61 protein-coding genes, 2 pseudogenes and 1 riboswitch are annotated in these 57,671 nt (G+C 35.4%); of the genes and pseudogenes, 46 read left to right on the forward strand and 17 right to left on the reverse strand.

Annotated features, from left to right (window positions below; genetic code table 11):
- Positions 1 to 99, forward strand: a 99-nt coding sequence (locus tag KHA87_RS22565) for an IS3 family transposase (RefSeq protein WP_213094253.1), incomplete at its 5' end; no start/stop codon positions are given.
- Positions 100 to 164: 65 nt separating this feature from the next.
- Here KHA87_RS22565 and KHA87_RS05390 read toward each other — a convergent pair.
- Positions 165 to 3,191, reverse strand: coding sequence for an efflux RND transporter permease subunit (locus tag KHA87_RS05390; protein ID WP_213093068.1), 3,027 nt, complete (start codon positions 3,189 to 3,191; stop codon positions 165 to 167).
- Positions 3,192 to 3,692: 501 nt separating this feature from the next.
- Here KHA87_RS05390 and KHA87_RS05395 point away from each other — a divergent pair.
- Positions 3,693 to 5,282, forward strand: coding sequence for a WG repeat-containing protein (locus tag KHA87_RS05395; protein ID WP_213093069.1), 1,590 nt, complete (start codon positions 3,693 to 3,695; stop codon positions 5,280 to 5,282).
- A gap of 94 nt (positions 5,283 to 5,376) precedes the next feature.
- Here the strand turns inward: KHA87_RS05395 and KHA87_RS05400 are convergent, their stop codons facing one another.
- Positions 5,377 to 5,655, reverse strand: coding sequence for a hypothetical protein (locus tag KHA87_RS05400; RefSeq protein WP_213093070.1), 279 nt, complete (start codon positions 5,653 to 5,655; stop codon positions 5,377 to 5,379).
- Between the two features lie 168 nt (positions 5,656 to 5,823).
- On the opposite strand from KHA87_RS05400, the gene KHA87_RS05405 reads away from it, so the two are divergent.
- The 3 genes from KHA87_RS05405 (at position 5,824) to KHA87_RS05415 (ending at position 9,263) form a co-directional block, all read left to right on the forward strand.
- The gene (locus KHA87_RS05405; RefSeq protein ID WP_213093071.1) at positions 5,824 to 6,585 is read left to right on the forward strand and encodes a GNAT family N-acetyltransferase; all 762 of its coding nucleotides are present in this window, start codon (positions 5,824 to 5,826) and stop codon (positions 6,583 to 6,585) included.
- Positions 6,586 to 6,619: 34 nt separating this feature from the next.
- Entirely contained in the window at positions 6,620 to 6,793 is a 174-nt protein-coding gene (locus KHA87_RS05410; RefSeq protein ID WP_213093072.1) for a hypothetical protein, read from the forward strand.
- A 301-nt stretch (positions 6,794 to 7,094) separates the two neighbouring features.
- Complete coding sequence (locus tag KHA87_RS05415; RefSeq protein WP_213093073.1) at positions 7,095 to 9,263, forward strand: transglycosylase domain-containing protein; 2,169 nt, start codon at positions 7,095 to 7,097, stop codon at positions 9,261 to 9,263.
- A gap of 349 nt (positions 9,264 to 9,612) precedes the next feature.
- Here KHA87_RS05415 and KHA87_RS05420 read toward each other — a convergent pair whose 3' ends face one another.
- Positions 9,613 to 10,746, reverse strand: coding sequence for a 5-methyltetrahydropteroyltriglutamate--homocysteine S-methyltransferase (locus KHA87_RS05420; RefSeq protein WP_213093074.1), 1,134 nt, complete (start codon positions 10,744 to 10,746; stop codon positions 9,613 to 9,615).
- An 83-nt stretch (positions 10,747 to 10,829) separates the two neighbouring features.
- A riboswitch (SAM riboswitch) is annotated at positions 10,830 to 10,930 on the reverse strand.
- 132 nt (positions 10,931 to 11,062) lie between these two features.
- Here KHA87_RS05420 and KHA87_RS05425 point away from each other — a divergent pair.
- Positions 11,063 to 11,575, forward strand: coding sequence for a P-loop nucleotide/nucleoside kinase family protein (locus KHA87_RS05425; protein WP_213093075.1), 513 nt, complete (start codon positions 11,063 to 11,065; stop codon positions 11,573 to 11,575).
- A gap of 81 nt (positions 11,576 to 11,656) precedes the next feature.
- Here KHA87_RS05425 and KHA87_RS05430 read toward each other — a convergent pair whose 3' ends face one another.
- The 4 genes from KHA87_RS05430 to KHA87_RS05445 all read right to left on the reverse strand — a co-directional run bounded on the left by KHA87_RS05430 (position 11,657) and on the right by KHA87_RS05445 (position 14,573).
- A complete protein-coding gene (locus tag KHA87_RS05430; protein WP_213093076.1) occupies positions 11,657 to 13,165 on the reverse strand; it encodes an MDR family MFS transporter in 1,509 nt (502 codons plus the stop codon).
- A 15-nt stretch (positions 13,166 to 13,180) separates the two neighbouring features.
- Positions 13,181 to 13,336 (reverse strand): hypothetical protein, encoded by a 156-nt coding sequence (locus tag KHA87_RS05435; RefSeq protein ID WP_213093077.1) that lies wholly within the window; start codon positions 13,334 to 13,336, stop codon positions 13,181 to 13,183.
- A complete protein-coding gene (locus tag KHA87_RS05440) occupies positions 13,336 to 13,956 on the reverse strand; it encodes a TetR/AcrR family transcriptional regulator (RefSeq protein ID WP_213093078.1) in 621 nt (206 codons plus the stop codon). The genes KHA87_RS05435 and KHA87_RS05440 overlap by 1 nt, the downstream gene beginning before the upstream one ends.
- A 464-nt stretch (positions 13,957 to 14,420) precedes the next feature.
- Positions 14,421 to 14,573: a hypothetical protein gene (locus KHA87_RS05445; protein ID WP_213093079.1), complete on the reverse strand. Its 153-nt coding sequence runs from the start codon at positions 14,571 to 14,573 to the stop codon at positions 14,421 to 14,423.
- A gap of 146 nt (positions 14,574 to 14,719) precedes the next feature.
- Between KHA87_RS05445 and KHA87_RS05450 the strand changes: the two genes are divergently transcribed.
- The 9 genes from KHA87_RS05450 (at position 14,720) to KHA87_RS05490 (ending at position 19,847) form a co-directional block, all read left to right on the forward strand.
- A complete protein-coding gene (locus KHA87_RS05450; RefSeq protein WP_213093080.1) occupies positions 14,720 to 15,241 on the forward strand; it encodes a hypothetical protein in 522 nt (173 codons plus the stop codon).
- Between the two features lie 104 nt (positions 15,242 to 15,345).
- A complete protein-coding gene (locus KHA87_RS05455; RefSeq protein WP_213093081.1) occupies positions 15,346 to 15,591 on the forward strand; it encodes a hypothetical protein in 246 nt (81 codons plus the stop codon).
- Positions 15,592 to 15,634: 43 nt separating this feature from the next.
- Positions 15,635 to 16,057: a FosM family fosfomycin resistance protein gene (gene fosM / locus KHA87_RS05460; protein WP_213093082.1), complete on the forward strand. Its 423-nt coding sequence runs from the start codon at positions 15,635 to 15,637 to the stop codon at positions 16,055 to 16,057.
- 37 nt (positions 16,058 to 16,094) lie between these two features.
- On the forward strand, positions 16,095 to 16,334 hold the full coding sequence (locus KHA87_RS05465; RefSeq protein ID WP_213093083.1) for a DUF3977 family protein: 240 nt from the start codon (positions 16,095 to 16,097) through the stop codon (positions 16,332 to 16,334).
- 24 nt (positions 16,335 to 16,358) lie between these two features.
- Complete coding sequence (locus tag KHA87_RS05470; RefSeq protein ID WP_213093084.1) at positions 16,359 to 16,922, forward strand: GNAT family N-acetyltransferase; 564 nt, start codon at positions 16,359 to 16,361, stop codon at positions 16,920 to 16,922.
- Between the two features lie 10 nt (positions 16,923 to 16,932).
- Entirely contained in the window at positions 16,933 to 17,811 is an 879-nt protein-coding gene (locus tag KHA87_RS05475; protein WP_213093085.1) for a serine/threonine-protein kinase, read from the forward strand.
- Positions 17,812 to 17,885: 74 nt separating this feature from the next.
- Positions 17,886 to 18,392: a DNA topology modulation protein gene (locus KHA87_RS05480; protein ID WP_213093086.1), complete on the forward strand. Its 507-nt coding sequence runs from the start codon at positions 17,886 to 17,888 to the stop codon at positions 18,390 to 18,392.
- Positions 18,393 to 18,620: 228 nt separating this feature from the next.
- Positions 18,621 to 18,965: a cupin domain-containing protein gene (locus tag KHA87_RS05485; RefSeq protein ID WP_213093087.1), complete on the forward strand. Its 345-nt coding sequence runs from the start codon at positions 18,621 to 18,623 to the stop codon at positions 18,963 to 18,965.
- A gap of 336 nt (positions 18,966 to 19,301) precedes the next feature.
- On the forward strand, positions 19,302 to 19,847 hold the full coding sequence (locus tag KHA87_RS05490; RefSeq protein WP_213093088.1) for a protein kinase family protein: 546 nt from the start codon (positions 19,302 to 19,304) through the stop codon (positions 19,845 to 19,847).
- A gap of 107 nt (positions 19,848 to 19,954) precedes the next feature.
- Here the strand turns inward: KHA87_RS05490 and KHA87_RS05495 are convergent, their stop codons facing one another.
- Positions 19,955 to 20,590, reverse strand: a complete 636-nt coding sequence (locus KHA87_RS05495; protein WP_213093089.1) for an alpha/beta hydrolase — start codon at positions 20,588 to 20,590, stop codon at positions 19,955 to 19,957.
- 198 nt (positions 20,591 to 20,788) lie between these two features.
- On the opposite strand from KHA87_RS05495, the gene dnaN reads away from it, so the two are divergent.
- Positions 20,789 to 21,919 (forward strand): DNA polymerase III subunit beta, encoded by a 1,131-nt coding sequence (gene dnaN, locus KHA87_RS05500; protein ID WP_213093090.1) that lies wholly within the window; start codon positions 20,789 to 20,791, stop codon positions 21,917 to 21,919.
- 119 nt (positions 21,920 to 22,038) lie between these two features.
- Positions 22,039 to 22,674, forward strand: coding sequence for a VanZ family protein (locus KHA87_RS05505; RefSeq protein WP_213093091.1), 636 nt, complete (start codon positions 22,039 to 22,041; stop codon positions 22,672 to 22,674).
- Between the two features lie 158 nt (positions 22,675 to 22,832).
- On the opposite strand, the gene KHA87_RS05510 is transcribed toward KHA87_RS05505, so the two are convergent.
- Together KHA87_RS05510 and KHA87_RS05515 are read right to left on the reverse strand one after the other, a co-directional pair.
- Positions 22,833 to 23,213, reverse strand: a complete 381-nt coding sequence (locus tag KHA87_RS05510) for an iron chaperone (RefSeq protein ID WP_213093092.1) — start codon at positions 23,211 to 23,213, stop codon at positions 22,833 to 22,835.
- An 830-nt stretch (positions 23,214 to 24,043) separates the two neighbouring features.
- On the reverse strand, positions 24,044 to 24,475 hold the full coding sequence (locus KHA87_RS05515) for a YndM family protein (RefSeq protein WP_213093093.1): 432 nt from the start codon (positions 24,473 to 24,475) through the stop codon (positions 24,044 to 24,046).
- 144 nt (positions 24,476 to 24,619) lie between these two features.
- Between KHA87_RS05515 and KHA87_RS05520 the strand changes: the two genes are divergently transcribed.
- A complete protein-coding gene (locus KHA87_RS05520; protein ID WP_213093094.1) occupies positions 24,620 to 25,195 on the forward strand; it encodes a GNAT family N-acetyltransferase in 576 nt (191 codons plus the stop codon).
- Positions 25,196 to 25,217: 22 nt separating this feature from the next.
- Positions 25,218 to 25,739 (forward strand): annotated as a pseudogene (locus KHA87_RS05525) (nucleoside deaminase).
- Between the two features lie 374 nt (positions 25,740 to 26,113).
- On the opposite strand, the gene KHA87_RS22370 reads toward KHA87_RS05525, so the two are convergent.
- Positions 26,114 to 26,239, reverse strand: coding sequence for a hypothetical protein (locus tag KHA87_RS22370; RefSeq protein ID WP_283249414.1), 126 nt, complete (start codon positions 26,237 to 26,239; stop codon positions 26,114 to 26,116).
- 192 nt (positions 26,240 to 26,431) lie between these two features.
- On the opposite strand from KHA87_RS22370, the gene KHA87_RS05530 reads away from it, so the two are divergent.
- Positions 26,432 to 26,599 (forward strand): hypothetical protein, encoded by a 168-nt coding sequence (locus KHA87_RS05530; RefSeq protein WP_213093095.1) that lies wholly within the window; start codon positions 26,432 to 26,434, stop codon positions 26,597 to 26,599.
- A gap of 66 nt (positions 26,600 to 26,665) precedes the next feature.
- Here the strand turns inward: KHA87_RS05530 and KHA87_RS05535 are convergent, their stop codons facing one another.
- Positions 26,666 to 27,109, reverse strand: a complete 444-nt coding sequence (locus KHA87_RS05535; protein WP_213093096.1) for a DinB family protein — start codon at positions 27,107 to 27,109, stop codon at positions 26,666 to 26,668.
- A gap of 77 nt (positions 27,110 to 27,186) precedes the next feature.
- Entirely contained in the window at positions 27,187 to 27,735 is a 549-nt protein-coding gene (locus KHA87_RS05540) for a GNAT family N-acetyltransferase (protein ID WP_213093097.1), read from the reverse strand.
- A 237-nt stretch (positions 27,736 to 27,972) separates the two neighbouring features.
- Here KHA87_RS05540 and KHA87_RS05545 point away from each other — a divergent pair, with 237 nt between their 5' ends.
- From KHA87_RS05545 to KHA87_RS05615, 15 genes are all read left to right on the forward strand, one after another.
- Complete coding sequence (locus tag KHA87_RS05545) at positions 27,973 to 28,215, forward strand: hypothetical protein (protein WP_213093098.1); 243 nt, start codon at positions 27,973 to 27,975, stop codon at positions 28,213 to 28,215.
- A gap of 22 nt (positions 28,216 to 28,237) precedes the next feature.
- Positions 28,238 to 29,233 (forward strand): hypothetical protein, encoded by a 996-nt coding sequence (locus tag KHA87_RS05550; protein ID WP_213093099.1) that lies wholly within the window; start codon positions 28,238 to 28,240, stop codon positions 29,231 to 29,233.
- Between the two features lie 318 nt (positions 29,234 to 29,551).
- Positions 29,552 to 30,061, forward strand: a complete 510-nt coding sequence (locus tag KHA87_RS05555) for an RNA polymerase sigma factor (RefSeq protein ID WP_213093100.1) — start codon at positions 29,552 to 29,554, stop codon at positions 30,059 to 30,061.
- On the forward strand, positions 30,054 to 30,974 hold the full coding sequence (locus KHA87_RS05560; protein WP_213093101.1) for a hypothetical protein: 921 nt from the start codon (positions 30,054 to 30,056) through the stop codon (positions 30,972 to 30,974). The genes KHA87_RS05555 and KHA87_RS05560 overlap by 8 nt, the downstream gene beginning before the upstream one ends.
- Before the next feature lie 350 nt (positions 30,975 to 31,324).
- Positions 31,325 to 31,915, forward strand: a complete 591-nt coding sequence (locus KHA87_RS05565) for an anthranilate synthase component II (protein WP_213093102.1) — start codon at positions 31,325 to 31,327, stop codon at positions 31,913 to 31,915.
- Positions 31,912 to 33,654, forward strand: a complete 1,743-nt coding sequence (gene pabB / locus KHA87_RS05570; RefSeq protein WP_213093103.1) for an aminodeoxychorismate synthase component I — start codon at positions 31,912 to 31,914, stop codon at positions 33,652 to 33,654. Before KHA87_RS05565 ends, pabB begins: the two co-directional genes overlap by 4 nt.
- A gap of 10 nt (positions 33,655 to 33,664) precedes the next feature.
- Positions 33,665 to 33,895, forward strand: a complete 231-nt coding sequence (locus tag KHA87_RS05575) for an excisionase family DNA-binding protein (RefSeq protein ID WP_213093104.1) — start codon at positions 33,665 to 33,667, stop codon at positions 33,893 to 33,895.
- Positions 33,896 to 34,596: 701 nt separating this feature from the next.
- Positions 34,597 to 34,944: a PadR family transcriptional regulator gene (locus tag KHA87_RS05580; RefSeq protein WP_213093105.1), complete on the forward strand. Its 348-nt coding sequence runs from the start codon at positions 34,597 to 34,599 to the stop codon at positions 34,942 to 34,944.
- The gene (locus KHA87_RS05585) at positions 34,931 to 35,929 is read left to right on the forward strand and encodes an HAAS signaling domain-containing protein (RefSeq protein ID WP_213093106.1); all 999 of its coding nucleotides are present in this window, start codon (positions 34,931 to 34,933) and stop codon (positions 35,927 to 35,929) included. The genes KHA87_RS05580 and KHA87_RS05585 overlap by 14 nt, the downstream gene beginning before the upstream one ends.
- A 100-nt stretch (positions 35,930 to 36,029) precedes the next feature.
- Entirely contained in the window at positions 36,030 to 36,590 is a 561-nt protein-coding gene (locus KHA87_RS05590) for an HAD-IA family hydrolase (RefSeq protein ID WP_213093107.1), read from the forward strand.
- Positions 36,591 to 36,621: 31 nt separating this feature from the next.
- On the forward strand, positions 36,622 to 37,293 hold the full coding sequence (locus tag KHA87_RS05595; protein ID WP_213093108.1) for an HAD family hydrolase: 672 nt from the start codon (positions 36,622 to 36,624) through the stop codon (positions 37,291 to 37,293).
- Between the two features lie 115 nt (positions 37,294 to 37,408).
- Complete coding sequence (locus KHA87_RS05600) at positions 37,409 to 38,641, forward strand: M20/M25/M40 family metallo-hydrolase (protein ID WP_213093109.1); 1,233 nt, start codon at positions 37,409 to 37,411, stop codon at positions 38,639 to 38,641.
- 22 nt (positions 38,642 to 38,663) lie between these two features.
- Positions 38,664 to 40,451, forward strand: a complete 1,788-nt coding sequence (locus tag KHA87_RS05605; RefSeq protein WP_213093110.1) for a S9 family peptidase — start codon at positions 38,664 to 38,666, stop codon at positions 40,449 to 40,451.
- A 103-nt stretch (positions 40,452 to 40,554) separates the two neighbouring features.
- Positions 40,555 to 40,857 (forward strand): DUF5634 family protein, encoded by a 303-nt coding sequence (locus KHA87_RS05610; protein ID WP_213093111.1) that lies wholly within the window; start codon positions 40,555 to 40,557, stop codon positions 40,855 to 40,857.
- A 96-nt stretch (positions 40,858 to 40,953) separates the two neighbouring features.
- Positions 40,954 to 41,139, forward strand: coding sequence for a hypothetical protein (locus KHA87_RS05615; RefSeq protein ID WP_213093112.1), 186 nt, complete (start codon positions 40,954 to 40,956; stop codon positions 41,137 to 41,139).
- On the opposite strand, the gene KHA87_RS05620 is transcribed toward KHA87_RS05615, so the two are convergent.
- The 3 genes from KHA87_RS05620 to KHA87_RS05630 form a co-directional block, all read right to left on the reverse strand.
- The gene (locus KHA87_RS05620) at positions 41,136 to 41,315 is read right to left on the reverse strand and encodes a hypothetical protein (RefSeq protein WP_213093113.1); all 180 of its coding nucleotides are present in this window, start codon (positions 41,313 to 41,315) and stop codon (positions 41,136 to 41,138) included. The genes KHA87_RS05615 and KHA87_RS05620 overlap by 4 nt on opposite strands.
- A 391-nt stretch (positions 41,316 to 41,706) precedes the next feature.
- Positions 41,707 to 42,591, reverse strand: coding sequence for a hypothetical protein (locus tag KHA87_RS05625; protein WP_213093114.1), 885 nt, complete (start codon positions 42,589 to 42,591; stop codon positions 41,707 to 41,709).
- Positions 42,592 to 42,718: 127 nt separating this feature from the next.
- Positions 42,719 to 43,111 carry a thiol-disulfide oxidoreductase DCC family protein gene (locus tag KHA87_RS05630; protein WP_213093115.1) on the reverse strand — a complete coding sequence of 131 codons (393 nt, stop codon included), beginning with the start codon at positions 43,109 to 43,111 and terminating at the stop codon, positions 42,719 to 42,721.
- Between the two features lie 149 nt (positions 43,112 to 43,260).
- Between KHA87_RS05630 and hmpA the strand changes: the two are divergent.
- From hmpA to KHA87_RS05685, 11 genes and pseudogenes are all read left to right on the forward strand, one after another.
- Positions 43,261 to 44,534: pseudogene (hmpA, locus tag KHA87_RS05635) on the forward strand (NO-inducible flavohemoprotein).
- A 275-nt stretch (positions 44,535 to 44,809) separates the two neighbouring features.
- Positions 44,810 to 45,223: a DUF4279 domain-containing protein gene (locus KHA87_RS05640; protein ID WP_213093116.1), complete on the forward strand. Its 414-nt coding sequence runs from the start codon at positions 44,810 to 44,812 to the stop codon at positions 45,221 to 45,223.
- Between the two features lie 386 nt (positions 45,224 to 45,609).
- Entirely contained in the window at positions 45,610 to 48,813 is a 3,204-nt protein-coding gene (locus tag KHA87_RS05645; RefSeq protein ID WP_213093117.1) for a DEAD/DEAH box helicase, read from the forward strand.
- A gap of 511 nt (positions 48,814 to 49,324) precedes the next feature.
- A complete protein-coding gene (locus KHA87_RS05650; RefSeq protein WP_213093118.1) occupies positions 49,325 to 50,212 on the forward strand; it encodes a TIGR01777 family oxidoreductase in 888 nt (295 codons plus the stop codon).
- A 135-nt stretch (positions 50,213 to 50,347) separates the two neighbouring features.
- Positions 50,348 to 50,785: a GNAT family N-acetyltransferase gene (locus KHA87_RS05655; protein ID WP_213093119.1), complete on the forward strand. Its 438-nt coding sequence runs from the start codon at positions 50,348 to 50,350 to the stop codon at positions 50,783 to 50,785.
- A 363-nt stretch (positions 50,786 to 51,148) separates the two neighbouring features.
- Positions 51,149 to 51,568 carry a VOC family protein gene (locus KHA87_RS05660; RefSeq protein WP_213093120.1) on the forward strand — a complete coding sequence of 140 codons (420 nt, stop codon included), beginning with the start codon at positions 51,149 to 51,151 and terminating at the stop codon, positions 51,566 to 51,568.
- 104 nt (positions 51,569 to 51,672) lie between these two features.
- On the forward strand, positions 51,673 to 52,164 hold the full coding sequence (locus KHA87_RS05665; protein ID WP_213093121.1) for an SRPBCC family protein: 492 nt from the start codon (positions 51,673 to 51,675) through the stop codon (positions 52,162 to 52,164).
- Between the two features lie 317 nt (positions 52,165 to 52,481).
- Entirely contained in the window at positions 52,482 to 52,619 is a 138-nt protein-coding gene (locus KHA87_RS05670) for a YjcZ family sporulation protein (RefSeq protein WP_213093122.1), read from the forward strand.
- A 411-nt stretch (positions 52,620 to 53,030) separates the two neighbouring features.
- Positions 53,031 to 54,215, forward strand: a complete 1,185-nt coding sequence (locus KHA87_RS05675; protein ID WP_213093123.1) for a hypothetical protein — start codon at positions 53,031 to 53,033, stop codon at positions 54,213 to 54,215.
- A 103-nt stretch (positions 54,216 to 54,318) separates the two neighbouring features.
- On the forward strand, positions 54,319 to 55,524 hold the full coding sequence (locus KHA87_RS05680; RefSeq protein ID WP_213093124.1) for a M20 metallopeptidase family protein: 1,206 nt from the start codon (positions 54,319 to 54,321) through the stop codon (positions 55,522 to 55,524).
- A 36-nt stretch (positions 55,525 to 55,560) separates the two neighbouring features.
- Positions 55,561 to 56,826, forward strand: a complete 1,266-nt coding sequence (locus tag KHA87_RS05685; RefSeq protein WP_213093125.1) for a metal-dependent hydrolase family protein — start codon at positions 55,561 to 55,563, stop codon at positions 56,824 to 56,826.
- A gap of 65 nt (positions 56,827 to 56,891) precedes the next feature.
- On the opposite strand, the gene KHA87_RS05690 is transcribed toward KHA87_RS05685, so the two are convergent.
- A complete protein-coding gene (locus tag KHA87_RS05690) occupies positions 56,892 to 57,545 on the reverse strand; it encodes a DUF975 family protein (RefSeq protein WP_213093126.1) in 654 nt (217 codons plus the stop codon).
- Positions 57,546 to 57,671 lie beyond the last annotated feature (126 nt).

Consider the following 57,671-nt stretch of genomic DNA (forward strand, 5'->3'; position numbering starts at 1 on the left):
AATTCTTATATGATTTATTATAACAACTTCAGATACCAATGGAATTTAAAGAAGATGACCCCTGTTCAATACAGGAATCATCTTCTTAAGATTGCTTAACTCTTTTTTAAAATGTCCTTTACAAAGGGTACACTTTATTGAAGAGAAGCTTCTTGTTTTTTTAGCTATACACTTTGTGTTAACTCTGTTTTGGATGTATTCCGTTGTTTTTTGGATTTCCTGAAATAAAGCAGTTCATAAAATACAGGAACAATAAATAGTGTCAAGACTGTTGCTACTGCAAGTCCGCCAATAACTACAACCGCTAGCCCTTTCGAAACGAGGCTACCAGCTTCTGCATGTGCAAATAACAGCGGCAGCATAGCACTAATGGTTGCGACAGCTGTCATAACAATTGGTCTCGTTCTAGTAGCTGCTGCTTCCACTATGGCTTCACGTATAGACATATGCTCTTCATTTTGTTTAATTTTATCAATTAATACGATGGCATTCGTAACAACAATTCCAATCAGCATTAATGCGCCTAATAGGGCAGTTGAATCAACCGAAACTCTTGAAACCACTAATCCAAGAATAGCTCCGATAGATGCAAGTGGTAATGTCATTAGAATAGCAACTGGTGTCCTTAGAGTCCTAAATGTCATAACCATAATCAAATAAACTAAACCGATTGAGATAATCATGACTAACCCTAAATCAGCAAATTCACTTGCTTGCTGAGTAACCGCACCGCCCTTAACAAGCTTAACATTCTTAGGCAGTTTCAGCTTATCCAGTTTCTTATCTATATCCGCGGAAATAACGGAAAGCTTATTAGGATTTACTTCTGCACTGATGCGAATATATTCTTTTCCATTCTTATGAAGCACAGTACTTCTTTGTGTTACTTTCTCAATTTTAGCAATGTCAGAAAGGGGAACCATACCTGCTTGGGTTGCTATTTGAATATTATCCAAATCGTTTTTAGAAGTTGGATTTAGATCGGTGTTCATCACAACAGATGTTTCTTTCCCATCTAATGTCAAGCTACCGATTGGTGTTTTGTTTAATAATCCATTTAATTGCATGGCAATTTGCCCTGTATTGGCTTTTGTCGGGTCTACAACAAATTGATAGACTGGTTTCTTTTCTTCAGCATTGGAAGCGACTTTTTTAACACCTTTTGTCCCATCAATTGTCTTAACTAAATCATTCGAAGCCTCTAACAGCTTATCTCGTTCTGGTCCTTCCAAATCGTAGGTGATTGCATTTTGGCTTGAGCTCATAAAAGATGCTGTAGATGCTTGAATATCGGCATTTGGATAGTCATTTTTCAATGCATTCACATCTTTAATAAAATCGTCCGCATTGGCATTATCCTTCATGATAATAGTGAAGGTCGTTTGGGTAGGATTGGATACCTCACCCCATTTTGCCTGTTCTTCGCTATTTCCTTGTTGAGTAATGATAGATTGATATCCTTTTAACTTTAATAGCTTATTTTCAAAATCTAGACCGTTGTCTTGAACTTTTGAAATTGGTGTATCACTTGGATAGGTCATTGTAACAGATACCATTGAATTATCATCTGCACTAACTGATCCTTTTGGAAGCACCGTATAAAGGGTAATTGAGCCTACAAACATAATAAAAGCGAAGAGGACTGGTACCCATTTATGATTAAGATTCCATTTTAAGATATTCATATAGCGCTTTGGTTCTTTATGCTCTGGCAATTTTGCCTTTTTTAACAGTCCGAACGACATTAATGGAACAACCGTTAAGGCAACTAATAGAGAAGCCAGAAGGGAATAAGTTACCGTTAAAGCAAATGGAAGTAAAAATGCTTTTAATGAACTTTGAATAAGTCCCATAGGCAAAAACACAGCTATAGTCGTAAGGGTAGAGGATGTAATTGCCTTTCCTACTTCGCCGGTTGCCTGCATAACAGTTTCTTTTGAAAAACCTTCCTTCTGAGTCTTCCTGAATATATTCTCGACAACAACTATACTATCATCTACTAATCGACCAACTGCTACTGCTACTCCTCCCAATGTAAGAATGTTCAGCGTAATGCCTGAGCGCCAAAGTAACAACAAAGTAAGTCCTAGAGATAGTGGAATAGATACAACTGTAATCAATGTGGAACGAATATTTCTTAAGAATAAAACAATCACGATAGTTGCAAATAGGGCACCTAATAATACTTCTCTTAGCATACTGTTAACAGAGTCAACCACCATATTTGAACTAGAGAACAGGATTTCTGTGTGTATACCTGTGTAGGATTTATTAATATCATCTGAAACCTTTTTAATATCTTTTCCAACGGTTACCGCACTAGCACTGCTCTCTTTTGTGATAGAGATAGCCATTGCATCTTTACCATTTACATGGGTAATTCCTTCTTGACCATTGCTTCTTTGAATATCAGCAACATCTTTTAAATGTACCACAGGTGCATTTGGTACAGTAGGAGGTAGAACAAGATCTCCCAGTTCTTTGATACTTGTAATATTTCCGATTACTTTTAGGTTACTCATCTGCCCATCTATGTTCTTATCTCCTAAAGATACAGAAAGATTCTGCCCCTGTAGTAAACTCATAACCGAATTGATAGATTGCTGCTTAGTAGCTAATTTGTTCATATTCAATTTTAATTCAATCACTGGATTTTCTTTTCCTAAGAGTGAGACATTGCCTACTCCTTTAATACTTTCGAACTTAGGCAATATCTCTTTCTCTAGTTTTTCCACATTGGCTTCCTTAGAGCCTTTATCGAAAGCGATGGAAAGCTGTGCTACTGGAATCATAGACGTATCATACTGTATGATATTTGGCTTGGATACAGTATCTGGTAGCTTCAAACTGTTTATGGCATCTTCAACTTGCTTTTTCGCTTCCTTCATATTGGTTTTGGAATCAAAGGAGATGTTCACCTGGGAATAACCATCGCCTGTCGTAGAAAAAACATCTGTTTTGCCTTTAACAGTGGCTACTGCATTTTCAATTGGTTCTGTAACCTCTTGTGTCATCGTTTGCGAATTATATCCTTGTCCTATAGTTGCAACCGTTACCTGAGGATTATCGGCTTCCGGCATCAATTCCATCGGCAAAATAAAATAACTGCCGATCCCGAGTCCCAAGGTTAAAACAGTCATTACAATTAAGGCTGCCTTATTTCGAAAGGCCCATTTCGTTAAATACTTCATAAAAATTATAAAACCCCTTCCAACTTTTCTCTTTGTTTGCTAATAGTCCGATAAAATAGCAGTAATTTCCTTCCTTGCCAAAAAGATTATAACACCTTTCGTATATGGATAAATCCTTTTATAGATTTATTTTTATCTAAGACCTAAGACGGATGACTTTATATATATGTGTGTTTAATAAGAGAAGAATGAAAGGGTTAAGGGGATGTTCGAAGTGGAAAATCATTGAAATAAATTCAAGTTTGTGACTAAAGATGGGTTGTTATTGGTCCCGTCTTATTGTTAACTTAAGAATTAAGAGGAATTTCATGAAGCCCATTTTCAAAAAAAAATATGTAAAAAATCACATACCTATTACCTACAACAAAAACATAAATAAACTTACTTCAAATAATTAATCACTCCACATTCATAAATCCGACATAATGAACATTCCAGATGAATTATAGATATAAACAAATTAGAAATACAATATTTTAGAAAAATTAGGAGGACAAATAGGTGAAAAAAAATATTAGAGCGTGGTTAACAGGGGTTATTCTGTTTTGTTTGATCCTTGGTCCAACCCAATCTATCTCACTTGCTGCGAGTGATAAAAAAGTCATAGGTTATGAATTTAACTATGGGTTAGTTGCCTTTAAGCAATATGGAAAGTATGGAATGCTAGATAAAAAGGGGAAGGTAGCGGTTAAACCGATATATGATGAAATTACCCTATATGGAAATACGAGTTTATTCCTCGTGAAAAAGAATAAGAAGTATGGGTTTATAAATAAAAAGGGAAAAGTCATAGTAACACCACAATACGATTCAATATCTTTTGAAAATCCTATAGTAGTAGAGAAGAGCGGGAAATACGGATTGATCCGAAATTCTGGAAAGAAGATTGTTCAACCTAAGTATGACAGCATTGAAAGATTCCAAAATGGCGTCGCACTTTTTAAATGTAAAGGCAAATTCGGGATCATGGACAAAGATGGAAAAGTAATACTTAAACCAACCTATGATAACATCACACAAAACAATAACGGAGTATTTACTTTCTCCAAAAATAAAAAGTATGGATTAATTAATAAGCGAGGCAAAGTTATCGTAACCCCTACTTATGAATCATTGGGCTATTTTGGTAATGGTCTATATAAGTCGAAACTGGATGGGAAATACGGGGTTTTGAACTCAGGTGGAAAGATCCTAGCCACTCCTTTATATGATCAAATATCATCTTATTTTAATGGTTTTGCACAAGTAAAGGGAAATGGTAAATACGGATTCATTAGCGCAACAGGAAAAGTAATTGCTAAGCCAATTTATGATTCCGTTAATGTATTTAGAAATGGAATTGCTCCAGTTGAAGTCGACGGAAAGCTTGGATATATCGACACAAATGGAAAAATGATTATTCAACCAATATTTGAGAAAGCGTATGATGATGATGGAAATTCAATCTATGAATTTTGGCAAAATGCTGCAGTAGTGATGAAAGATGGAAAGTATGGTGTTATTAATAAAAATGGCCAAGTCATTCTTGATTTTCAGTATGATTCGATCAGTTTGTTTAACAAAAAAGGGTTAGCGATCATTAATCATGATAACAGATTTGGAGTTGTTAATGATAAGGGAAAGGTGATCGTAAAGCCATCCTATGATTATATAAGATTTGCAACCTACGGTGATGGGGAGTTTACTGGTGATTTTGTAATCTTCAAAGAAAATAACAAGGAAGGTGCAATAAGCAAAGATGGAAAAGTAATCCTCAATCCAATATACGATCGAATTGATCCTTTTGAACATAAGGGTTTAATTAGAATAATGCAAGGTAATAAATATGGAATTTCTGATGCAGCCGGAAATATGTTAGTAAATCCTAAATATGAGGATATCGGCTATTTTTACAAAATAAACGAATATTTAGCTTATGTATACTATAAAGGTAAATACGGATTTTTGAATGATAAGGGGAAAACGGTCATTACCCCCAAATATGATCAAGTAGGCAGTTTTAAAGAAGGGCTAGTCTACGTGAAGAAAAATGGAAAAGCAGGATTTGTTGACAAGAAAGGCAAGGTAGTGATTAAGTTGATTTATAATTAAGGCTCTTTCCTTAAAGATTGCTTGTATTATAATTGAAAATGATATATGGAACAATAAAAAGCGATTATTCAATTGAATAGTCGTTTTTTTCGTTTTAACAGATATAAATGAGGTTGTTATATATAGAAATAATAATTTCCTTCAGCTTTTCCTCCTTGATCCCAACCTTAACAAAATCGGCGATGATTACATCACCGGTAGGGGTGAACAGATTGGTAAGATTGGATTTGTTTTTGTTTGGGGCTGTTTTCTCTATTGGATAAAAGATACTTACGGGAAAAGTACGATGCTTTGGACCTTCCTCAAAAATTTCGGTTCTATTTATATCATCTATAACCTTAACAGTCCTGCCGACCGCAAAATTCGTACCCATACTATTTCCTCCTATATTAAAACGATTATTTTTACGTAATTCGACATCAGCTCTATAATTCCTTTTTTATCCTTTTCATAGGAAGGGATTTGAAAAAATATAGCGAATTCTTTCTAATGTATTATTTTTACAGTAGCAAAAATATATTTATAAGAACGGGGGAGTCCCTTGTCAGATATTCAATTTGTGGAACTGAATACCGAACTATTAGAAGGTATGGGCAGCTTCTGTCTTCGAAGTAAAAAGAAGTCAGCAGGTTATCAAAACAAAACGAACTGGCTAAAAGAAAGATTCGATCACGGTCTAAAGTATATACAATTAACAGAAAATGATAAACAAGTGGGGTTTATTGAATATACAGATGGCGAAAACTCCTCAAGGGTGGTGAAGGCAGATCATTATCTTGTAATCCATTGTCTATGGGTAAGTGAGACTGGAAAAGGATACGGGAGCAAACTAATTCAGAAATGCCTCGAAGATGCCAAACAACAGTCGAAATTAGGGGTTGTGGTGGTAACAAATCCTGAAACCTCATGGGCACCGAGCAAGGAAATCTTTTTAAGAAATGATTTTCAATTGGTGGATAATGCACCTTATGATTTTGAGTTACTTGCTCATCCATTCGATATTTGTTCTCCATTACCTGTCTTTCCAACGAACTGGTGGGAAAGAGTGAAAAGATTCCAAGATCTTACGATTCTAAGAACCTTTCAATGTCCATATGTTGAAATTGCCACAGAGAATATCCTTACTGGTGCGAAAAAGCTGGGAATCAAAGCGAACATCATTGATTTAAAAAACAGGGAAGAATTAATGGAGCTATCACCAACTCCTTATGGAATTTTTTCTGTTATTTTTAAGGGTGAGCTTATTACCTTTCATAGATTAACCGTTCATTCAGTCATTAAGCGGTTAAAGGAGCTTATTTAACAAAGCTTATAATTTGTTAAAGGGGGAGAAATATGTGATAATCTTATCTATTTTAACCATTCTTGTGAAAACAGGTCTCATTATATTTGGGATATATGCAGTTGTTAAGGTATTAAGATACCTAGAAGACAAGGAAATTCGTGAGATTATAAGAAATGAGAAGCTGGATAAGTTGATTGAGTTGTTAGGGGATAAAAATAAGGAATAATGCGTATATAGAAAAGGACACTTTTGATGGAGTGTCTTTTTGATTTTAATCATCATAATATGTTCCTTCGTATCCCCATAAATTTTACAGTCCATACGAATATATAAATATGTAAATATATTTTTATCAAAAAAAACTTAGTAAATAGTGATGCCTTTATCCATCTTTATTTTTCACCAAGCAATTTCCTCCGAAAAATTCATAAAAAGGGTGAAATGTGCCAATTAGCGCAAAAACTCATTTCAAAAAATGCTTCCTTAACAAGACAACATGGTGAAACACATTTATAGGAGAGTTGAAAATGTCAGAAGAACAGTATCGTTATCGTCAGGAACGAATACAAGCCGAAAAGGCGAAACAAAAGCAACAAAAAAGAGGAAAATCATCCAAGAAATTTTCAATCATAAAAAAGGTGTTCCTTGCGTTTTTTATTTTAGGCATTTTGGCAATCGGAATAGGTACCATTGTCTTTATTTCTATGATAAAGGACGCGCCTAAATTAGATGCCTCTAAATTAGAAGTTCCGCTTTCAACTAAATTTTACGATAAAAACGGGAACTTTTTATACGAATATGGGAAGGAAAAGAGGACCAATATAACCTATTCACAACTTCCCGAAATGCTGGAGCATGCCTTCATTGCAACAGAGGATGCACGTTTTTACAAACATCATGGCATCGATATGAAAGGAACGGCAAGAGCGATAACAGAAAATCTTACTGGAAATTTCGGGTCTCAAGGTGGCAGTACGATTACACAACAGGTTATTAAGAATTCTTTCCTGTCCCCGGAAAAAACAATAAAGAGAAAAGTGCAGGAATGGAGTTTGGCATATCAGCTGGAAAACAAATATACAAAGCATCAAATATTAATGATGTATTTAAATAAAATATATCTCGGTAATAGATCGTATGGAGTTGCTGCAGCTGCTAAATCTTATTATGGAGTAGATTCCAATCATCTAAAACAATTAACACTTCCAGAGATGGCAATGCTAGCGGGTCTACCGCAAAGTCCGAGCCATTACGATCCAACCGTACCTGAAAATAGAGAAGCGGCCACGAATCGCAGAAATGTTGTTCTTCAGGCTATGTATAATCAGGGGTATATTACCAAAAAGCAAATGAAGGATGCAGAAAAAGTACCAGTAACAAAAGGCCTTGTTCCAAAAAACAAAAAACAAGGTATGCCAAATGAAGCGTTTTTAGATGCAGCTGTTAAAGAAGTGGAGAGTAAGCTTAAAAATGTGGATATTTCAACAGATGGGTTATCTATATATACAACCATTGATCCAAAAGCGCAGGACTATGCCGATAAAATATTGAATACGAATTCTATTGTTGCTTACCCAAATGCTAAATTTCAAGGTGCGTTCGTATTCTTAGATACCAAAACAGGAGAGGTCCGAGCGATCGGAAGCGGCAGAAAAGATTTTAAAGCATCCTTTCGCGGAAATAACTTTGCCATTGATATTAAACGCCAGCCAGGGTCATCCTTTAAACCCATCCTTGATTATGGTCCAGCGATTGAAAATTTGAAATGGTCCACTGCACATCAAATAAATGATCAGCCGACAACCTATTATAGCGGTCAGTCTATTTCAAATTGGGATAACCAATATCATGGAATGTTGTCCATACGGAAAGCACTTCAATGGTCCTATAATATTCCCGCACTGCTGACACTTAGAGAAGTTGGGCTCGATAAGGCAAGGGACTTTGCAAAAAATCTTGGTATTCATTTTGAAAACAATACAGTTTACGAATCATATGCAATCGGAAGTAACACAGTCAGTCCATTAGAAATGGCTGGTGCGTACAGTGCTTTTGGTAATAAAGGGGTTTACAATGCTCCACATTTTGTCCAAAAGGTTGTTTATCCTAATGGCAAGGTTGTGCATTTTACTCCGAAACCAAAACAAGTAATGCATGATTATACTGCATATTTAATTACAGATATGTTACGGACGGTTGTCCGGTCAGGTACTGGTACAACAGCAAATGTTCCAGGGCTAGATATTGCCGGAAAAACGGGTACGACTAATTTTGATGATAAAACGATAGCTCGGTACGGTTATCCATCGCAAGCAACAAATGATAGCTGGATGGTAGGGTATACACCACAATACACGATGGCGGTTTGGACTGGTTACGAAAAAAATGGTCCAGGTAATTTTATGCTGGGGGATACGACTAAGATTTCTCAGCTTCTATTTAAAAACATGATGAATGCTTTTGGAACAGATCACAGTCCATTCCAGCAGCCTAGTGATGTATATAGAATGTATAATGAATTATATATAAAAGGCGGTAATCCTCAGGATATCCCGAGGCCACCGAAAAAAGAAACACATAAGGATAAAAAACCTAAACCGCATGGACCAAAGCACGATCATCCAAAGCACAAGGACAAACCAAAGCATGGTCCAAAGAAAAAACCTGGAAAAGGAAAGCATAAACATGGAGGATAGGGTGCCAAGCATCCTATCCTCCAAACCTTTTAAAACCGACTTTAAAGTTCACCTCAAACACTCTTCGCAAGGTCGATTACTTGTATTATTTTATTCTATAGTTATTGGGTCTCAGGCACCAAATGCTTAGGAGAACTTTTTGTTTATGGACTCCTATTCCGTTATCTGTGTCAAATAGGGTGATTTGTGTTGGATAGCGGTCACAGGTTCCTTTATTCACTAAAGCAGCTTTTTCCTATTAAAATTATGCTAATAGCAGAATTGGTGTCCTCAAAACTTGCAAAATAGCAGTTTTTTTTAAGATAGCGGATTCTGTATCCGTATAGAATGAATAAATACCACAATTACTTTATCGTAAATTAGTGCCCCATACATTATTCGCGATATCAATGACATGCTTAATTTTATTCCATTGATCCTCTTCCGTTAATTTGTTTCCTTCTTCCGTACTGGCAAAACCGCATTGTGGGCTTAATGCTAAGTTTTCTAGAGGAATATATTGACTTGCTTCTTGAATTCTGTCCTTTACACGATCAGGATTTTCTAATTCCGGGAATTTAGAAGTAATAAGTCCCAAAACAACCGTCAGGTCGTCACGTTTAAAGCTTTTTAACGGTTCAAAATCTCCGGATCGATTATCATCATATTCTAAGAAAAGACCATCTACATGTAAGTCAGCAAATATAGCATCAGATATTACATCATATCCGCCGCTTGTTATGTAAGTAGAACGGAAGTTTCCTCTGCAAATATGCATTGTAATCAACATATCAGCTGGTCTTTTGGAGATAGCTTCGTTTAAACAATTAACTCTCGATTGAATAATGTCTTGAACCTTCATATTGTGCTTTTCAACGACTGCTTGGATTCGGTCTTCTGAAACAAAATCTATCCATGAAGTATCGTCTAATTGCAGGTAACGGCACCCTGCATCATAGAAGGCTTGAATTGCTTTTTGATAGGCTACAACGGTATCATGATAGAACTCTTCAGTGTTTCCATCGTAATATTCATCACCTTGAATTCTTGTGAATAGCATATTAGGGCTTGGAATAGAAAACTTAGCTACTTGGCTACCATCTCCATACTTTTCGATTGCTTGCTTTAAAAATTGGAAGTGTTCGAGCATATTATGCTGTTGGAAGTCTATTTTGCCAACGACCTTAATAGCATGATTTTTTGGTTTGTCTCCCTTGAAGTTATTAATATATTCCGCATCAAACAGCTCCACACCATCTAAACCAGCGAGAAAATCTAAGTGCCAATAGGAACGCCTAAATTCACCATCTGTAATAGATTTTAAGCCAACCTCTATTTCTTTTTGAACAAGCTTTTCAATTTCGCGGTCTTCTACAGCTTTAAGCGTATTTTGATCGATTTCCCCGTTAAAATATGCCTTTCTTGCTTCTTTAATTGGTTCAGTTCTTAGAAAACTGCCTACATGGTCGGCTCTAAATGGAGCTTTTATTAATGTTTGTGCCATAAATATATTCCTTCTTTCTAGGTAAAATAAAAACCCTCTTCTTAAAAACAAGAAGAGGGATAAACTCCATAATGATGGATCTCTTCTTATCTTCAAGCAATTGCTACTGGAATTGGCACAGTACTTTAAAAAGTCTGCTGCCGAGGCTTCATAGGGCCAGTCCCTCCGCCTCTCTAGATAAGAATATTCAAAAATATTTAACTACTAGATAAATTACACCTGTTTCTCTAATCTGTCAATACCAAAATCTGTTTAAAAAAGGAAGTATGAACACAATGTCGAAATAGAATATAAAAAAACTCAAGGAGGAACAAAAGTGGCAAAGGTGATTTTAGTAAGGGGTAAAGCAGGAACGGGAAAAACGACCTTGGCGAAATCTATAGGAAAAATACTCAACGTATTTGTTCTGCATAAGGATGATATTTATGATAGTGTGGCTGCATTTGTTCATCATCATAACGATAGAAATCAAATATGCTTTGTCGCACTATACAAAATGCTCGCTTCATCACTGGAAAGCGGAGTGGATATAGTTATTGATTTTGGATTTAACCATATTAGTGATGCAGAAAAATTAAAAACATGGGTAATGGAGCGAAAGGGAATATTGAAGTCTATTCAATGTTACTGCAATGAAGAAGCCTGGGAAGAACGATTAAATAAAAGAAAGAAAAATCCTTTGCCTAACCAAATACTAAAGAATGTAGAAGAACTAAAGAAACATTATGCAAAAATGCAGGCGGGTGTTTTGGATGAGGAGCTGGTAATTGATACAAATTTAAATGTGGAGGAATTAGTTAGCAGGGCAATCGAATATATTGAATATTAACCTTTGTAATATTGGATGTAATATCTTGAACAAATCAAAAAGTCGACTTCCAAACAATCTGGAAGTCGACTTTCATGTAAATTAAACTGTTTCAGGATTTAATTGTTTCTTTTCCTGCTGATCGAAATTCTGTGTAACTTTTTTGGTATCCACACGCTTAACGAATAGAGCTAAAATGAGGGCTACAATATTGATTCCCAATGCAACGTAGAAGGAATATTGAATACCTGCCAGTAAAGCCTTTTGCGTTAATAAATGCTCTGTAGCTTTATTCATAGTGGTTGGATCCACATGTGTCATTAAATTTTCGGCCTTTGTTTTAGTAACAGAGTTCATGATCGTTACAAGAACAGCGGTACCAATAGAGCCAGAAACTTGTTGAGCCGTATTATTAATAGCTGTACCATGTGGATTTAATTGTGTTGGCAACTGATTTAAACCGTTTGTCATGATCGGCATCATTACCATCGACATACCAAACATACGAAGCGTATATACTAGAATAATATACGAGTGACTGGAATCTATTTGTAAGTTTGCTAACATATAAGTTGAAATAGCTGTAACCACTAGTCCTACTATTGCGAGAACTCGAGGACCAAATTTATCGAATAGTTTACCAGTTATTGGTGACATAATCCCCATAATAATTGCACCAGGAAGCATCATTAGTCCTGAATCCAAAGGAGTAATACCACGAACTTTTTGCACATATGCTGGTGTTAAAATCATTCCGGAGAACATTGCAACTGCGTTAACAATGGCTATGATAGAAGATAGTGCAAACATTGGATATTTATATGCTCTTAAATCTAATAATGGTTCCTTCATTTTGAATTGGCGAATAACGAAGGTGATTAATGAAATACCCCCAACAATTAAAGAGGTTACCACGATAGAATCTGACCAGCCATCGGAGCTTGCAGAACTAAATCCGTATAATAATCCGCCGAAGCCAATGCAGGATAGCACTACGGAAAAATAATCCAATTTTGCATTTTTGTTTTGTACCATTACATTTTTAGACTTCCAAATAGCTAGAATTAAGCTGATAACAGCTAATGGCAAAATCATTTTGAAAAGAAGACGCCAGTCATAATACTCTACAATATAACCTGATAAAGTAGGTCCGATAGCAGGGGCAGTAATCATAACTAATCCGAATACACCCATTGCTGCACCACGTTTTTCACGAGAGAAGCTTACAAGCATAATGTTCATTAATAATGGACCCATTACGGAAGAACCTGCTGCTTGAATCATACGTCCGGCAAGTAAAACACCGAAATTAGGTGCGAAGGCAGCAGTTGCAGTTCCTAGCGTAAAAATTGCCATGGATGTTATAAATAAACTTCGATTCGTAAAGCGTGTTAATAAATACGCTGATGCTGGAACAAGCACACCGCTCACAAGCATATAGCCAGTTGCTAGCCACTGTACAGTTGAATAATCTTTAATTTTTAAGTCAACCATAATAGTTGGAAGGGCCACATTTAATAGCGAGTTATTGAGAAAGGATACAAATGCTCCAATAAATAAAATCGCAAGCATTAAATATGGTGGTTTTTTCTGTTGTATTGCTGAATCCATAAATTTATTATCTCCTTATTGTATAAAATTCATTAGGTGATTAAACGTTTTATTATGTTCTTTGATTTTAGGACGAATGCAAATTTGTGCATTTATACCTTGTTTTTGAAGCTTTTTTACAAGCTTATGCAATTGATTATTTTTGTTTTTATTCCCATCAAGAAGCTCCATTATTGTTCATCCTTATGAAAACCTCTTTTTAGTAGCTGAATTTGCTCAATGAATTCATTTAAAGCATCTTCTTCAGATAAATCTTTCACAAACATATGAACCAAATTATGATTAGTAATTGCCATCATCATTTTTAATATATATCGAAGTTCATGCTCGTTCTGGATATTTAAATTGTTAGTATTAATTAATTTTATCGTATTTAACAATTGATTTTTCTTATTTTCTTCATAAACATTATTCGTTAGTGTATTTTCTAGCTTATAATTCATATTTGAGAATGCATTTTGAAAAAAGCTCTTGTTATCAGGATCTCTAAAATCCTGAATCATACAATGAAAGCACTCAATAAGGGTTTCAAATAAATCTCCGTTTTTTTTCTCCAAAATCGATAGAAAACGCTCGTGATTTTTTTGTCCCAATTCGTTTAATAAATAATAGTACAAATCCTCCTTATCCTCGAAATATTGATAAAAACTGCCTCTAGGTATTTTTGCATCCTTAATAATATTGGAAATGGATGCTGCATGTAATGGTACACGGGAAAATTCCTTTTTAGCAGCTTGAATTAACGTTTCTTGTTTTTCCTTCGCTAAATGAAAAAATGTTTGCTTTGGCATAACTATCCTCCGTTACTAGGAATATGACAATGTGTCATAATAGCGATATTCAAATTATATGTGACACGATGTCATATGTCAACGATAAAAATGACGCTGTGTCATATTTGTTATTTTACAAATTGAAGGAATTTAGGAAACAATTATCGAAAAAAAGAAGTATATAGAGGAGTTCTAAGTAACCTCGGGTGAAATGTGGAATATATTAAGGAAAAAAATAAATTACAAAGATCTAGATTGCGATCTTTTATTATGCGGACAGAGAATCCGTTATATTAATTACATTACCATCATTTAATGTATAAGAGGACACTGGTATCCCTTATATATGAAAAAACGTAAGAAAATCACCGTGTTTTATCAAAAAAACGAATCGTGAGTCCTCTATTATTAGAAAATTGGCTGTTTTGTTAGGAATAACGGAACGGATGTCCTCCATTCTCATCATTCTTCATTAATATGGACTACCTATGCAAACACATAATAATCTCATGAATATCATGATCAAAACGGATTCTTGTATGTTTAGACTCTACGCGTTCAAATTCGTCCATAATATTTTTAGATTTTGTTGCCGAAAACTTGCTGATGAAATCAGAATAAATGAAAAAGAACATTGTGAATTCCTCCATACTTAAGTATTGGTATTTACATAAGATCATTTTATAAGCAAAATTTTAAGTTCCGGTTAAGCTGATGTAAAAACAATATATAGTTATGAACCTTTTAAATGATTAAATATTTGATAGGAGTGAGGTCCAGAATGAAGAGGTATTCATGGATACTAGTATGGGTACTAATTTTGGGGTTTGTTAGTATACTAGTGATGAAATTATATAATGAACATAATCCTGAAGAACCTAAAGTAACCATTAAAGCACATATCACGAAGCTTACCTCTAATGAATATTCAGCCTTCAAAACCTATGACATTAAGAATCCCAATAGAATTGACTTTCGAAAGTTTACGTTAATCGTAGATATGAAACATTCGCATAAAATCATCTCTCGAAAGATTAATGTTCCAAGTAATACGGAACTTGAAAAAATAATCGAAGCGAATAATGGAGCAAGAGTTTTAAAGATGACTAACGGCTGGCAAGATAACAAAGAAGAAAATTTTGCTAATTATAATTACAAGATTTTCTTATATTGCAAAGGCTTCAATGAAGAAGAAATAAAAAAATCATTCCACTCGGCTTATATCAATGTCTCATGGGTTACAAAAGATGGAAAATCAACTGTTAAAAAATATGCTTTAAGTGATTTAATTACATTTGATTAAAGATTTCTAACTGCATTAGAACATCTTTAGAAAATTCTATAACTTGCACTTTCTACCTCTTTAAAACATATGAATGAAAAAATGAAGCAAGGGGGAAGGGAAAGATGGGTGAAATAGACAAAAGGAACAAGCTTAGCGAAGAACCGTTTTCCTATAATATCACGAAAAGCGGAACAGTAATTATTTATTATAAAAAGAAACAAATTAAAATGTTAAAAGGTAAAGAGGCTGAAAGATTAATAGCTAATATTATTGCTGCAAAAGATAATACAGTTCAGGTACAACTTTTGCTTGCCAAAATAACCGGAAACTTTAAACGTGGTAATGTGAAGTTGAATAAGAAGGAATAGCTTGGATTTTCTTTCTCTATAATAAAAACTTGGAGTTGAAACAATGAAAGTGAAGGGTTTAAATCATTTATTATTTTCTGTATCCAATTTGGAGGAATCTATAGAGTTTTATGAAAAAGTTTTTGATGCTAAGTTATTAGTGAAGGGGAGAAGTACTGCCTATTTTGATTTAAACGGTATGTGGTTAGCTTTAAATGAAGAAAAAGAGATTCCACGTAATGAAATTTATCAATCGTATACACATATTGCCTTTTCCATTGAAGAATCAGAATTTGACATATTCTACAGTAAGCTAAAGGAATTGGAAGTAAATATAGTGCCTGGACGTTTGAGAGATGAAAGGGATAAGAAGTCTATTTACTTTACTGACCCAGATGGGCATAAGTTCGAATTCCATACAGGTACATTACAGGATAGACTTGAATACTACAGAAACGAAAAGAAGCACATGGAGTTTTATGATTAAAAGCAGAATTAATAGATTATATTCTAGGAGAGTAATCGTGCGATACATAGAGTTTGGTTTAGGAAATACATGGCTGGTTAGAACGGAAACGGAGTTGGAGGATGGCACAGAGTACGAAGAGAAAGGTATTAAAGGACCGATTCATTTTCATTCTGCCTATATAAGAATTTGGTTGGGTAAAACAGTTTTCATTTTAGATCTCAAAGAGGGAATGAAGTGGGCAAAGAAGGAGAAGAAGAAAATAAAATTTATAGTAGGGATTGTAAGTAAAAGCTAAATTAGAACGGTAGAGGTATTTTTCATGGGGAAAATTTTGATAAGAAGACCTAATCATAACGATATAGAGGAACTCCATAGCTTTTTTACTAAAGTAATAAAAGATACTTTTGCAAAGGAAGGTATCTCGGAATTAGTGGACGATATGGAAGAGGAGATTGCCAGCAAGAAAAGCTATTTAGATGAAGATCTACAAAGCAATGGAGAGAAGCGATATTTTTTAGTGGCTCACGATGCAGAATGCACAAAAATAATCGGCACAATTGAGTATGGACCTTCGAGTGAACTAATACAAAACTGCACTAATGGAGCTCTGAAGGATAGTTATGAGATTGGTACCGTATTTGTGGATCCAGACCATCAGAAACGCGGGATTGGGACGTTGCTATTAAATGTCATGCTAATTACTCTGGAAGCAAAGGGTATTAAAGAATTTTGCCTTGATAGTGGATATGGAATTGCACAAAAGGTTTGGAAAGAGAAATTGGGAAAACCTGATTATTGTTTGAAGGATTATTGGGGTGAGGGATCGGATCATATGATTTGGAAAAGAGGAACGAAAGATATACCTATTTTGTTTAATAGATAAGGGGGATTATATGGGTACAAACAATTATGAAATGGATAAGGTTATGTTTCGATTAAAAGAAAATCATGATTTTGAATGGCTTCAGGATCTGGGAGAAGTGTTTTGTGTATTTGATGAACAGGACTCAGGAAATATTGCTTTCGGTGTAGAAAAAGATGGAGTTAAGAAATTTGTTAAATATGCCGGGGCCAAGACATTGGAGTATTCCGGTAATCCGGAAGATGCAATAGCGAGATTAAAGGAATCCGTTTTCTTATATAAGGACTTAGAACATCCGAATTTAATCAAGATAGATAGATATTTTGAAATAAAGAATGGCTTTGCTATTATATTCGATTGGTTTGATGGTGAATGCCTTCATTCTCATTGGTCCTTTCCACCACCGAAAAAATATACTCACCCTGATTCACCTTTTTACCGTTATAAGCAATTACCGATCGAATTAAGATTAGCCTCTATAAATAATATATTGGAGTTTCATGTTTTTATAGAAAAAAAGAATTATGTTGCAATTGATTTTTATGACGGAAGCATCCTGTACGATTTTAAAAATAACATAACCAAGATTTGTGACATAGATTTTTACAAGAAAAAGCCGTTTGCCAACACAATGGGGCGCCTCTGGGGCTCTTCCAGATTCATGTCTCCGGAAGAATTTGAGCTTGGAGCCGAGATAGATGAGCGCACAAACGTCTACAATATGGGGGCCACCGCATTTGTTCTTCTAGGAGGAGAGAGTAATCGTTCCTTCGAGAAATGGGATGCCAGTCGGGAGCTGTATGAGGTAGCATGGAAGGCTGTTGAGCAAGATAGGATGAAGAGATTTTCCTCTGTTGAGGAGTTTTATGCTGCATGGAATGCTGCGTTGAATAAAAGAAAAGAAGGATGACAAATTTCAAGTGTTTATAGCAAATACTTCAATATCAAAATCTATGCGAAAATTTTTATATTAGGGGATGCCTCGTGAAAAAAATTATGATCATTGGTTCCGGAGGAGCCGGCAAATCCACATTGGCAAGGCAGCTGGGAGAAAAGATAAATATAGATGTTTTTCACTTGGATAAGCTCTTTTGGAAACCTAATTGGACAGGTGTTCCTAAAGAGGAGCAAAAGAAAATTCAAAAGGAATTAGTAAAAAAAGAAGAGTGGATAATGGATGGAAACTATAGCGGTACAATGGATATAAGACTAAACGAAGCTGATACAATTGTCTTTTTGGATATTCATAGAACCACATGTATCTTTCGTGCTTTTAAAAGAATAGTGAAATATAGAAAAAAAACAAGGCCGGATATGGGAGAAGGTTGCCCAGAAAGGTTTGACTGGCAATTTTTCAAATGGATCTGGGAATACCCTGAAAACAAAAGACCTCAGATTTTAAAAAGACTTCATCTCCTGTCTGGGTATAAAGAAATAATTATATTAAAATCACGGAAGGAAATTGAGCAATTTTTAAGCCAAACAAAATAATTTCTGTATGAAGCAGTTTCAAGGACACAGAATCCTTTATCTGTGACAAATCTAGCTATTTCATAGTTTAGCGGAATGTCAGTCCTCCAAAGTCTAAAATCATTCTAATTTAATGGGAATAGCGGATTCTCTGTCCGCATATCTAGAACTACTCAAGTTAAAGAAAAAGGTTTTTTTGTTACATTGTAGAAATTAATTAAGAGAATGAATAACCAGAGGAGAATCATAATGACTAAAAAAGGACAACTAGAAGTTTTTAATTTAAACAGATTAATGAAGGATCAAGAGGAATATACTAATTTTATAGTGAGTGAAGTAAATGATCATGCTTTAAGAATTGCTGTAATAAATGGAGAATTTCACTGGCATAAACACGAAGATTGTGATGAATTATTTTATGTATTAGAAGGGGAATTATTTATAGACTTAGAAAACCATGAAACTGTTTCTTTAAAACCGGGAGAAATGTTTACTATTCCTGCAAATACCATGCATCGTACTCGCTCTAATGAACGTACGGTGAATATATGTTTTGAAAAGACAACCAATGATATAACAGGTTCAAATAGCTAGGCATTCAGTCCGCTGAAAGCTGCACAATTAGCCAAGGTTTCAAAAATCATCTTTTATGACTGGTGAGGTACGAAATACAACCCGCCTATAACTGTAACGAGTAAAGAAAGATTAAAGAATTTGTTTCCTATATAGATGATTGTAAAGTGAAGAAAAATGATACCCAGGAATACAGTGCAGGTTGGATTCATAGGACGGTTTCTTTTCTGAAAACAAAAAGATGGCGGAGATTATGTTTAAAAATGATGTTGTTCTGAACAATAAGGACCATGATGATGTGGTTATTTTCTTGAAAAATATCAAACCTAGTTACAAAAAGTAGAAAAGGATAAGGGAATGGGAAAATGGATGAAGAAATGGTGGATTTCATTTAATGTTTTAATTGTGTTCGTGATCATCTGGGGATTTTATTATACACATCCAAAGGATATTCATCGTTCCATCCGTGGTGTTGAATATCGGTTGGGGAGCAATAACGAACCAAAGCCTGTAACAATAGGCATTAATGGGAAACTGCAACGTTCCCTATTCGGTAAAAAAACATTTGCCGGTAAAATAGATTTAACAGGGGTTAGTCAGCCAAACCTGGAGGATAAAGATAAACAATTAATCATAAATTTTCAAGAGAATGGTGCTGGGGTAATTACTTATTCTTATTATAAAGATGGTCAACCTATCTTACGTAGTTATGGTGTGCTTTTTATAAACAAAGACTTTAGCAAAGTAGCCATTGAAGAATATGAGCCTGCAAATAATGGGGGCGGAATTTGGGAAGCTGGGAACGGATTGATTATTACAGGACCAGCAAAAACCAAAAAGAAAGCCCTTCAGATAGCTAATGAATTGATGGAAAATATGTTAAATGGATATGAACTTAAATAAAGAAAGGCATTAAACGATTAATTATCCTACAAAAAAACAAACAGCCTGTAAACAAAAGCTGTTTGTTTTGCTTTTTTAACATTGCATTAATTAATACATATTGGTATTCACACACTCTCAAAATCTTTTATTTTCATCATTACTTCTTTTAAAACATGTAAAGATTTCATCAAATCAGACTCATCTTCTAAGCCATGATCAACTCCATTTATTAACATACGAATAACGTTTGTATTACTTTTTACTTTTTCAAATGTTTCTGGTAAGTAATGTGGGTCTTGGTTACCTATAATACATAACCCTCGATTCGACTTGGTTAATAATGTATGGACGATGTTAGAGCGTTTTAATAATGGAGTTAGCCAGATTACATTAGCAGATGTAAAAGTAGGTTGGTCTAAGAGGTAGGGTAAGGCGATAGTTCCCATAGATTTTGCGATGACCGTGTAGTTGTTGTAAGAATTCTTCAGCCATATTTTATCTAATACAGATTGTACATCTGCAGTAAACTCTTCATCACTAATGAATGATATTGTTTCAGGTGAATAATGATAATTAACCTGCAATACATCATACCCCTTATTTCGATATATACCACTACTATAGTGCAGCAAAGGTGCTTGAGCTGTATAGCCTACGCCAGGCAAGATAATGGCGAGGGAATCCGTTTGATTCTCATTTTTAAAAAAGGTAAATGGCACCTCTTTATTAGCTGAAATGGCACTGTCTCTAATAATTTTCATATTAGTCCCTCCTTGAGTATCACTATTCTTGATAAATTCATTATTTCCTTCCTGGTAAAAGGATTTTTTATAGCATAATAACAAACATACACTTAAACTTTTAGGATAAATTTCATATATAAAAAGGTACAAAAAAATAGGGGATTTGACACTTCTTGTCGAATATAAGAGTAAGTGATTACTAGGAGTGTACCTTTTATGGAAATGATAGTAAATAATGAATATTTTTCGAAAGCAATTTCGGATGTATGCCGTGGGGTTCTTTTAAAATCAACTTATCTCAATTTGTCTGGAATAAAATTAGTGGTAGATCATGAAAATGTAAAATTGTTAGGAACTAATCAAGAAATATTCATTGAAAGGGTAATTCCTCTTAGTATTGATGGCAAAAAAGTATTGGAAGTTGTGGAACCCGGAACAGTAGTGTTGTCTTCCAAATACTTAAGCGAAATGATAAAGAAAATGCCAAATGATATACATATTAAAGTAAAGAGTAATCGATCGGTTTCCATCCAATCGGATGAAATAATGACAACCTTAAATGGATTCGATCCTAACGAGTTTCCCGAACTACCTGATATTAAGAATTCAACGTATTGTAAGATACCAACGGTTGTATTATTGGAAATGATTAGACAAACCATATTTGCTGTTTCTACAACCGATTTAAAACCGGTTCTTACAGGGGTATGTATGACTTTCTGTGAGGGGAAAATATCGTTTGCTGCGACTAATTCTCATCGTTTAGCCTATAAAGAGTTATTAATAGATTCTAATATACGAACAACCGTCATTGTACCAAGTAATACATTGGCTGAGGTTATGAAGCTATTAAGTAATGAAACAGATGATACCCAAATATTCATATCGAAAACAATTATCGTATTCAAGACCAGCACTTTAGCCATTTATTCAAGATTAATAGAAGGAACATTCCCTAATATTCAAGGTTTAATTCCTAAAGAATGTAAAACCACTATAACCTTAAAAACGAAACCATTTTTAAAAGGGATTGATCGCGCAACTCTCTTTGCAAATGAATGGAAAAATAATAATGTCCATCTAGAAATAAAAAACAGTTCCGAACTAAGCATCTCTTCTTCATCTAACGAAATAGGGAAAATGGAGGAAACACAATCGTGTGCAGGGATAATTGGTGATATGAATTGTCGGATTAGCTTGAATGGAAGTTTTTTGATAGATGTCTTAAAAGTAATGAAGGAAGAAGAGATCCGCATTAAGTTCAACGGTTCTATGAAGCCTGTGCTGATTGAGCCGGTAGGAGAGGATTCCTCTCAATTTCTAATTTCTCCTGTAAGATCAAAATAATTCCGTAAAATAAAGCACCATTCATACCAACTTTCGAACTAATAATATTTCAAAAGTTAGTGTAAGTGCCATGAAACTACAACGAAATACAATGCAAATTATTAAAGGGTGTGACTTAAGTGCTCCGCATTAATGAAGAACTATTCTTTATTTTGATTATTATTTGTTTCTATGCAGTAATAAGAGGTATTTTTGTTCTGAAAAAATATAAAAAGAATGAAAAAGTAGGTTTGGTAATAGAAATAATGAAATTATTGTTTGCTATATACGTTGGTATGGTTATATCCGTTACATTATTTCCGCTAACTATCTTAATGAATGGATATACTCCAGATATTCGTCATTCTATGAATATGTTGCCACTTGTAACTATTATCTGGAGAGCTAAGTACATTTTAACGGGATATAATGGTGATGTGACTTTTGCTATTTGGCTCTTAATTAAAAACGTCGGTGGAAATGTTTTACTATTAATGCCACTCGGATTTCTCACACCGATAATATTTAATAAATGTAATAGCCTCAAAAAGGTGTTGCTAATAGGGCTATTAACCTCACTTAGTATTGAGCTTCTTCAACTATTAGAGCTAATTTTTAGAATAACACTTGTACGTGCAGTGGATATTGATGACGTAATATGTAATGTAGTCGGAGTGGGTATTGGATTCCTTATATATAGGGTATTTATTTGGTTGGCGCGGAAATTAAAGATACATTATGCTTTTAAATTAAATCAAAACGATGCGAAAGTGTAATCCTATTGAGCTCTTGTGAAATTACAAGTAAAAAAGTAATCTGCAAATCATTTAGTACTTCTAGTTTCAGTGCTTTTTTGAAAAAAAATTAATAGCCCAGTCCCATGTGAACTAAGCTATTCCATGAAATTTAACTATATCAATCGCTCGTTAAAGAATTATTTTATTTCATCTTGTGCCTTCTTTTTATTTTCTGCAACTCTGAATTTCACTATCCTACTAATCAGTTCGCTAGGTAGTGGTTTGGTAAAAGAAAAATGTACAGAACTTTTTGTTCCTTTGTATGGAGATAATTCATTTTTAAAAGCATTCATTCCACTGGAGGTTGGATAGAACCCAATATGATTCTTCCAAACAGCAAAATATACCAGAGTCCCATTCAATGAAAAGGCAGGCATTTGGTAGCTTATTATTTCTTCCGCTTCTGGTGCTGCTTCTTTTATAATGAATCTTAATTGTTGTAGTGTCTCCTGAATCTCCACAGGAAACTGCATAATATATTCGTCAACTGTTTGAAATTTTAATTTGTCTTTTTCCATAATAGTATCCTTCCAAATTTATAATCATAATTAGATTTTAACATGTTTCTAAATTATTAAACCCGCATATAAAAGTAAATTTGGTAAAGCGATTTGTATAACAAAAGAGGTAAAAGATCTGTAGGGATTTTTGCAGAACTTTTCAAGCCAAAAAAGAGAGGCAAATTTATTGGGAATTTGCCTCTCTTATTTTTACTTTTATAATGTTTTGCGATTGGTTAATCATCTTAATGAAGGACATTTCAGGTTTGATTTGACAAGAAAATGTCTTTCATCCCCCGAATGAAGGACATTTCAAGATTGTTATCACAGAAAAATGTCTTTCATCCCTTATATGAAGGACAATTTCAGGGTGATTTCACAAGAAAATGTCTTTCATCACTTGAATGAAGGACATTTTATGCTTGTTTTCACAGAAAATGTCTTTCATCGCCTATATGAAGAACATTTCAGGCTTGTTTTCACAGAAAATGTCTTTCATCCCTTATATGAAGGACAATTTCAGGGTGATTTCACAAGAAAATGTCTTTCATCCCCTGAATGAAGGACATTTCAAGCTTGTTATCACAGAAAAATGTCTTTCATCCCCTGAATGAAGGACATTTCAAGCTTGTTTTCACAGAAAAATGTCTTTCATCCCCTGAATGAAGGACATTTTATGCTTGTTTTCACAGAAAAATGTCTTTCATCACCTGAATGAAGGACATTTTAAGTTTGATTTCCCTAGAAAATGTCTTTCATTAACTGAATGAAGGACATTTCAGGCTTGTTTTGACAGCAAAATGTCTTTCAACAGTATCCATTAATGGATCAAAACCTTTTCACAATCCTTATTCTTTCTTCAACGGATCATTTTCTTCTGACATTTCCAAACCATAAGCAAGTCTGTTTCGGACATTGCTTCTATTAGGATTCTCTTCAGGTCTTGCATTCTCCAATAAGCGATGTACGAAGAATTCTCCGGCTGTTATGATAACGGCGGAAATAATGCTACCCCAAGCAATTTGCAGGTAGTCGGCTAGAAGTACACTTCCGAATATCCAAACAACCATATATGAAAAGAGAAAATCAACGATGAGGGAATTCCTATTTCCAATTCTCGACAACATGATCCAATCTCCACCAAGATAGGAGACTATGGTTGTGAAGGCACTAAACCAAACCACCTGTACCCAAGTAGCATCGAAAAACAAATCCAATCCGACAGCATATGCAATTAAGCAAGTAACAAATTTAATGATAAGAGCTGTAATATGTCTCATATAAAACTTACCTCCTCTTCATTCAGTTTAGTCAATACTCAAAAATCCATTCACCTTGTTTGGACGAGAAATAAATTTATTTTAGCCAGAGTTGAAATGAACTATAATTTAAATAACTAAAAATTCGAAAAAGGGGAAGTTTGTATGTTTTCATTTAAGGTAGATGAGGAAATATCCATTGAACTTCTACAACAGCATCAAAAGGAAGAATTATTTACATTAATAGAGGAAAATCGTGAATACCTTCGAAAATGGCTTGCTTGGGTGGATAATCGAACATCTGCAAAGGATTTCGAACCTATTATACCTATATGGATAAAAAACTATGCGGATAATAACGGGTTTGATGCCGGGATTAGATACCAAGGAAAATTAGCTGGGATGGTTGGCCTTCATTATATTGATTGGAAAAACAGTACCACTAGCATTGGGTATTTTCTTGCCGAACATGCTCAAGGGAAGGGGATTGTCACCAGAACTTTAACATCATTGTTGGATTATATATTTGGAACTTTAAAGATTAATAGAGTCGAAATACAAATTGCTGTTCATAACCGGAAAAGCATTGCTATTCCGGAGAGACTCGGCTTTGTAAAAGAAGGAATCAAAAGAGATGGCCAATGGCTGTATGATCATTATGAAGACTTGGTAACTTACAGCACGTTATGGAAGGATTGGCAAAAAAATAAACATTCCATTTTCCTAACGTATATCAAATAAATTTGAAAGAATAGGGAATAGAATGATAACGGAATTTGATCGATATTTTTCCGACTTGGCAATAAAAGAAGCCGAAAAAGCTCTTATGGATCATACATATCCTATTGGAGCAGTCATTGTGGATGAAGAGAATAATATTATTTCAATTGGCCGAAATCAGGTTCACCCAAATATGGACGCAACAGCACATGCGGAGATTGAGGCTATCAGAAATGCCGGGCAACATATTATGGATGCAAAGGTAAATGGGAAAAAATTAACGATCTATACGTCTTTGGAGCCTTGCCCAATGTGTACAGGCGCTATATTATTCGCCAATATAAAAAAAGTGGTGTGGCTGTTAGATGATGATATGGGATTTGGTGGCTATAGAAAAATAAAGGAATCCTAGTTGTTTGATGTGCGATTTAATAAGGTGGAAATGATCGGAGAGCCTTTTTTTGATTTAAAAGAGAAACAGTTACGATTGATGAAACAATGGCTTGAACATCCAAACCATGTTCAAAATTTGCGAAAAAGTGCCCAAAATAGAAGTTGTCTCTAGTAATAATAGCGGGGATTAAGATGAATAAAGAGTTAGAAAAATTTTATATACATGAAATCACGAGATTATATTCTATTTTCATTCATTAGATGGAGCAGATGGCAAATAAAATGTTCCGTTATATCAAATAATTATGCGCCTTTTCATTTGGATTATAAGCGTTTATTATCCATGATGAAAAATGGATGATTTAATTACTTATTGGATAAAATTATTTAATTCTCAGTACTAAAACATCCGAATGATCTATTGCTGTTAAGCTATGTTTTTCATTTGGTTCTAAGTAGATGAAGGAATCAGGAGTAAGTTCAGAATGTTTCCCCTCAAAATCAAATAGTAGTTTTCCTTTTCATACAATAACTAGAATCTGTTCGCTAACATGGTATTGCTTGACCAGATTCTAATTGAATATGAAGGGCAGTATTTTGGCCAAATTCCAGAACTTTTTTAATAACTTTTTCCTTATTAACTAACTCGCCCTGTTTCTGAATTAATTTCATCTCTAAAGCCTCCAATTTATCGGGAACATCTGTAGTTTTTGAATTTCATTTATCTTAAGAGCTCAAAAAACCTTCCATCATATATATTGTAAAACAATTTAATTTGAGTTCCAAATGGGTGCCTATAAGCACTTCTTGTGAATATATTTTAATAAGGAGCTTGAATTGAGTATATTAAAAGGGGTGGAAAGGATGGAGACTTTCGGGAGAGGCTGCTTGTATATTATTGTTGCTATTATTTTATTAATGGCTTTGTCTTTTGTTACTAAAAGCATAATTAACATTTCAATATTTATTGCTATCCCTTTAGTAATATTGGCATTTTGGATAGCGAAAAAGAAGACAGACGGGAAAAAGTAGCTGCAAAAAGAAAAAACTGCTTGCATTCAAAGCAGTTTTTACATAAGAAAAGCGCCTGACATAGTATCAAACTAATTTTTTCATTGCCTTCATTTGTCCAAGATGATCTGCTTCATGATAATTCAGGAAGATAAATAAATCACCAAAGGTTTCAATGTTTCCGTATGGCACTTTTACAGGCAACTTTTTTTCAAAAAAGTCATCGGTAAGTGCCTGGATTCGGGAGGACTGCTCCTCTAAAAGCTGAATTAATTCCGTTACTGATGGAATTTCTCCACTCCAATCTGCAGGTTTTGATCCCATCGCAAATAATTGGTTATACGAAGCTGGTAAATTTGTAGACATTTTTGGATAACCAAACATATATGCTTCTGCAGATACAAGTACATGGCCAATATGCCAATGGATGGTATTGTTAAATCCCTTTGGTTGAACATCGGCAGTCTTTTCGTCCACATTGTTCAAAAATTTTAATAGCATTTGTCTAGTAAGCTGAAATTGTTTCATCATTTTTTATTCCTCCTCCTTGTTAAATATACGAAATCTCCTCTACGATGTAAAAGAATAGTCATTATAAATGTTGTGAATCATCCTCTTTGGTAGCTTTTCTTATGAAAGTCCGTAATATAGGAAAAAAGCTCTGTACCGTTGGGATTTTTATTGAGTGCTTTTGTGGAAAAATACATCGCTTTATATGTTTCTGGAACCCAGATATAGGAGTGGATGTAATCGGTCAAATGGAAACCGCATTTTTGCCAAAATTGAATGCGCTTTTCATTTTGAGCATTTTCCTCTGCCTCTACTTCCACCACTAATAGTGAAAAATTTCCAGATGCAAAACACCATTCCTTAATATATTCGACCAGTTTTCTTCCAATGCCTTGATGTTGAAGATTTTCTTTTACCGCTATGTAATCTAGTATTAACACATCCTGCTGATCTGTTTTTCCGGATAAAGCCATTCCAACTATTTTGCTGTCCTCGAAAGCTAAATGAAGATAGCACATATTTTTCTTAAACATATGCTGAATGATATCGCGTTTTTTGCGGTTATGCGCCGGAAATGCTTCCTCGTATATTTTCTCTGCTTCTGTCCATAATGAAAAATCCCAATCTTGAATCGTTAAGAATTCCATTATTTAGCTTCCTCCAAAGGTAATTTTTTGTCAGTATACTGCATCATAGACATATTTCCAATAAACAATGGTTGAAAATAATCTGCTGAAGATTTACTCTTGATTCGTAACTGAAAATAGTAATCTATTATGGAAGCTTATAAAAAAACATTGGTTTTCATTTCATTTTAATAAAGTTATGTTATAGTAGATATAGTTTTGATAATTAGAGGAATATACTGGAGGAGTTGGATTGCATTGTTATCAAACTTTCCTTTTATTTTAGGTCATGTGACAGCAGAACCCCATACGGAAAATGCTTTTCAATTATGGCTGATTTTAATAGTCGATCTGTACTTAGTTATATCAGGAATTGTTTTTATGTATCAATTATTTAAAGTCAAAACAACGTGGAAAACGGCAATAAATTTTGGCGTTGCACTAATAGTTAGCATGGCATTAGTTGTTTATTTTGGAAGTGTATTCGATTTACTCGGATAACAAGAAAGAGAGGTTAATAGACTTGAATTTTTATCGATTATGGGTACTTGCCTTTTTCCTTAAATTTGTTGGGTCTGCATGGGATGCTTCCTACCATTTTAGGTATTTATTTGAGAAATATTCGATTCCACATATTGTGAATTTCTCTGGTTTTGCACTAGGAGCATTTCTGTTGTTCTTAGAGTGGAGACAACCAAGATATATGGATCGCTTTTCAAGAAATTTAACAACCATTGGATATGTTCTATTTCTTATCGGTATTCCATTAGATTTCAGCTATCATATTAAATTTGGAATAGATTTAACAACATGGAGCCCGACACATTTTATATACTATATTGCTACCGATATAATGATTCTTGGTGTATGGAGAGCCTTTTATTTATATAAAAAAGGTGAAAAGCCTTCATGGAAATCACTTCATACTTGGTTTGCAATGTTTTTATTAGAATGTCTTGTATTTCCAAATATGCAACAAGAGAATGGTGCGATTTCATACTTCCAATATATCCACCATCAATCCATTGCATCAAAAGAGATATTAGTTTTAATTAAAGATCCGGCATCGCAAATATTTGGTGGTGTGCCGGAATGGGTATACCCGACTTACTCTGTTTTGGTCGTAACCTTATTAACATTAGTGGTAATCCGCTTGTTTAAGGATAGTGCAATACCATTAGCGGCTACAGCCCTATATATCTTATGTCGATTCGTTGGAAAAACCATCTTTTTTGCAGTGAATTATCCAACTTCCTATGTTCCGATTACTTTATTATTTATCCCATTACTCTTTTTACTCATAAAAAAACATTCATGGCTTGCGGGATTAATTGGAAGTGTGCTGTATTTCATTGGTTTATATTTAATTCATGAATCTGGAGTTCTTATCACTCCTCCTATGGAAATGTGGTTTATTGCTCCGGTAGCCATTATTGGTATTGTAATCGGGGGGATTATCCCGTTGATTAAAAGACAAAATTCTGTTGAACAGGATTATCAAGAGGCTGCAAGATTATAATTTCAATGACGTCTGATCATCTCAGGCGTCTATTTTTTTTGAATTTCTTTCTAGATAATAAAAAATACCGGCACTTAGGCCGGCTAAAGAAATTAGGTATATATAAAAGGGGGGGGGTGCTGCTTGTCCTTGCAACAATGTTATCTTACAAAAGCCTCCCTAAATTCCGATGAAATATCGATTATATTTAGATGAGAATTTACTAAGGAATGTTTAATAGTCATTATTGTAAAATTTTGATTTAAATTATGTAACATTTTTTTGTTTAGATATGTCTTATAAATATTCAGGTTGTTAAGGGCAGGAGGGCCGTCTAATTTGAGTGAGGACATTATTGAACAATGGTTCCATTTATATAGTAATGATGTGTATCATTTTTTAATTTATTATACTGGCACAAAGGATGTAGAGGATCTAGTACAGGAGGTGTATATTCGTGCCTTCAACTATTTTCATAAATTTAAAGGAGAGAGCAGCCCGAAAACTTGGCTATTTTCGATTGCAAGAAATTTAGCGGTTGATCGCAAAAGAAACGACGCCAAGGAAATGAAAAAGCAGCAAAATTCGCATATATATACGAGAACTTGGGAAGAAATGAGCCCTGATCAGATTTATGAAAAACATGAACAAGCAAATGAAATAATGCAAGCGATTATGTCATTGAAAAAGGAATATCGGGATGTCGTCTTTTTACGTGCAGTAAAGGAATTTTCTATTTTAGAAACCGCAAGTATACTCAAATGCAGCTCTGTAAAAGTGCGCGTTACCTACCATCGCGCCTTGAAAATTATTCAAAATCAGTTAAGAGGTGGCGAAGTACATGAATGAATCCATGAAGGAGTTAGAAAAAAGAATTAAAGATAGCTGGCCAACACTTGATTTAACAGAAGCCTCGAAGCAAACCATTTTGAATAAAATTAAATGGCATCAGAGTAGTAAAAATGATAAATATGCTATAGCAAAAGGGTTTAAAGTATTGTATATGCTTAGTTTAGCTGCTGTAATGATAGTTACATTTATTCTAATCAAACCGATGTTTATGGAAGAAGAAAAGAATAGCTTGGTACCTAATTCTGCAGTACAAAAAAATGAAGGCGAAACCAATCCTCCAAAAGAGAAGAAAGAAACTAAATATGTATATCCTCAATGGTTTAGTGGTAATTATGGAGTTTACATTAATGATAAAATAGGCTGGGTAATCGTAAAAGAAGATGCTGCAATGCATGGTGAAGCAATAAAAATTTTATGGACTAAGGATCATGGGAATGAATGGAAAACTATTTCCCATATTAATGAGAATGAAAATACAAACCTTTTAAGCGGGCATAAGGTAGGGATAACTTTTATTAATAAAACGCACGGGTGGATAAGTATTACGAATGATGCAGATCCTCAAGCCCCATATTTATTGGAATCAACAGATGGTGGCGTCAAGTGGAGGAAGCGATTACTGCCAATTCCAGAACAATTTAAAGACGTTCCGCGAAATATTACACGGGTAATATTTTTTTCAAGATCAGATGGAATAGTACCTATCATTGCTTATGCGGCTTCCACACAGGAAAGCAAACTCCTATACATGATGGTAACCCATGACTCGGGTAAAACATGGGCGTCAGTAACCGGAAATTCATCGGGCAATTTAACATGGGATTTCAGCGACCCTCATCAAGCAAAGCTAATATTTAACAACAAAACATACCTAACCCCTGACTTAGGTGAATCATGGCATGCAAAATAAGAAAAGCGTAGGCGCTTTGTTCATCCGCTAGCCGATAGGGCGCAGGAGAAATTTGAAGTGGCAATTTCACTTGGTGAAATTTAAAATGCCAATTTCACTTGGTAAAATTTGAAGTGATAATTTCACTTGGTGAAATTTGAAATACCAATTTCACTTGGTGTTAGAAACGTATTAAACTCGTTCATAAATTATTTAATAAAAAACTTATACATTTTTATCTTATAAAAGTGATGCCTGGCACCCAACACTGTGATACATTAGTGTTGGAGTGCTGAGGCATTTATTGTATATTAGAAGGTATTTTACACAAAGAACAATGTTCAACATTAATAAATGGGGTGGTGGCTTACATGATTATAGTCATCGACAATTATGATTCCTTTACTTATAACCTTGTCCAATATGTAAAGCAAATAGGGCAGGAGGTATTAGTCATTCGAAATAATGAGCTGTCTATTGCTGATATTGAACAACTTCAGCCAGATTTTCTATTACTATCGCCTGGTCCAGGTAATCCAAGCAATGCCGGTATTTGCTTGGAGGCTATTCGTCGTTTTCGTGGAGAAATTCCCATCTTAGGTGTTTGTTTGGGACATCAAGCAATTGCCCAAGCCTTTGGAGGCACTATAAAAAAAGCAAAGCAGCCGATGCACGGGAAACAATCAATGGTTTATCATGATGGTAAAGGTCTTTTTCAAAATATAGAGAACCCATTAAAGGTAACTCGTTATCACTCATTAGTAGCAGATGAGCTCTCTCTCCCTACTTGTCTAGAGATTAGTGCCAAAAGTGAGGATGGAGAAATTATGGGGATCCGTCATAAGGAATACAAAGTAGAGGGTGTCCAATTTCATCCGGAATCGATAATGACGGAGCATGGATTAGCACTTTTGGCAAACTTCTTTTCTAAAAAGCCTGTCTACGAAGGGGAAAATATATGAAACAACAGCCGTTTTTATTGTTTGAATTCGCGGATCAGGGAGGAAATCTTAACCCGAAGGTTTTTACAGAGCCGGAAAGAATTATCACAACAAACAGAATAGAGGAGATTCTACCTTGTTTGGAGGAAATAGAAAGGGCTGTGCAATCAGGCTATTATGCAGCCGGCTATCTTTCCTATGAAGCAGCTCCGGCTTTCGATACCTCATTTCAAGTAAAAAGTGGTGCTAAAATGCCTTTACTTTGGTTTGGGCTTTTTCGCGAAGCAAAGCAGCCAAATAGGATAGAATCCGGAACGTTTTCTGTATCAGAATGGAAGTCAGCAATCAGTGAGGAACATTATAGAGCTTGTATCCAATCGATTAAAAACGCTATTGAAAACGGAGATACATATCAAGTAAATTATACAAATAGATTAACATCTACCATTGCTGGAGATGAATTTTCCTTTTATCAGCAGCTTTCAAGAGCACAAGCCTCGAAATATAGTGCCTATTTGAATATTGGCGATTATAGTATCCTTTCCGCATCACCGGAATTATTTTTTCGTTTATCCGGCCGAAACATTATTACTAAGCCGATGAAGGGAACAGTAAAACGGGGGAGGACAATAATGGAGGATGAGGAGCTAACCAATTGGCTATATCATTCGGAGAAAAATCGGGCGGAAAACTTAATGATTGTTGATTTACTTCGAAATGATTTGGGGATGATTGCGGAATCCGGCTCCGTTAAGGTAGAAAAGCTATTTGAAATAGAACCATACCCGACAGTTCTGCAAATGACTTCTACTATTACAGCGAAGACAATGGATGAAACAAAAATCACTGATGTTTTTCGGGCGCTCTTTCCATGCGGATCCATAACGGGGGCACCAAAAATTAGTACAATGAAAATTATTTCAGAGCTAGAGGATAGTCCACGTGAGGTCTATTGTGGTGCAATCGGATATATGACCCCAGATCATGAGGCAATCTTTAATGTGCCGATTCGTACGGTAGTTATCGATAAGCAAACTGGAAAAGCTACATATGGTGTTGGTGGGGGAATCACCTGGGATTCCACATCAGAGGACGAGTACAATGAAATGTTAACGAAAGCAGCCTTGTTAACCGTGAAGCGGCCTCCATTTGAGTTGTTGGAGAGTTTGAAATTACAAGATGGGGAGTATTGGTTGCTTGAAAACCATTTAATGCGGCTGCAAAGTTCCGCTAGTTATTTTGGCTTTTTAGTGGACATGGAAGAAATAAAGAAGGCACTCCATCAGTTTGCAACTTCCCATAAAAAGGAAACAATGAAAGTGCGTTTATTGGTTTCTAAGCATGGCTCTATATCTATTAATGGAGAAAAAATAATTCCAATGATCGATGGTCAGATTGTTACCATCGCTTCTTCCCCAATAAATAACCTGGATCCTTTTTTCATGCATAAAACTACAAATCGGAAAAGGTATACTTATCATAAAGAGCAGCATCCGGAATGTTTTGACGTATTGTTGTGGAATGAAGATAGAGAGATTACGGAATTTACTAACGGAAATATTGTCGTTGAATTAGAAGGACAATTATATACACCGCCACAGACGTGTGGGCTCCTAGCGGGAACATTCCGCGCAGAGCTGCTTCAAAATGGCAAGATTAAGGAGCGGGTGATAAAGCTAGAGGAGCTTCCACTAGCAACTGAGATATGGTTCATCAATAGTGTAAGAGGTTGGATTAAGGTATCCATTGTAGAAAAATGAGGTGATAGTAATGTATTTAACCGTAGAAGAAACAGCAGAATATTTATCACTGCCTATATCCTATATCGAAAAACTTATCCAACTAAAACGGATTAGGGCCGTTCATGATGGTGAGCAATTTTTAATAAATCGGGAACAATTTAATACACATTTGGAACAAATGGAGAAAATGAAGAAATTAATCGAAGAATATTATAATGAGCCGATTCCAGAGGATTTAGATGTGAAGGATGAGGATTAATAAAGACAGAAGCTTATTTCAAGCAAGCTGTCCTATCAATAGTAGTAGATTGTAAAGGGGATGACTGATAAGTTATATTTCAGCATGTTAATTTAGTAAAGCCAAAGAATGGCATAAAATCAACTTTCTTGGGTTTCTTTAGGTGCCTTTTCCACAAAAACATACTTTCCGGAAGGCCCTTTTTAATTTGTTACATGGATGGTCAATATTTTTTTATTCGATAAGGTACAGGATACTGTCTTTAGTGCATCCCTTCTTCGATTTTCTTGTTAACGCGGGCACGTTCTGGTGATGAATGTGACCGCATCTTCGGTTTTTCCGCGTTCGCGGGCAGGTTTGAGTGCTAGATGTAACCTTTCTTCGTAATTTTCGCGATTGCAGTCATGCTAGGATGGATGAATGGTTGAAACCATCATTCTGTAGTTCAATACAAGGAACACAACCCAATCCTTGATGAACGTCTTTTAATATTATAAAAGCAGGTGGAGAAAAAAATTTTTTTCTCCACCTGCTTTATTTTTAGGACTTATCGGACAGCCCCTTTTGTTTAGAAAGAGAATAAAACATTCTTGAAATTTTACTGTATTTCACGAAAAAACAGTGAACCTATTTTGAAGTATTGTTTTCACCATAATATTGTATGACGCATAGTATAAGACAAATACTGTATGACATATAGTAAAAAAAAGTGAGGTGGGTGAATGAGTAATTTACTGCAGTCATTAATGATAGAGCTTCGAAGGGGAACATTGACATTAGCCGTTTTAAGCCAATTACAAACTCCTCAGTATGGATATTCACTTGTTCAATTATTGGAGGCATCAGGGATTGTCATTGATCAAAGTACTTTATATCCATTACTTCGCCGCTTAGAAAAACAAGAATTGGTGTCGAGCAGTTGGGATACTTCCGAAAGTAGGCCGCGTAAATATTATGTTTTAAGTGAATTTGGGTTAGAAGTTTTTTCTCAATTAAAAAAGGAATGGATTCAGAATACAAAAGAGTTATATAGCTTATTAAAGGGAGAGGATGAAGATGGAGCTAATTGAAATTTATATTTATGAAGTGACTCGTAGGCTCCCGGAAAAAAATCGGGAGGATATTGCACTCGAGTTAAAATCAACAATTGAGGATATGCTTCCTGATGATTACTCTGAGGACGATGTTAAGTCGGTTCTTAAGAAATTAGGGAATCCAGTAACATTGGCAAGCGGCTATAGTGAACGGCCTATGCACCTCATTGGTCCACGATATTTTGATGTGTATGTCACTTTGTTAAAGATGATGTTGCCAATCGCTGCAGTTATATCGTTTTTATTGATGATGGGGGATTATTTTATCGGATTTCATGGGGAGAAATCCGTATTGAATATTGCGGGAGATATTATTCGTTTCGGTATTGCGAAAATGATAGAGGTGGGAATTCAAGTCTTTTTCTGGCTTACACTTGTTTTTGCTATTTTGGAACGCGCAGATAAAGGGAAAGGCAACCATCCTCTAACAACCAATTTTAAAAAATGGACTCCGGAGGATTTGAAAAAAACTGTTATTATTCCGAAGAAGAAAGCCATTAAAAAATGGGAGGTATTTGGCAGTTTTTTGTGGATAGCCATTATGGGAACTATATATTTTTACGCCAATCATTTAATCGGTATTTACCATAGTAATGAAAATGGACTGGTATTTGGAATACCTGCATTAAATCAGGAGGTTTTACTCCTTTATTGGCCAATTGTTGTCCTAGTCATTCTGCTAGGCATCCTATTCGCGTTTTATAAGTTTCTGACCGGGCGATGGACGAAGAAAATGGGAATCATCAATGCTGTTATCGAACTGTTTACAGCCATTGTGTTTATTGTCATCTTAACTAACCCCAATATATTCAATCAAGAATTTACTGCATATATGGCTGATTTGTTTTCTACATCCGCGTCGCAATTTGAAGTATGGTTAGTAGTCGGAAGCATCGGAATATTTATTTTTGCGTCTGCTTTCAATATATTGGAGGGTTTTCGAAAGGCAAACATTCGTTAATACAAAATGAATATTTTAGTAGATTGGAAGGAGAAGTTCTTTGTTCAAGAGAAATAATAATAGAAACTATGTTAATCTAATGGACGAAAGGATGTTTCTTTTGAACATATTATGGGACTTTGATGGTACATTATTTGATACCTATCCAGCATATACGAAAATTTTGCATCAGGTGCTAAATGGAAAAGTAGATGAAAAGGAAATTTATGCAAGGTTAAAAGTTTCCTTTTCACATGCAGCTGATTTTTTTAACCTAACTGAAGAACAACTTAATAAAGTGGGTCAACTGGTAATAGATTTAGAGCCTAGTGACATCAAGCCTTTTGACAAGGTGGAGGAAGTGTTGAAATTCGTTGATAAAAATGTAATCATGACACATAAGGATAGGGATGGTGTTTTAAAAATACTAAACTACTATGGCTGGAACAGCTATTTTATTGATATGGTTACAAAGGATGATGGATATCCAAGAAAACCTAACTCCGCATCCTACAAATATCTTCACGAAAATCATAAAATAGATTTAGCAATTGGAGATAGAGAGATCGATCTTATACCAGCAAAAGAACTCGGAATAAAAACATGTATTTTTCAAAATGAAAATGTCGATGCTGATTATTCTATATCCAGCTATTCAGAGCTTTTAAAGTTACTCAAATAAAGATAAGGAAGATAATAGGAGCATTCATTCAATGATTAAAGCTGCATTATTCGATCTTGACGGGACATTGTTGAATAGAGACGAATCGGTAAAAGGGTTCATCAATGGCCAATACGATAGACTAAATGAATTTTTGGGTCATATTCCAAAAGAAAATTATATTACAAGATTTCTTGAATTAGATAATCGGGGTTATGTATGGAAGGATAAAGTATATCAACAGCTAGTGCATGAGTTTGAAATTACGAAAGTCACTTGGGAAGAGCTTCTTAAGGATTATATTAGCGAGTTTAAACAGTATTGTGTTCCTTTCTCCAACTTAATCAAAATGTTAAAAGAATTAAAAAGGGTGGATCTTAAGCTGGGGATTATTACAAATGGAAAAGGGCAGTTTCAGATGGATAATATTCAGGCACTCATGATAGAAGAGTATTTTGATATTATTTTAATTTCGGAGTGGGAAGGCTTGAAAAAGCCTGACCCGCAAATCTTTTTAAAAGCTTTGGACTTTTTAGAAGTTTTACCAGAACAAGCGATATTTATTGGTGACCATCCGATAAATGATGTAAAAGCAGCACAAAATGTTGGAGTGAAAGGAATTTGGAAAAGAGATTTGAATTGGGAAGAAGGAAACGCTGATTTTACCATTAATGATTTGGAAGAATTGCCAACATTAATAGAGAGCATAAACAAATTAATTTAAGAGAAAAGCACTCATTAGAGTGTTTTTTTTATTAAGCAATTTAATAGTAAAATAGTGAATTTTAAGAATATAATTAATGATGTGAATAATAATTGGGTTGGGAGGCAGTGAAAAGATGTCATCAGTGGAAAGAACGATGGAGCAAATTTATTTAGATTCTAATGTCAAAGAAGCATTAGAATATATCAAGTTAGATAATGAAAAAACGGTTGCAGAGCAAATGGAAATAACATCGATTCAAGCACCTACCTTTCAAGAGGAAGCTCGTGGACAATATTATAGGTCCAAATTAATCGAGCTTGGCTTAAAAGATGTAACAGTTGATAGGGTGGGGAATGTATTTGGTGTTCGGCCAGGGACAGGAAACGGACCTAGGATTGTTGTCTCTGCACACTTAGATACGGTTTTTCCAGAAGGGACAGATGTTCATCCGAAGATTAGGGATGGGAACATCTATGCACCTGGAATTGCCGATGATGGCAGAGGATTAGCCGTTGTGCTTACACTAATTCGTGCGTTGGATGGGGCGAATATCCATACGAATGCCGATATTCTCTTTGGAGCAACCGTCGGGGAAGAGGGCTTAGGTGATTTAAGGGGTGTGAAGGCACTGTTTGCAGAACGAGAGGATATTGATGGCTTCATTTCTATCGAACCCGGAAGTCCGGAGAGGACGACTTATTTAGCGACTGGGAGCCATCGATATAATGTTACCTATCATGGCCCTGGAGGACATAGCTTCGGTGATTTTGGTAAGCCAAGTGCTATTCATGCATTAGGAAGAGCTATTGCAAAAATTTCGGACATAAAAGCTCCAAAAGAACCGAAAACGACCTTTACCGTCGGAACCATTGGTGGTGGTACTACAGTCAATACCATTGCTGACAAAGCAACTATGCTTGTAGACATTCGTTCCACTTCTCAGGAAGAGCTTCTGAAAATAGAAGAGCAAATTATATCTGCTATTCATTCGGGAGCAGAGGAAGAGAATAATAGGTGGGAAACAAATTCTATTACAGTTGAAATACAACTAGTTGGAGATCGTCCAGCAGGATCACAGCCAGCCGAATCCATAATCGTTCAAACAGCATTAGCGGCAACAAAAGCACTTGGATTTGACGCTATCCTTGAAAGACCAAGCAGTACGGACTCCAATGTTCCCATAAGCTTAGGGATTCCAGCCGTTACCTTAGGAGGCGGAGGGGAATTTGGCGGAATACATACACTAAATGAATATTTTAATCCGACAGATGCTTATTTTGGAGCACAAAAAATACTTTTAACCGTTCTAGGTCTTGCTGGTATAAACAGTGTATGCGAACCGTTATTATCTAAGCATAAAAAATAAATTGTATAAAGGGGATATGTATATGAAATGGATCGATGTAAAACCATATTTACATGTTCGTTCAGCGGGAAATCCGGTGTATCATCCGAATGGTAGTACACTTACCTTTATTACGAATTATACAGGTATTCCTCAAGTATGGGAGCTTGGCTCTGATACAAATTGGCCATCTCAAGTATCTTTTACCGAAGAGAGAGTTATTTTTGTAAAGTACATTTCAGGCACGAATAACCGCATCATTGGTATGGATGCTGGAGTGAATGAGAAGCAACAGCTTTTCTTGCTAGATGAGTACAGTGACTTAATTCCGCTAACGAATTCACCGGAACATATACATGAATATGGAGGTAGTTCTCCAGACGGAAAATGGATTGCCTGGTCCAGCAATCGAAGGCATCCAGCTTTTTTCGATCTATATATTCAAGACTTAAATACCCTAGAATTTAGACAAGTATTTTCAGAGGATGGAACTTATTCTGTAGTAAAATGGCATCCAAGTGGGAAGTTCCTTCTGATTCAGAAGACAACCTCTAACCTGGATAATGATCTAGGATTGTTAGAAATTGAAACTGGAAATGTAAGATGGTTAACGGAACATGAAGGAGAAGCGATATTCTTATCGCCGCAATTTAGTAAAGATGGGGATCATTTGTATGTTTTAACAAATGTGGATCGAGAATATATAGGACTAGCTGATTTAGATTTGAACCGTTCTACAATGACATGGTTAGACGAACGAGATTGGGATTTGGAAGAATTAACATTAAGCAATGATAAAAATCTACTGGCTTATAGTGTAAACGAAGGTGGCGTCTCAAAAGGTGTGCTATACAATATTGCCAATAAAACATATCATTCCTGGGAAGCACCAATTGGTTCTATTTCTGGATTAACTTTTTCACCAGATGATTCTAAGCTAGCATACGTTTTTAATGGCCCTAAGCATCCATCGGATATTTGGGAGTTGGAATTAAAAACAAATACAACTAAAAGACGGACCTTTGTCTCTCAATCATCTCTAATAGAAGAACAATTAGTGGAACCGGAGTTAATCCACTTTCGCTCCTTTGATAATCTGGAGATACCGGCATTTTACTATAAACCAAAGCATCAAATGGGGAAAATGCCTGTCGTAGTATTTGTCCATGGTGGACCGGAAAGTCAAATAAGAGCGGTATATAACCCATTTTTACAATATTTTTTGAATAGAGGATATGCCGTTTGTACGCCTAATGTTCGCGGAAGTACTGGTTATGGAAAAACGTATACCCACTTAGATGATGTTAGAAAAAGAATGGATTCTGTTCGAGATTTAACAGAATTGGTAAAGTGGCTAACAACAAATGGAAATGCGGACCCTGACAGAATTGCGATAATGGGTAGAAGCTATGGTGGCTTTATGGTTCTTGCTGCCATAACACATTATCCGGAGCTTTGGTCCGCAGCCATTGATATAGTTGGCATCTCCAGTTTTAAAACGTTTTTGGAAAACACAGGTTCATGGCGACGGAAATTACGGGAGCTGGAATATGGAAGTATAGAGGAGGATGGAGAGTTTTTTGAAGAGATAGATCCAATCCATCGGACAAAGGATATTACTAGTCCTTTAATGGTTCTGCATGGTGCAAATGATCCGCGCGTCCCAATAGAAGAGGCGGAACAAATAGTGAAAGAACTCAAAGAAAGAAACCATCCGGTTACCTACATTCGATTTGAAGATGAGGGACATTTTTTTGTAAAGCTTAAAAATAATATTACAGCCTATACTGGGGTAGCGGATTTTCTAGATTGCTATATCGGTAAAAAGTAATGCATGAAAAAGCAACCTATTCGGGTTGCTTTTGCTTTATCAGAAAGAATATATTCTTTCAATTAATGGGTACAATATGGAAAATAGAGAAGGAGGAACAGATATGGAATATATTCAATATGATGAAATAAAAAATGACATGAATCAAGAATTGCATCATTTAATGGCAAAATATGATCTGGAGGATATTGGTATCTATGAGGAAGAGGGAGCGGGAGATACATATTATTTAGGTTACACTGTTAGAAAAGACGGAAAGATATATATGGTGAATATGCCTTACAAAAAGAATCATGAAGGCAGACTGGCTTTAGAGCAGCAGGAATGGACCATTCAGGAGGAAGAGGGAGAGTCAAAAGGGTACCATAGTTTGGAGGAGGTATTTTCGCATATTAACAAACAATAATACGCTATATGTACATGGAGGATAATGATTACATTAACGAAAGGATATCAATAAGAATAATATGAAATTATGAACTAGATGGAAAGGCGGGTGCTTATGCGTACCCTGGATCTTTATAAAAGATATTTAAAAGGAGAACGATTTAGAGGAGTAAGAGATTTAAATCTAAATAATTTATCAGTGGAACAGCCTTCCGACCTCATTGCTAATTCAGTCATTATGCAGGAAATGGCATGGAAGCATTCTAAAGTTCTGCAACGAAAAGGACATCTAAAAGCTTAAAGTTGACCGAGCATGCGTTTTACAATTGGATCATCTTTGCCTACACGAACTGGTTTTACAATCGAACTGCTTGAAGCACGCTTATCTTTTTTATTTGCTTTCATTTCTTTAAGCTTTTTCTCAGCGCGTTCCTTTACTTTATTCGATTGAATATGAATTTGAAAATTGGAATTCAAGGCAATTTCCTCCTTTATTTAAGGCTCTTTTTTAAACTTTGTTGTATTTCAGACCAAAATCTTAATAAAGCCATGACCTGCGATTATGAAGGGAAAACTTTTTAAAGAAAAGATGCCCCGACTTAAGACTACATTAAGATTTATTACAACATACGAAATACAACAATTCTGTAGAAAATAGCTTTCTTTTAGGCTCTTTTCTTAAACTTTGTTGTTTTTTAGACAAAAATCTTAATAAACCTGCGATTATGAAGGGATAACTTTTTAAAGAAAAGATGCCCCGATTTAAGACTATATTAGGATTCATTACAATATATGAAAAACAACAATCTATACTAAAGCAGTTTTCTTTTATGATAGTAGACAATCCTATTTTTCGTCAAGGATTGTCTTAAGCCAATTCTTCCTCCTCATCCGGTGATGTCAGAGCCACAATATTCTCGATATTCTCCACATTTTTATTAATAATATTATGAAGCAATTCGATTAAATATTTATCGAATATGTCAAATTGATGTTGGTAGCTGCTAAGCACCGTTGTAAAATTGTAATTTTCAAAGCAGAAATAGTAAACTAAATAGTTCTTCTTCAATAAATTGTCATTATCTGTTTTATTTTTCAAAACAGCCTCACCTAGTTCGCGCGATTCCTCTACCAAATCCTCAATTTGTTCAGGATATCCATCCTTCACTACCATATAACTAAAAGATGCGTTGAAATGTTGACGGTATCCTAATTGAATTTCATCTAAGAAATATAAGAGGGCTTCTTGATAATTGATTACGGTTCCTTCCAAAAAATCGAATAATTTCCCGGCAGCATCATCACTTGATAAATACGCCATGAGTTTCGCTTTACCGCCATTGATCTCCACAGTTTGAATTGCTGCCTGCTCTTTATCCTCCACTTCAAATTCAAAATTGAATAGTTTAAAGCGTTTTAGCCGAGTAAAAGCGACAGGGATGATCAGAAATAAGAGAACCCAAATGATTAGTAAGAATAGACCGCGAAAAATAATATTATTTAAATTGGAATCAATAATGGCATGTGCAATAACATTAACCCATGATTGGCTGTCAGAATGACTATTTTCAGTAGCTGGAAGAAAAATTCCACGCCATGATTGGCTTTTTACCGTCTCTATTCCATTAATGACAGATGCACACAGCATCCATCCGATGATAACTACGATGCCAGTAGAGTAGATATAGGGGGTGATAAAGTGGATCCATTGCCATAAGGTTCTTCTTTGATTATTATTTTCGGGAACACTCATGCCGACCTCCGTTAACATAATATTGATTCTATTTTGTATTCGAGTTCATTTTAAAAAATACCTTCCATTTTTTCTACAATTGTTATGATTAACAATAATAATATTATGTCAACTATAGAAGTTTCATTTAATCCAAAAATCTGCTTCGAATTTCAGGGGAGGGAATCATACAGCTTTCCATTTTCCCAAACCATTTATATCGATTTTTTGCAAGGAAATCGTACATACTATTCCGGATTGGTGCTGGAACGAAATAAAAAATATATAACCATTTCCAAAATCCATGTAATCTCCGGCAAACCTGGAGTGCTGCACTCGACTTTACGTATGCTTTACCCTCAGAAACATAGACAAAGCTATCGATGTTTTCATCGACTCCGTATTGTTTTAATAATTCCTTCCCAATGTCGCTTTGTAGTGATGCGAAGTGAAAAATCCCATTAGGATCCCTTTTTATAATAAATTGAACGCTTTGACTGCAAAAATTGCACACACCGTCAAAAAGGATAATATTTTTCATATAATCTTCTCCTTATAAGAGATTCCTTTCTTATATCTTATCAAACATTTATTGGTAAAGGTTCAAAAAATTAATAAATAAATCTATTTTGGTTGGAATTGCTTTAGGGCATATTACATTTGAGATGGAAAGGAGGGTTCTCTCTGTTGATGGATGAAAAGGATAAATGGAAATCGGTAGTAAAAACCGTGAAAAAATTGGACCCTGAAAAATTGGAAATTGTAAAAAGCACACTTCCAATTGTAAGAGAGCATGGAGAAGACATTACAAAACGTTTCTATAAAAGGTTATTTGATAATCATCCGGAATTAAAAAATGTTTTTAATATGACCCATCAAATAACAGGGCATCAACCGAGGGCACTTGCAGATGCTGTATATGGCGCTGCAGCAAATATTGAAGACATGAGTGCTATTATGCCTGTATTAGAGAGGATTGGGCAAAAGCATCGCAGCTTAGGAATTAAGCCGGAGCAGTATCCGATTGTCGGAGAGAATTTATTAGGAGCGATTAAAGAAATACTTGGTGATACGCAACCGATGAAATTATCGATGCGTGGGCAGATGCGTATGAAGTCATTTCTGATGTCTTTATTCGGATGGAAAATGAATTATACAAAACAACTGAAAATCAGCCTGGCGGATGGGCTGGGTTTAAGGATTTTATTATTGACAAAAAGGTGGAGGAAAGTGATATTATTACATCCTTCTATTTAAAACCGAAGGACGGAAAACAGCTTCCTGACTTTATTCCAGGTCAATATATTACGGTGAAAATTGATATTAAGGAAGAAAAATATACGCATTTGCGCCAATATAGCTTATCGGATCGGCCAGGTCTCGATTATTATAGAATTAGTGTGAAACGGGAGGATCCAATCAAACAAGATTTGCCTCCAGGTGTCGTTTCCACCGACCTTCACAAATTGTTTAATGAAGGAGACATCCTGCCAATTTCTGCTCCGGCCGGGGATTTCTACTTAGATATGAAAAGCGACGAGCCAGTTGTTTTAATAAGCGGCGGTGTCGGCTTGACCCCATTAACTTGTATGTTAAATACCATCGCAGAGAAGCAGCCGAATCGAAAAGTTTGGTATATACACGCAGCCAAAAATGGAAATGTCCATGCCTTTAGAAACCACGTACGTAATATGAGTGAAAAGCATGAAAATGTGAAATCCTACTTTATATATGAAATGCCAACGGAAACAGATCGGAAAAACCATTATTTTGATAAAGAAGGGTATATTACCCTGGAATGGCTAGAAAAAGTTCTTCCAGATAACAAAGCACAATTTTATTTTTGCGGACCTCCTTCTTTTATGAAGGCAGTTAATTCTGGACTAAAAGAATGGGGAGTACCGGAAAAGGATATTCATTACGAATTCTTCGGATCCTTCGGAAATTTGGATGATGAACTCTAAAAAAGGATGGAGCAGAACCGTATGAAATGGGTTGCGGTTATTCATTGTGTAAAAATAAATTACATCTTATTTAAAGCGTGAATTCATAACAGAATTCACGCTTTAATCATTCTTTTCATTTCAATGCATTCTCTATTTTGCATTTTAATAATTTCCGACTTTATATTTTAAAGTTACAATACTTGTTGTACAGTGAGAATAGAACTGTGCAAATATAGTTGAATCCATTCAATGCTAAAAAAAGAGGGGGAAATTATCTGGATCAGACAAGAATTATGGCTTATTTTAGTGCGTTGGGGGATGAATTTCCATTAGAGATTGTTACCAACATTCTAGGTATTCAACCGACAGAAACTTATAAAAAAGGGGACATTCTAAATAGTCCGGATAATCCCAATCTTACACCAACCAAAATTAGGCGGAGAACAGAGACAGATTGGACATTTAGTACTGGCTACCAAGTGTCATATGATATTAACATCCAGTTGGAAATAATTCTGAAGACGCTTAATGGAAAAACCCAACAATTAAAAGAACTGAAGGAAAACTATGATTTAGAGTATATAATTATGGTAGTTATTCAAGTTGAAAATAACGAATCTCCTTCCATGTATTTACAGAAAGACATTATTGATTTTGTTAGTGCAATTCAAGGAGAAATCCATTTTGATTTATATATAATTAGTTAAATTAATTAAAGCTGATGATTTCAGAATCAACAGCTTTTTTCTTATAAACTGAGTTCGTAATAATTGTTTGTTTTTCGTATTAATCCTAATATAGACTTAGCTCGGGGCATCTTTTCTTAGGAAGAATATGATTCTATTAGCAAAAGTCAGGTCGTTACTAGGGTCTTTGTCTAAAAAAGCAACAATTTTTAAGAAAAGAGCCTTCTTATAAGAATATTTGGGTGAATTACTTTGAGATATGTATTTTGAAGCAAGGTTGTTTCTCTATCAAAACGGAATCCGTAAGAACATTCTTAGTTCCTTCTTTCATTTACATTGGATTTTTAATCTGCTTCATTGTCATGTTAAAATAAAGGAATAAATTGATTGGAAGGGGGGATTGCTAAATGGACATGAAAATAAACCAAAAGATGATTAAAGATAGGTGTGGCATCGTTTCCTTCAATCGCGGAGAGGCTTTTTATCGTGCAAAAAAGGTTCAATTAGAACATATTAGCTCCGATTATTGTAGAGCAACGGTTGAGGGAAAAGAAGATTTCCAAGTCATTCTTTATAAAGACGGAAAAGATCTGAAAGCAGAGTGCAGTTGTCCTAGTCTAGCTTCCTTCCAAAGAGATTGTCAGCATATTGCCGCTGTCCTCGTGGCGTTAAATGATTATCGACGAAAAGGGAACCAATCTGCAATGGACGAAGATCAGAAGGATTCGTTGCAAAACCATGAACTAACCGCAAACTTGGTGGAACTCTTTAATTCTGAAAAGCGCTCTAGCTCCTACCGGAAACACTTTGAAAATCGGCATCCGCTGAAAGTAGAATTCCTTTGTAAACCCTATAGGAAAGACGGTGGGCATATAATTGGAATAGAGCTGAGGGTTAATGGGATTAATGTCCAATCCATTCGTGAATTTTTATATAACGTTAAAGATAATAATTCTTTTCTACTTACCAAAACCTTTACATATGACCCTAGCCTTCACTGTTTTTCAATGGAGGAGGATAAAGTAATACTCCGGCTTATAGAAATATGTAAAGATGAAAGGGTATATGCACAATCGCCTCGAATTCAACAGGAAGATTATGCAACTATTTTACCTATACCACCATCTTCATGGAAATATATGAAGGAGTTGCTAAAACAGATTTCTTCAGTAAAGCTATATTATGATGGACAAGCGTTTTCGGGATTTGAAATATCGAAGGAAACCCTCCCATTACATTTTAGGTTTTCAGAACAGGCAGGGAATGATTATCAATTAACGGTACAGGGCTTTGAAAGATTAGTTGTATTGGAAAGCTATCATTCCGTCTTATACAATGGAAAACTTATGGAGATGAGTGCCGAGGACTGTGAAAAACTAGTTTATATAAAAAAGATGCTTGAAGTATCTGAAACGAATGAAATTCCGATTCCCTCTGAGCAAATCTCTTTTTTTATGGAAAAAATTATACCGGCATTAAGACGAATTGGGCATGTCCATTTGTCTGAAATGATCATGAATAACATAAATAAAACACCGCTAGTGGCAAAACTATATTTGGATCGCTTGAAAAATCGTCTGCTTGCGGGTTTGGAGTTTCATTATGAAAATATAGTTATTAACCCATTAGAACAAACGGAAAATCGGTTGAATTCATTTCTTATTAGAGATGTGGAAAAAGAAAATACAATTATCGAGTTTATGAAGGAAAGTGAATTTACAGAAACAGATGGCGGTTATTTCATGCATAATGAAGAACTGGAGTATCATTTTTTGCAGCATATCGTGCCGCAGCTTCAAAAGCATGTACAAATTTACGCTACGACATCTGTTCGAAATCGAATTTTTAGAGGGAATGCACGTCCCAGAATTCGAGTAAAAGCTCCACAGGAACGGATAAATTGGCTGGAATTCACATTTGAAATGGAAGGTTTTGTAGAGAAGGAAATCCGTGAGATCCTAATTGCTCTGGAGGAAAAACGGAAATACTATCGCTTAAAAAACGGTTCACTTTTTTCTCTGGAAACGAGGGAACTAGAGGAAATAAATCGATTTTTATATGGAATTCCAGCAGAAAAGGGAGATTTGGTATCCGGAATTCAGCTCCCTATGATTCAAGGAATTCAGGCTTTGAGCTCGATTGACGATCAAAAGATGCTGGAGCTTGAAAAATCATTCCGGGATTTCTTGGAGAACATTTATAATCCAAACTTTAATAGCTTTACTGTTCCTGTGCAGGTCGAGTCTATTTTACGAAACTATCAGGTACATGGTTTTCAATGGATGAAAACTCTTGCAGCATACGGCTTTGGCGGAATACTAGCGGATGATATGGGACTGGGAAAAACATTGCAAAGCATCACATTTATTCTTTCCGAGCTGCCGATTATTCGGAAGGAAAAACTCCCTGTTCTAATTGTTTGCCCATCCTCCTTAACGTATAACTGGCTGAGTGAAATGATGAAATTTGCCCCGGAGATTCAGGCGGTTGTAATGGATGGAAATAAAAAAGATAGACAGAATATCCAAAAGTCAGTCATAGAAGTCGATGTAATAATCACATCCTATCCATTACTACGAAGTGATGTCCATTGGTATGAAAATACGGCGTTTCACACAATATTTTTCGATGAGGCACAAGCCTTTAAAAATCCAGTAACACAAACAGCAAAAGCAGTGAAAAAGTTACAAGCAAATTACCGATTTGCACTTACGGGGACACCGATAGAAAATTCACTCGAGGAGCTTTGGTCCATTTTTCATGTCGTATTTCCTGATTTGTTTCACGGAATAAAGGAATATAGCAATCTTACAAGAAAAACGATTGCCAGGCGGATTCGACCATTTTTACTACGAAGGATGAAGGAGGATGTCTTAGATGAACTGCCGGAAAAAACGCAGGAACTGGCTTCATCTGAAATGCTCCCTGATCAGAAAAAGCTGTATGCCGCATACTTAGCAAAGCTGCGCCATGATACATTAAAGCATCTAGATAAAGATACGATACGGAAAAACAAAATCAAAATATTAGCTGGTATAACAAGGTTACGGCAAATATGTTGTCATCCGGCATTATTTGTTGATGGTTATAAAGGAAAATCAGCCAAATTTGAGCAACTATTACAAATAATAGAAGAGTCTAAGGATGCTGGAAGAAGATTGTTAATTTTCTCGCAGTTTACGAAAATGCTGTCGTTAATCGGCAGAGAACTAGCGAATAGGGGACTACCATTTTATTATCTGGATGGGCAAACTCCATCAGAAAAACGAGTAGAAATATGTAATCAATTTAATGCTGGCGGACGTGATTTGTTTTTGATTTCCTTGAAAGCTGGAGGAACTGGACTTAATTTAACCGGTGCAGATACGGTGATATTATATGATACATGGTGGAATCCTGCTGTAGAGGAGCAAGCAGCTGACCGGGCACATCGGATTGGCCAGCAAAATGCAGTACAAGTAATTAAGCTAATTGCCCGCGGGACGATTGAAGAGAAAATAAATGAGCTGCAGGAGAAAAAGAAACATTTGATAGAAGAAATAATTAGTCCGGATGAAAAAGTTTCCTCTGGTTTAACGGAAGAGGATATTCGAGAGATTTTAATGATATAAAAGTTGGTCACTTAGGTTTAAAAGCAGCGCTTATCTTTTCGGAGCGCTGCTTTTATTTTTGTAAGAGGACAGAGAATCCCATATTTAATATCAAAATACACAATTAGAAAGGCGAAGAGGACACTGAGTCCGTAATTGAATTAAAAGCATAAGGAAATCAGATCTTTTTTGATTAATAACGGAACGTGTGTCCGCAAACATAAGAAAATATGCTGTTATGTCATAGATAGAAGAACCAGTGTCCCTGAAAATACATCGTAATAGCAGCAAGTGAAAATGGAGATGTATTTTCACCATGCATCTCGTTAAATTTATTTTTTTACTTTTAAGTTTACATAATCGATTTATTGTTAACATGAATGATGACTTAACTTAAATTTTAATAAATACAAAATTTTTGTTTAATTGATTGGAAAAATTTGATATAATTTATGTGAAATATTTCACAAATATTAGCGGGTTAAATTTGTTTTTTACCCAAGTAATTAACTCAGAAAGCGGGGAAATGTGTATGCGAAGGAAAATTATATTGGCAGGTGGTACCGGTTTCATTGGCACATTTTTTCAACAGAAGTTTCGAGAGTTAGATTATGATGTAAAAATTATATCCAGGCAGTTTTCCCATATCCCATGGGATGATCACCCTAGGATAATAGATGCATTGGAAGATGCAGAAATGCTTATAAATCTTGCAGGTAAATCAGTTGATTGCCGATATAATGAGAAAAACAAGGAAGAAATTTTACGTTCCCGTACGGAAACAACGAAGATATTAGGAAATGCAATCTTGAAGTGTAAAAATCCTCCAAAACTCTGGATCAATTCAAGTACAGCAACCATTTACAGACATGCGGAGGATCGGCCGATGACAGAAGCGGAAGGAGAAATTGGTAGCGGATTTTCCGTAAATGTTGCAAAAGAATGGGAGAAGGCATTCTTTGATTTTCAGTTACCTAGCACAAGGCAAATTGCTTTAAGAATTGCTATCGTATTAGGAGAACACGGTGGTGTAATCGTTCCATTTAAAAATTTAGTCCGTTTTGGACTTGGAGGCGTGCAGGGGCCAGGAACGCAAAAATTCAGCTGGATTCATATAGAAGATATTTTTGACGTTATTCGTTTTTTACAAAAAAGAGAAGATTTGAGCGGAGTATTTAATTGTTCATCTCCTAATCCGGTAACCAATCGGGAGTTAATGTCATTGTTACGTAAAGCAATGAACCGAAATTTTGGCCTGCCAACCCCTAAATGGATGCTGGAAGCGGGAGCTGTTCTAATGAAGACAGAAACAGAGCTTATATTGAAAAGTCGCTGGGTCATCCCTGAAAGATTAGAGAAGGAAGGCTATGTATTTACTTATAGAAAATTAGAGGATGCACTAAAGCAAATCATAAAATAAGGCTCTTTTCTTAAACTTTGTTGCTTTTTCAGCGGGAAATCTATGGAACTAAGCATGAGAATCACTTTCACAATGTGATTGTTAATGATGCTGGGGGAGCATGGTTGAAAATACTCGAAGAGGAGAACTCAACTTATGGAAATAAGAAAACCAAACGATTCGGAACATAAAAAGGTTTTATCACTTTCACCACAAGCCCTATTCGATGGAACATTAGGCGAGGTAAAACCGTCAGATGAAAAAGTCAAACTACTTATTGAACCATTATTGCAAAAAGGGAGCTATTATTTAATAGCAACTGAAGGCGATATTCTAATGGGTTGGATTCTTATAGGAACAAGTAAAGACCACTTTACAGAAAAGAAATACGGCTTTATTTATGAGTTGTTTGTGTTAGAAGAATTTAGAAGAAATGGAGTTTCAAAACGATTGATGGAGACTGGTATCGAACATCTTAAACAAGATGGATATTCAGAGGTTCGTTTAAGTGTATATGCAGGAAATCACGCAATTAAACTGTATGAAAAATTGGGATTCAAAAATAAATTCATTACAATGAGTTTGCCCATATAAATCAACTATCTTTATTTAAAAAGCAAATAGGCTTGTTTATGGAGAATTGGGGAACCAAGAAAAATGGTTTCCCAACATTTTATCGGAAAATCAATATTAAAACATTAACAGAGTCTAAATAAAAAGGATTTTTGTAATAAATGCCGAATGTTATTTATCAAGAAACAAATGGAATAAATGTTTGGCTTTTTGGCAAGAAATGAATGGACTGATTATCATTTTTAGCTTTAATAATTCGTATTGTTATTTGTCGAAAAAAACTTTTTCGTAAACGTTTGCAAATAAATATATTACATGCTAATATAAAAATACGAACATATGTTTCTTATCTTTAAAAAATTTAAAAAATGAGGTGCAAAGAATATGGTTATTGGAATCTATCCTTACTTAGTAACAAATGGAAATGGTCAAGAAGCAGTAAAGTTTTATCAAGATGCTTTCGATGCAGAGGTTTTGGATCTTAAAACATTCGGGGATATGCCGGACAATCCAGAACATCCAACTCCTGCAGAAGCAAAAAATCTTGTATTAAATGCACATCTTAAAATTGGAAATTCCGATTTCATGATCTCGGATACCTTCCCAGGACAGCCACATAAAATTGGAGATCACGTGACTATTGCGGTTACTATAAGCACAGTGGAAAAATCACAAGAAGTGTTTGAAAAGCTTCAACAAGGCGGTAATGTAATAATGCCATTACAGCAAACTTTTTGGAGTCCTTCTTACGGTCAAGTTGTAGATAAATATGGAGTAACTTGGCAGGTTTCCACCCAGGGTTAGGTGAGAAAGGGATATAAAATAAAATAATAATACATTACATATAGGCTGTATTGACAGCCTATTTTTATTACAACAAAAATGTTATTTAAAGGAGAGTGAATAATATGCTAGCTGAGATTGAAAAGACAAATTCTGGTTATACTGCTGTTTTTAAACGAATGTTGGATCAATCAGTAGCGGAAGTTTGGGCTGCTTTAACGGAAAATGGAAAGCTGCAAAATTGGTTTTCTAATTTGCAGACAGTGGATCTCAGAAAAGGCGGGACCATTAAATTTAATATGAATGATGGATCAGGGGAATCCATCGACATGAAAATTACGGACTTTCAAAAAGACAGTGTGTTGGAATATGAATGGGGAGAAGGCGTTGTTCGCTTTGAACTATCCACTCATTCAAATGGAACTCAGCTATTATTAAAGGATTTTTTTCCGGTTTTAAATGATCATACTGCAAAGGATATCTCAGGATGGCATATTTGTCTGGATGTCTTGGTATCCTTATTAAATGGAGTGAAAATTGACTTCTCTATGGAGGAATGGAACAAGGTATATGAAATATATAAAGCGGAAATGGAACAATTAATGGTAAGCTATTAGGAGTTTGCCAATAACGAAAAAACACATTTAAATATTTTTCCATCCTTGTCCTTTACCATTATTTTGAGAATGCATATTTTATAGTAATCCGCGACCAATTCATAAAGGCACCTCCAATTGAAGCGTATGTATTTTACATACGCTTTTTTTCTTTCCAATCCTTAATTCAGCAATCGTTATACCTAAGCAAAGCAGTTTATCCTGAAAAATTTCACATAAAGATAAATGTTTGTCTATACGTTTTTTTTCTACTTACATAATTTATTTGTATAGATTGTTTTTACAATCTTATTGGTATCAAGGAGGTGACTTGAGCTATGTGTGGTGGATGCGGATATGGTTACTATGGAGGCTACGGCTATGGCGGCGGTTACGGCGCTGGCGCTGGCTTCGCATTAATCGTTGTATTGTTTATCCTATTGATTATCGTTGGTACAGCTTTTGTAAGATGGTAAAATAATCAATGGAAACATTCCGGTAATGTACAGTAAAGGGCAGATATCTTTCTGTCCTTTATTTTTTGAAAATAGATGGATCACCAAAAAAACTCCACAAAATAATATTTAAAATAATCGTTAATCCAATGCTGACTATAATCGAAATGAGCAAACTTTTAAGCAATGTCTTTCACTCCTTTCATATATATTAGTAAAAACCAAAGTATTCTATACATAATCTAGTAAAATAGTACGGAAAAAGAAATAAAAATGTCGAATATTAACAGAAAATTTAGTATATAACGACTATTGAAATTGTTTTTATGTGGTGATAGAGTAATACGAAACAGTAATAAAGAACTTATTTTGAAAGGGGGACGGATTATTAGATTTATTTATAGCTATTAAAAGAATAATAGGAGGGATAAAATGCTGAATCAGCCCGTAATTGCGACCATGCTTATTTTAGCATTAGTTTCAGTAGGAGAAATTGTTTCTATCATTTCAAGAGCAAGAATCCCAATGTTATTGGTTGTGTTAGTTGGTTATCTAACCTTTGTTTGGACAGGCATTTTTCCTTCCAATATTGTGGAGAAATCAACCTTCGCAGCTGTTGGCGCAGTATTGACAGCACCGCTTATTGTCCACATGGGAACGTTAATTCCATTAAAGGTAATGAAGAAACAAATTAAAGCAGTCATCATTGCTTTATCAGGTGTCATTGTCTCATCTCTACTTATACTTCTATTTGTTACTCTATTCTTTGATTATAAAACAGCCGTTTCTGGGGTTGGACCATTAACGGGTGGAATTATAGCCTTCATCGTTACTACTACCGAATTAAAAAGGCTAGGACTTGTTGCATTAATAACGGTTCCAGTCTTAGTCATGGCTTTTCAAGGTTTAATTGGGATGCCATTGGCTGCTAATCTTCTCAGAAAACATGCTTTAAAACTCCGCAATGCAATGGATGCAGGTACTTACGTTGCTGCTACAGCAGAAGCAGTCTCTGATCAACCATCCATAAGTAATTCCAAATCAGTTGCAAAAGCAAAGAAATATAATTTTAACAGTAATATTATTTTATTATTCAAGTTATTTTTTGGCGGGGCTCTCGCTATTATGTTAGATAAATGGACAGGTATTAACTATAGTTTATGGTGCCTCGCACTAGGTTTAATTGGTACAAAGGTAAAATTCTATCAGGATAATATGATGGAACGCGCTAATTCTTTTACCGTTGGAATGCTTGGAATTATCTTTATCGTAATCTCCTCCATGAATGGTATTACCTTTAAAATGTTTGTAGGCTACTTACCGCAAGTAATTACCATTCTTGGAATAGGAACCATTGGGATTATAATTGGAGGATTTACAGCATCCAAGCTATTAAAATGGGATCCTTTTAAAGGAATTCCGGTAGCACTAACAGCTTTGTTCGGCTTTCCTGGAGATTATTTGCTATGCGAGGAAGTAAGCCGTAGTGTAGCTCGCAATGAAAAGGAGCAAAAGCAAATATTTGATGAAATTCTAACTCCGATGTTAATTGGCGGCTTTACAACCGTTACGATTGCGTCTGTCATTATTGCAGGAATTTTAGTGAAAACACTATAGGTTTAGTTTGTTTACAAAATGATAGATAAATATTCTGTTAGTCGACCTTGATTCATTTTAATCCATGGATCAAGGTTTACATAAATGCTAGGAGGAATGGTAAATGGAAAAATTATTTTCGAAATTGGATGAACTATACGAAGAGATAGTGGAAATTCGAAGGCACCTTCATCAAAATCCGGAGCTATCCTTTCAGGAAGTGGAAACTCCTAAATATGTTGCGGAATATCATCGGGCCTTGGGACATGAAGTAAGAACAGAGGTTGGCGGGCGTGGTGTTGTCGCCGTTCTTAAAGGCGGCAAACCAGGAAAAACAGTTGGACTGCGAGCAGATTTCGACGCACTTCCAATTCAAGAGGAAAATGATGTGCCTTATAAATCAAAGGTACCCGGAGTAATGCATGCTTGCGGTCATGACGGACATACAGCTACATTGCTGGGTCTTGCAAAAGCATTCAATAATATGAAGGACGAATTGGAAGGAAATATTGTTTTTATTCATCAGCATGCAGAGGAGGTTACTCCTGGTGGAGCTATTGCGATGATAGAGGATGGTTGCTTAGAAGGAGTGGATGTCATCTATGGAACTCATCTTTCTTCCGCGGTACCAGTTGGAACGATTGTATATGGTACTGGACCAATGATGGCTGCAGCAGATAGCTTTGAAATTGCTATACAAGGACGCGGTGGACATGGCGCATCTCCACATCAAACAAAGGATGCAATTGTTACTGCTTCCCAATTAGTGATGAATCTTCAGCAAGTCGTAAGTAGGAGGGTTAATCCACTGGCGCCAGCAGTGGTATCGGTGGGCTCATTTGTGGCGGAAAATGCTTTTAATGTCATAGCAGATAAGGCAGTCTTGAAGGGTACTGTACGAACCTTTAATGAAGAAGTCCGGGATTTTATTGAAAAAGAGATGGAAGTAATTATAAAGGGTACCTGCCAGGCTTCTGAGTCTACCTATAGATATACTTATACAAGAGGTTATCCGGCGTTAGTGAATCATATAGAGGATACAGAATTTGTCGCGGAAGTAGCAAAGGGAGTTCCTGGTGTTGAGCATGTAGTAGTCGGAGAACCGCAAATGGGTGGAGAAGATTATGCTTATTATTTACAGCATGTAAAAGGGACATTTTTCTTCACAGGTGCGGAGATACCGGACCGGGAATTCACGTACCCGCATCACCATCCAAAATTCGATATCGATGAGCGTGCATTAGTCATAGCAGCAAAAACACTGGGAGCAGCAACTCTTACTTATCTATACCAAAATAGTTCAGTAAAAGGGGAAGCTACTATAGTATAAGAATTTTTACCTATTAATTTTAAAGGAGAGAATAAAATGACAGTTACTGTGATTAAAAACGGGACTTTGATTGACGGTAATGGTGGAGAACCACTTAAAGAAGCAGCCGTAGCATTTAAAGGAGAAAAATTAGTATTTGTAGGAAAAGAATCGGATCTACCTGTATTTACAGATGACATCCAAACCATTGATGCTGGAGGAGGGTGTATTCTTCCGGGATTTATAGATACACATGTACACATGATGATGGAATATGCACCAATTGAAAGCAGACTTTCTACTCCTTTTTCTCTAAACTTCTATAAGGCTCAAGAATACTTACGAAATACTATCAATGCAGGAATTACTAGTGTGAGAGATTGCGGAGGTACGGATGCAGGGGTGAAACAGGCAATTGAGCAAGGATATATTGTAGGACCGCGAATGCAGGTAAGCATTACCGCATTAACAACAACTGGTGGCCATGGCGACTCTTACACAGCTTCAGGTCAGTCCGTGAAGCTTATGCATGATGAATATCCTGGTATGCCAAATGGAATTTGTGATGGAGTAGAGGAAGTGAGAAAAACCGTTCGAGAGGTCTTGCGCGCTGGTGCCGATGTGGTTAAGGTACATGCAACGGGAGGAGTATTAAGCGCTACCGATCATCCGGAATTCACACAATTTAGTTTCGAAGAACTGAAGGTTATGGTAGAGGAAGCCGCTTTCCGTAAAGGTAGGAAGGTAATGGCTCATGCTCAAGGAGCAGAAGGAATCAAAAATGCTGTCAAAGCGGGGATTCATTCGATTGAACATGGAATTTATTTGGATGATGAGTGTATCGAACTAATGCTAAAATACGGAACATACCTAGTGCCGACATTGCTTGCACCACTTTCAGTGCTGGAGCTTGCGGAAGAAGCAGGAATGCCGGAATGGGGTGTAAAGAAGGCTCAGGAATCCTTTGAAGCTCATAAAAAAAGCATTGCTAAAGCATACAAAGCAGGAGTTAAAATTGCCATGGGAACGGATGCAGGTGTCATGAAGCATGGCACAAATTTACGAGAGTTGGCATTAATGAATGAAATCGGTATGTCGCCAATGGAAACCATTGTAGCTACAACGAAAGTTGCAGCTGAGTGCATGGGCTGGGAAGATAAGATTGGTACACTGGAAGCTGGAAAACTAGCAGATGTGGTGATTACCAAAACAAATCCGCTGACCGATCTTTCTTCCTTTGCAGATAATTCCAATATTGTTTTAGTTGTAAAAGGTGGAGAAGTCTTAAAAGACACCATTCCAGTAACTGTTCCAACTGTATAAATGAAAATAAGGTTCAATAGTCCATATAGAATGTCTTCTTCAGGGCTATTGAACCTTAATATTAACTATAATATTTGTTCAGCTTTGGAATCTTCCACCCTTTGACGATAGAACTCCGCTAAAGAGGCATTAATGTATGGAATTAGCCATATAAATCCAATGCCTAATGTAAGAATACTTACAATTACCCAACCAATAAAACTCAAACAAAGCAGAAAGTACTCCCATTTGTATCCATCCATTAATTTTCTGCTTTCTGTAATTAGCTCTGTGATGGTATATTCGGGATGGTCTTTGTAGAGGAAATTAACTTGGGAGTAGGCAAGGGATTTTATAATGCCTGGTATAATTAGTAATAATGCCCACAAGAAAGTAAAGATAAATACTAGCAACGTTAATCCGATAGATTTAAAATATTTTTTTACATCCGTAAACAATTGAAATAAATGACTGATTTCCACTTTTTCCTGTCTCACAATACTAAGAAAGGCCCAACTGCATCCAATGGTTATTGGTGCTAAAAATAATGAAATAAGGTTTCCGATATTCGTTCCTAAGGTATTATCTTTTTTAAAGTATGCGCCATCATCTATTAGGATTGAAATCATGGTTGGTATAAGTCTTTCTATAGCTATCGTAATGATCATGAGCAAAATAGCAAATCCCCATTTTCCTTTTAACGAATTCCTGGCATAACGTTTTACTTCTCCTATGCTCAAAGCTAAACCCCCTTCATTCATATATTTATATTTTATTAGAAATTTTCCAATAGATGCTTATTTTGTTTTCTAATGAAGTTAACAGCAGTAAGGCATTGTGAGAATAGAAAGTATCTATTTTTCTCA

The sequence above is a fragment of the Bacillus sp. FJAT-49736 genome, from assembly GCF_018343615.1.
In the GTDB taxonomy this organism is placed as follows: Bacteria; Bacillota; Bacilli; order Bacillales; family Bacillaceae_C; genus Margalitia.

Excerpts from the sequence above, each read along its gene's own strand:
- KHA87_RS05390 (WP_213093068.1), bottom strand. The coding sequence starts at position 3,191 with ATGAAGTATTTAACGAAATGGGCCTTTCGAAATAAGGCAGCCTTAATT.
- KHA87_RS05400 (WP_213093070.1), bottom strand. The coding sequence starts at position 5,655 with ATGGGTACGAATTTTGCGGTCGGCAGGACTGTTAAGGTTATAGATGAT.
- KHA87_RS05415 (WP_213093073.1), top strand. The coding sequence starts at position 7,095 with ATGTCAGAAGAACAGTATCGTTATCGTCAGGAACGAATACAAGCCGAA.
- KHA87_RS05420 (WP_213093074.1), bottom strand. The coding sequence starts at position 10,746 with ATGGCACAAACATTAATAAAAGCTCCATTTAGAGCCGACCATGTAGGC.
- KHA87_RS05430 (WP_213093076.1), bottom strand. The coding sequence starts at position 13,165 with ATGGATTCAGCAATACAACAGAAAAAACCACCATATTTAATGCTTGCG.
- KHA87_RS05435 (WP_213093077.1), bottom strand. The coding sequence starts at position 13,336 with ATGGAGCTTCTTGATGGGAATAAAAACAAAAATAATCAATTGCATAAG.
- KHA87_RS05440 (WP_213093078.1), bottom strand. The coding sequence starts at position 13,956 with ATGCCAAAGCAAACATTTTTTCATTTAGCGAAGGAAAAACAAGAAACG.
- KHA87_RS05445 (WP_213093079.1), bottom strand. The coding sequence starts at position 14,573 with ATGTTCTTTTTCATTTATTCTGATTTCATCAGCAAGTTTTCGGCAACA.
- KHA87_RS05450 (WP_213093080.1), top strand. The coding sequence starts at position 14,720 with ATGAAGAGGTATTCATGGATACTAGTATGGGTACTAATTTTGGGGTTT.
- KHA87_RS05455 (WP_213093081.1), top strand. The coding sequence starts at position 15,346 with ATGGGTGAAATAGACAAAAGGAACAAGCTTAGCGAAGAACCGTTTTCC.
- fosM (WP_213093082.1), top strand. The coding sequence starts at position 15,635 with ATGAAAGTGAAGGGTTTAAATCATTTATTATTTTCTGTATCCAATTTG.
- KHA87_RS05470 (WP_213093084.1), top strand. The coding sequence starts at position 16,359 with ATGGGGAAAATTTTGATAAGAAGACCTAATCATAACGATATAGAGGAA.
- KHA87_RS05475 (WP_213093085.1), top strand. The coding sequence starts at position 16,933 with ATGGGTACAAACAATTATGAAATGGATAAGGTTATGTTTCGATTAAAA.
- KHA87_RS05485 (WP_213093087.1), top strand. The coding sequence starts at position 18,621 with ATGACTAAAAAAGGACAACTAGAAGTTTTTAATTTAAACAGATTAATG.
- KHA87_RS05490 (WP_213093088.1), top strand. The coding sequence starts at position 19,302 with ATGGGAAAATGGATGAAGAAATGGTGGATTTCATTTAATGTTTTAATT.
- KHA87_RS05495 (WP_213093089.1), bottom strand. The coding sequence starts at position 20,590 with ATGAAAATTATTAGAGACAGTGCCATTTCAGCTAATAAAGAGGTGCCA.
- dnaN (WP_213093090.1), top strand. The coding sequence starts at position 20,789 with ATGGAAATGATAGTAAATAATGAATATTTTTCGAAAGCAATTTCGGAT.
- KHA87_RS05510 (WP_213093092.1), bottom strand. The coding sequence starts at position 23,213 with ATGGAAAAAGACAAATTAAAATTTCAAACAGTTGACGAATATATTATG.
- KHA87_RS05515 (WP_213093093.1), bottom strand. The coding sequence starts at position 24,475 with ATGAGACATATTACAGCTCTTATCATTAAATTTGTTACTTGCTTAATT.
- KHA87_RS05520 (WP_213093094.1), top strand. The coding sequence starts at position 24,620 with ATGTTTTCATTTAAGGTAGATGAGGAAATATCCATTGAACTTCTACAA.
- KHA87_RS22370 (WP_283249414.1), bottom strand. The coding sequence starts at position 26,239 with ATGAAATTAATTCAGAAACAGGGCGAGTTAGTTAATAAGGAAAAAGTT.
- KHA87_RS05530 (WP_213093095.1), top strand. The coding sequence starts at position 26,432 with ATGGAGACTTTCGGGAGAGGCTGCTTGTATATTATTGTTGCTATTATT.
- KHA87_RS05535 (WP_213093096.1), bottom strand. The coding sequence starts at position 27,109 with ATGATGAAACAATTTCAGCTTACTAGACAAATGCTATTAAAATTTTTG.
- KHA87_RS05540 (WP_213093097.1), bottom strand. The coding sequence starts at position 27,735 with ATGGAATTCTTAACGATTCAAGATTGGGATTTTTCATTATGGACAGAA.
- KHA87_RS05560 (WP_213093101.1), top strand. The coding sequence starts at position 30,054 with ATGAATGAATCCATGAAGGAGTTAGAAAAAAGAATTAAAGATAGCTGG.
- KHA87_RS05565 (WP_213093102.1), top strand. The coding sequence starts at position 31,325 with ATGATTATAGTCATCGACAATTATGATTCCTTTACTTATAACCTTGTC.
- pabB (WP_213093103.1), top strand. The coding sequence starts at position 31,912 with ATGAAACAACAGCCGTTTTTATTGTTTGAATTCGCGGATCAGGGAGGA.
- KHA87_RS05575 (WP_213093104.1), top strand. The coding sequence starts at position 33,665 with ATGTATTTAACCGTAGAAGAAACAGCAGAATATTTATCACTGCCTATA.
- KHA87_RS05580 (WP_213093105.1), top strand. The coding sequence starts at position 34,597 with ATGAGTAATTTACTGCAGTCATTAATGATAGAGCTTCGAAGGGGAACA.
- KHA87_RS05585 (WP_213093106.1), top strand. The coding sequence starts at position 34,931 with ATGGAGCTAATTGAAATTTATATTTATGAAGTGACTCGTAGGCTCCCG.
- KHA87_RS05595 (WP_213093108.1), top strand. The coding sequence starts at position 36,622 with ATGATTAAAGCTGCATTATTCGATCTTGACGGGACATTGTTGAATAGA.
- KHA87_RS05600 (WP_213093109.1), top strand. The coding sequence starts at position 37,409 with ATGTCATCAGTGGAAAGAACGATGGAGCAAATTTATTTAGATTCTAAT.
- KHA87_RS05605 (WP_213093110.1), top strand. The coding sequence starts at position 38,664 with ATGAAATGGATCGATGTAAAACCATATTTACATGTTCGTTCAGCGGGA.
- KHA87_RS05610 (WP_213093111.1), top strand. The coding sequence starts at position 40,555 with ATGGAATATATTCAATATGATGAAATAAAAAATGACATGAATCAAGAA.
- KHA87_RS05615 (WP_213093112.1), top strand. The coding sequence starts at position 40,954 with ATGCGTACCCTGGATCTTTATAAAAGATATTTAAAAGGAGAACGATTT.
- KHA87_RS05625 (WP_213093114.1), bottom strand. The coding sequence starts at position 42,591 with ATGAGTGTTCCCGAAAATAATAATCAAAGAAGAACCTTATGGCAATGG.
- KHA87_RS05630 (WP_213093115.1), bottom strand. The coding sequence starts at position 43,111 with ATGAAAAATATTATCCTTTTTGACGGTGTGTGCAATTTTTGCAGTCAA.
- KHA87_RS05640 (WP_213093116.1), top strand. The coding sequence starts at position 44,810 with ATGGCTTATTTTAGTGCGTTGGGGGATGAATTTCCATTAGAGATTGTT.
- KHA87_RS05645 (WP_213093117.1), top strand. The coding sequence starts at position 45,610 with ATGGACATGAAAATAAACCAAAAGATGATTAAAGATAGGTGTGGCATC.
- KHA87_RS05650 (WP_213093118.1), top strand. The coding sequence starts at position 49,325 with ATGCGAAGGAAAATTATATTGGCAGGTGGTACCGGTTTCATTGGCACA.
- KHA87_RS05655 (WP_213093119.1), top strand. The coding sequence starts at position 50,348 with ATGGAAATAAGAAAACCAAACGATTCGGAACATAAAAAGGTTTTATCA.
- KHA87_RS05660 (WP_213093120.1), top strand. The coding sequence starts at position 51,149 with ATGGTTATTGGAATCTATCCTTACTTAGTAACAAATGGAAATGGTCAA.
- KHA87_RS05665 (WP_213093121.1), top strand. The coding sequence starts at position 51,673 with ATGCTAGCTGAGATTGAAAAGACAAATTCTGGTTATACTGCTGTTTTT.
- KHA87_RS05670 (WP_213093122.1), top strand. The coding sequence starts at position 52,482 with ATGTGTGGTGGATGCGGATATGGTTACTATGGAGGCTACGGCTATGGC.
- KHA87_RS05675 (WP_213093123.1), top strand. The coding sequence starts at position 53,031 with ATGCTGAATCAGCCCGTAATTGCGACCATGCTTATTTTAGCATTAGTT.
- KHA87_RS05680 (WP_213093124.1), top strand. The coding sequence starts at position 54,319 with ATGGAAAAATTATTTTCGAAATTGGATGAACTATACGAAGAGATAGTG.
- KHA87_RS05685 (WP_213093125.1), top strand. The coding sequence starts at position 55,561 with ATGACAGTTACTGTGATTAAAAACGGGACTTTGATTGACGGTAATGGT.